Source organism: Citrobacter sp. Cpo142 (assembly GCF_030332425.1).
Classification (GTDB): domain Bacteria; phylum Pseudomonadota; class Gammaproteobacteria; order Enterobacterales; family Enterobacteriaceae; genus Citrobacter; species Citrobacter portucalensis.
The window spans coordinates 171,674-229,344 of record NZ_JAOWHW010000133.1 but is presented as its reverse complement, the minus strand read 5'-3'; the positions used below and the strand labels follow the sequence as shown (position 1 = coordinate 229,344).

Here is a 57,671-nt window from a genome sequence, read left to right as displayed (position 1 = left end):
AATGCAGGTTGTCGTGCTGCGCGATAAGCTGGAGCCTGTCTTCGCTGCCGGTCATTACCAGGAAGCGCTGGTTGAGCTATCGGCGTTACGTGAACCGGTCGATGCGTTCTTCGAGAAAGTGATGGTTAACGTGGAAGATAAAGATCTGCGTATTAATCGCCTGTCTATGCTCGAAAAACTGCGTGAGCTGTTCCTGCGCGTAGCGGATATTTCTCTGCTGCAGTAACGGCCCTGAGCTGACTTAGAAAATGCCGGATGGCGGCTTCGCCTTATCCGGCATTTTTTTATGTTATTAGCGCAACTGCAATTTTGTCAGACAGGTCTGGCTGTCTTCCATCGTCTTAATAGGATACTCCGCCGTTTTACCGTTGTAGCTCACTGCGATGGTGCCTTCCATATTGCGCGGTAGCCATACCCCGACAAAGCCATTACGGCCGCTCTTCATCGCTTTTTGTACCACCACATTACCCTTGTTATCCGTCACTTTGACATTGAATGTCTTCTCCGGCATTTCGCCCTGGCAGCCAGAAAGGCTGTGGTTGAAGCAAGGATGTGTTTGCCATTCATACGGGGCAAACGACAGATAGAACTTGTCACCGAGCGGCAGGGTATAAACCTGATCGCCCGAAGAGAGCTTCAGCTCGGTGCTGGTGATGGACGCTGAGTACGGCAGCGGGCGGCTCTGCGGAGACCGATCAATCGTCTCTACGATTTGTTCGACGGATTTTCCGCTGAGCCCGTGTTCGGCCAGGAAAGTGGCTTCTGGGGTAGCCGCGAACGCAGTACCGGTGGTGAGCAAACCTAAAATCAGTAGCAGTGAGGATTTCGACATAGCTTCAATTCCTTGTGAAAATTGTGGAATATAGACTGGCTCACTATAAAGCTTGCCCTTAGGGAAAGGTCAAAGGGGCGACGGGTAAAGTAATGCAAAGAAGCGTTTAGGTGGGATGTGCTGCGAAGTACAGATAAAAAAAATCCCCGCCGTTTGGCAGGGATTCAGAATTTTTGAGCTTTTTAAGCTTACAGGCTGGTTACGTTGCCAGCTGCCGGGCCTTTAGCGCCGCTTTCGATGGTGAAGGAAACTTTCTGACCTTCGTCCAGAGATTTGTAGCCATCGTTCTGGATAGCAGAGAAGTGTACGAACACGTCTTTAGAGCCATCGTCAGGAGTGATGAAGCCGAAACCTTTGTCAGCGTTGAACCATTTTACGATACCAGTCATTTTACCGGACATAGTGTATTACCTTTTAAAAAATAAGTGTGCCTTTCGGCGATATGGCGTGCTTTACAGATTTTTTAACAGTAAAGGAAATGCTCACTACGAAGGGTATCAACGATAACTCTTGAAGGGACTTGCCTTACTAACTGCTGTAATGGTCTGTACGTCAAACCGTTGAGGGCATTAACTCATTTTACGCATGTGGATGCAACTACTATTTTCTTTTTTGTGGATAACCTTCGTAAGAGAACGGCCCTGTAACAGGACCGTTCTTAAGCAAAATTGAAAAATAGTTCAATCCATCAGTTGCTTACTTAACCTAGGGTCTGCCTGAATCAAGCGCATTAACTTCAATTCGGTAGTGGAAGGCTTTACGCGTTTAGACTCCCATTCATGAACCATCGCGACCGTCACGCCCATCACTCGGGCAAAATCATCTGTTTTTAAACCTGTCCCTCGTCGTAGCTGTTCAAATTCGGTGAAAGGGTTGGTTTTTTGCGGCAGAGTGACCGTCTGCGATACATCTTTAAAAACAATCTGCTCCAGACTGCTTAGCAGTTCAAACATAGGATCTTTGTATTCCATTGAGAACTCCTACAAATCACACAGCGGGATCGTGAATTTCTTCGAAGCTCATTAAGAGTAGTCGGAAAAAATGAAGCCGGATTTAAGGTTTGTGTGATGGATTCGTTTCAGCGGATCGCAGGTGATAATCTTTTGCTGGCTAACAAACTGATAAAGGTCGGGATCTCCGAACGATCGATTCCGATTGTAAAGATGACTAAAATATGACGCCGAGTGGTAAATGCAGCATTGTTTAGCAAAACGAACGGTGGTGGGAACGGTTATTTTCCCCCACAAGATTACGCGGAAAGGGTATCTTGCGGGGCTGACCTGGACTATCCTTGTCAACGTCAGGCACGCGGGTGTCGTTGTGCGCATTTTTGGGTGAAAGGAGTATTAAAATGGCGACAGGTAAGTCCTGCTCTCGCTGGTTTGCGCCTGTTTTGGCGCTCTTAATGGTAGTTGGCCTGAGTGGGTGTTTTGATAAAGAAGGCGATCAACGCAAAGCGTTTATCGATTTTCTGCAGAATACTGCAATGCGTAGCGGAGAGCGTTTACCAACGCTGACCGCCGATCAGAAAAAACAGTTTGGCCCGTTTGTGTCCGATTACGCGATTCTGTATGGCTATTCGCAGCAGGTTAATCAGGCGATGGACTCCGGTCTGCGCCCGGTGGTTGATAGCGTAAATGCGATTCGTGTTCCTCAGGATTATGTGACTCAGCGTGAACCGCTGCGTCAGGCAAATGGTGCGCTAGGTGTATTAGGGCAACAGTTGCAGAATGCGAAACTACAGGCAGATGCTGCACATGGCGCGCTGAAGCAGGGCGAAGATCTGAAGCCGGTCTTTGATCAGGTGTACAACAAAGTTGTTACTGCACCAGCAGAGGCCTTACAGCCGCTGATCCCAGCCGCGCAAATTTTCACGCAGCAGTTGGTGCAAGTCGGTGATTTTGTGGCACAGCAGGATACACAGGTGAGCTTTGTCGCCAACGGTATCCAGTTCCCAACGTCACAGCAGGCAAGTCAGTACAATACGCTGATTGGCCCGTTGGCTGCTCAGCATCAGGCATTTAATCAGGCCTGGACTGCTGCGGTGAATGCCGCTCAGTAATTAAGACGCGGTAATACATGGAAGGCCGGGTGAGCATAAGCGCTACCCGGCCTTTTGTTTATGGTGCGTTGTTTATGGTGCGACCTGCGGGTTTACGCAGTTCTTCTCAACGCGTCCTTGCAGCGCATCGATTAAGTTATCCACCGCACAGGCCGCCATGTTGTAGCGCGTTTCGTGCGTGGCTGAACCAATGTGCGGTACGGCCACCACGTTGGGCAGTGACAGCAGCGGTGAGTCTACCGGTAATGGCTCTTGCTCAAATACATCCAGGCCAGCGGCATGAATTTCGCCTTTTTGCAGGGCGGCAATCAACGCTTTTTCATCGACCACTGGGCCACGTCCGGCGTTAATGAAAATGGCGGAAGACTTCATTTTGGCAAACTGCTCGGTGCTGAACAGATGATGCGTTTCGTCGGTTAACGGCAGGATCAGGCAGACAAAATCAGACTCCTGCAACAGCGTATCGAGGTCGCAGTAACGTGCATTAAAGCGTTCTTCTGCTTCCTGATGATGACGGCGCGCATTATAGAGAATCGGCATGCTAAAGCCGAAATGCGCACGTTGTGCCAGCGCCAGCCCAATGCGGCCCATACCGACAATCCCCAGCGTTTTGTGGTGTACATCGGTACCAAACCAGCCCGGTCCGATACTTTTGGTCCATTCGCCGACCTTTACCCGTTCGGCAACTTCCACTACGCGGCGAGCGGTGCTTAACACCAGCGCCATTACCGTATCGGCGACGGTTTCCGTCAGCACGGTTGGCGTGTGCATCAACAGCACCTTACGCGCGTTGAGGGCATCGACGTCGAAGTTGTCATAGCCTACGGAAATCGTGGATGTCGCACGCAGCCTGGGCATTTTCTCCAGCAGAGCGGTATTGACGGCTTCACTGGAGCCCAGCAGACCTTCTGCATTGGCAAAAGCGTCGGCGTGCTGTGCGACCGTTTCCGGGCGCAGGTTAGGCACCTGAGTCACAGTAAAATGCTCTTCCAGGCGATGCAGTAAATCGTCAGGTAACGCTTTATAGAGAATAATGGACGGCTTCATGCGAATCTCCGTAAGTTAAATTTAAGCGTGGCGTGCGCCAACCGGAATTTGGGAATTATTAGCAGGCTTAACAATTAAAGTTAGCCACACTGAGACAAAAAGCGCTACCCCCATAAAAATGTACGAGGCGGACGGGCTGCCGGTAGCGCCATTGAGGTAGCCGACAAACCATGAACCAAAGAATGAGCCTAGCGCGCCCATGCTGTTGATCAGTGCCATTGCCCCACCGGCGACGTTGCGCGGCAGCATTTCTGGGATGATGGCGAAGAAGGGACCATAGGGGGCATACATTGCCGCGCCTGCAATAACTAACAGCGTGTAAGAAATCCAGAAGTGGTCTGCACCTACGGCCCAGGAGCCGATAAACGCGAAAGCGGCTATTAATAACAGTGGCCAGACAAACAGCTTACGGTTTTGCAGCTTATCGGACGCCCAGGAGACGAGGATCATCGCCGCCGTCGCCGCCAGATACGGTACGGATGACAGCCAACCAACTTCCACCATCCCCAGGTTTGCGCCGCCGTTGCGGATAATCGACGGCAGCCACAGGACAAAACCATAGACGCCAATACTCCAGGCGAAATACTGCATACACAGCAGGATGACGTTACGTGAGCGGAAAGCCTCGCTATAGTTACGTACGGCTTTGATGCCTTGCTGCTCTTTTTCCAGTTGTGCCTGAAGGGCGGCTTTTTCAGATTCTGACAGCCAACCGACCTGAGACGGTTTGTCTTTTACCAGCACCCACCAGCAGAACGCCCAGATGATGGCCGGGAAGCCCTCGATGATGAACATTTCCCGCCAGCCCAGCGCCTGAATCAGGTAACCGGAAACCACGGACATCCACAGGACGGTGACCGGATTACCGAGGATCAGGAAAGTGTTTGCGCGCGAGCGTTCAGATTTCGTAAACCAGTTGCTGATGTAAATCAGCATTGCCGGCATCACGGCGGCTTCAACGACGCCAAGAATAAAGCGGATGGCGGCAAGCATTGGAATATTGCTGACCATGCCGGTTAACGACGCGCATGCGCCCCAGAGGATCAGACAGACAAAAATCAGTTTTCGTACGCTGCGGCGTTCAGCGTAAATTGCGCCCGGGATCTGAAAGAAGAAATAGCCGAGGAAAAACAGCGCGCCCAGCAGGGAAGAAATCCCCTTGGTAATGCCGAGGTCCTCGTTGATACCGGCGGCGGAGGCGAAGCTGAAGTTCGCGCGATCAAGGTACGCCAGGCTATACGTGATAAACACGATTGGCATGATGTACCACCAGCGTTTTGCTGCATTAGTTGAGCTATTCATAGACTGCCCTCTGGTTATGCTGATACGCCGCCTCTGTATGTAGGGTACAGAGTTGGCCGGGAGTTTATTCCCCTAATTGTTCACGTGTGGGTAATCCTTCGCTGTCGCCCTGAACCTGAATGGCCAGTGCGCCAATTTTATTGCCGCGGGTCACCGCCTGATGCAGCGAGCAGCCTTCCAGCAGGGCGCTAATAACGCCTACGGCAAAGCCATCTCCTGCGCCGACCGTATCGACCACATTGTCAACTTTTACCGGTGCCACGCAGCCTTGTTCGCCGCTGGCGGTTTTGTACCAGGCGCCATCAGCCCCAGTTTTCACGATCACGGCCTTCACGCCATGGCGCAGATAAAAGTCGGCGATGGCTTCAGGCGTTTGCTGACCGGTTAAAATCATGCCCTCTTTTAACCCTGGTAAAACCCAGTCTGCCTGGAATGCCAGGCGGTTCAGTTTTTCCACCATTTCGGCTTCGCTTTTCCACAATACCGGGCGCAAGTTCGGGTCGAACGAGATGGTCTTCCCCTGGGCCTTCATAGTGCGGGCGGTATGCGCCAGTAGTTCATAAGAGCTGGCAGAAAGCGCTGCCGCTACGCCACTCAGGTGCAGGTGGCGCGCGCTGGCGAAATAGTCCTCGTGATAATCTTCAATGCTGAGGTGGCTGGCAGCGGAACCTTTACGGAAATATTCCACAATGGGATCGGTTCCATTTTCAACCTTAGATTTAAGCTGAAAGCCGGTAGCGTAACGCCCGTCCTGGGTGACTCCCTGCGCATCAATCCCTTCTTTTTCCAGCGACTTAACGATAAAACGGCCAAAGCTGTCGTTGCCAACGCGGCTCACCCAACCGACCTTCAGGCCCAGACGAGCAAGACCGGTCGCTACGTTAAGCTCAGCGCCTGCAACGCGCTTGATAAACTGCTCCACATCCGCCAGTTCGCCGGTTTGCGTGGCGACAAACATCGCCATCGCTTCACCAATAGTGACCACATCCAGTGAATTTTTCATGCGTTACTCCTCGCGTAACAGCTCGACGTAGCGGCGGGTAACCGCCGCCAAATCCTGCCCTTCCAGGGGGAACTCAATGCCGCGCGGGACATCGTTGGGCAGCGTTTTTAGCAGCGCCAGCCAGCGCGGATCGGCTGCATCAGGTGGTACGGCGCGGTAGCTGTCGCGATGTGCAACTGCGGCTTTGACATGGATATACCCAACGGTTGACGCCAGGTTCTGCGCCGCCTGTTCCGGGGAGTCGCCCACCCACAGCCAGTTGCCCATATCGAAGGTTAAAGATATCGGCAGGTTTTGCGCCTGACAGGCTTCGTTAAAGCGCTGCATCGGCTGCAGGCGTCCGCAGTCGGTCTGATCGTTCTCGACAACCAGCTCCATTCCGCTGTTGTCCAGCCATTGGCGTAGAACGTTGAACTGTTCGGTATGGGAAAAATGGCCGAGGGAGACTTTTAACCACAGTGCCTGCAAGGCCTGCGCTTCCTCAAGTAGTTCTGGAAGACGGGGGTTGAGGTTACCGTCCTCAAGGAACAACGGTTCAGGCGCAGAGTAACAGGCCAGCAGGCCGAAGATTTCGATCGCAGAGGCCATCGTTGACAGCGTTTTCAGCTCGGCCTCGGTTAATAGCTCGCGGCGGATTTCGACGCCGTCAGCACCGGCTTCAGCGATGATGGGCAGCATTGCCGTTTGCCCGCCTGCGGCCCGTACCTGGTCGTGACCGTAAGCGGCTGTGACCACCATAATTTTTCTTTTCATGGAAACTCCAGACTAGCGTTCTTGTTATAACGCTAGATGGAACCGGTTCCAAAGAAAAGCCCATGATGTCGAATTTATGATCACCATCACGAAGGTAATTTAACGGGCGGTAGAGCCTCGCACGATCAGCTCGCCGGAGAAGACCTGTTCCTGAATGGCAGCGGAGCCGCCATCAATCCGGCGCACAACCTGCTCAACGGCGGTGTAACCAATCTGCCAGGTGGGTTGTTTCAACGTGGTAATACCAACGCCCGCCAGCTCTGCCCATTCCAGTTCGTCAAAGCCGAGTAAGCCAATGTCGCTCCCCCAGTTGAGGCCAATGCGTTTCAGGGCGCGGGCTACTTGTAGCGTGAGGGCACCGTTGGCAGAGATAACGGCTTTGCGCATGCCACGATGCTGCTGGTGAAACTGGCGCAGGGTGTCGTCCAGTTGCGTATTGTCCGTGAGCGGGACTTCGGCATTTTGCGCGATAACGCCGGGGTATTGCGCGAGCGTGGCGCGAAAAGCGCTCAGGCGTTCGCGGCGGGTATTCACCATGCCGAGTGGTTCGCTGAGGAACAGGATGGCTTCAAAACCTTGTTCGACCAGATGTTCGGTGGCAACCGTTGCCGCCTGGGTGTTATCCAGCCCGACCATATCACAGGCGAAATCGGGAATTTTACGGTCAATCAGCACCATCGGCAGCGCAGACTGTTGCAGGCGGTTCAGCCCCTCTTCGCGCATTCCGACGGCGTTGACCACAATCCCTTCGACCTGGTAGCTGCGCAGCAGATCGAGATAATGCAGTTCCTGATCCACTTCGTTGTTGGTGTTACACACCAGCGGGGTAAAGCCTTTATCGCGGCAGGCGGCTTCAATACCACTTAGCACGTTGACGGAGTAGGGATTAGTAATATCGGCGATGATCAGGCCAATCAGGCGGGTACGACCGTGTTTCAGGCCTCTTGCCATCAGGCTGGGACGGTAGTCGAGATCGGCAATGGCTTGTTCAATGCGGGCCAGCAGCGCGTCGGAAAGCAGGTGCTTTTCACCGTTGAGATAACGTGAAATGCTGGTCTTGCCGGTTTTTGCAGCTTTCGCCACATCGCTGATGGTTGCCCGTGTTGATTTGCTCATCGCTGATTTCCCTGAATTTGGTGACAACACCTTAACGCGAAAATCAACGATGGCAAGTGCTTCATGCCGGATGGACGCGGACTGTCTCCATCCGGCACAAAACGTTACTGGATCGGGCTTAAGGTAATTTCTACGCGGCGGTTTTGCGCTTTACCTTCCGCTGTGCTGTTGCTGGCGATCGGATTTGCCGGGCCCATACCCTGAGTACGGATACGGTTAGCTGCGACCCCTTGAGTGATCAAGGCGCTGGCTACGGAGTCTGCGCGCTGCTGTGACAGACGCATATTCAGATCCTGGCTACCGGTGCTGTCGGTGAAGCCCAGCACGTTGACGGCGGTTTTATTGTACTCTTTCAGTACCATCGCCACGCCGGTCAGGGTGTTAGCACCCGCAGGCTTCAGGTTGGCACTGCTGCTGTCGAAGGTGACGTTGTTTGGCATGTTCAGAATGATGTTATCGCCACTGCGCGTCACGCTGACGCCCGTTCCCTGCATTTTTTCGCGCAGTTTCGCTTCCTGCACGTCCATGTAATAGCCGATACCACCGCCAACGGCCGCGCCAGCCGCTGCGCCAATCAGTGCGCCTTTGCCGCGATCTTTCTTCGAAGAAGAGAGTGCGCCAATGCCCGCGCCGACCAGAGAGCCAATACCTGCGCCAATGCCGGATTTACCCGCTTCGCGTTCGCCGGTGTAAGGGTTTGTTGTGCAGCCAGAAACCGCCAGGGCGCCGCTCACGATGGCAGCAATAACAAATACACGTTTCTTCATCTTAATTCCTTAATGACTTTTTCTTCTTTGCCACAGCGACCGTGGCGGTTGATTATGACGTGTGAACATGAAGAAAATTCCAGGGAAGACTCTGAAATTTGTAAGTAACATTGAACGGCATAATAAATAAGCCGTCACATCGCATTCAGGAGCGCCATCTTGGCTAATTCACCCGCACATTACTCGGTGTTAACCGCCGCCCACTGGGGACCAATCCTCGTCGACACTGATGGTGAGACGGTTTTCTCCTCGCGTGGCGCGCTGCCCACCGCTCATCCCAACTCTTTGCAAACCGTGGTGCGCGACCAGGTTCACAGTAAAACGCGGGTACGTTTTCCGATGGTGCGTAAAGGGTTTCTCGCCTCGCCGGAGAACCCACAGGGCGTACGTGGGCAGGATGAGTTTGTTCGCGTCAGTTGGGACGACGCGCTGAATCTTATCCATACGCAGCATAAACGCATCCGTGACAGCTACGGCCCGGCCTCAATTTTTGCCGGTTCGTACGGCTGGCGTTCCAACGGCGTGTTACACAAAGCGGCGACCCTGTTACAGCGTTATATGGCGCTGGCGGGCGGTTATACCGGGCATCTGGGGGATTACTCGACGGGGGCTGCGCAGGCGATCATGCCGTACGTGGTGGGCGGGAACGAAGTTTACCAGCAGCAAACCAGCTGGCCGGTGGTGCTGGAGAACAGCGAAGTGGTGGTGTTGTGGAGCGCCAATCCGCTCAACACTCTCAAGATTGCCTGGAACGCGTCCGATGAGCAGGGCCTCGCGTACTTTGAGGCATTGCGCGACAGCGGTAAACGGTTGATCTGTATCGATCCGATGCGATCGGAAAGCGTCGATTTCTTTGGCGATAAGATGGAATGGATTGCCCCGCATATGGGGACCGACGTAGCGCTGATGCTGGGCATCGCGCATACGCTGGTGGAAAACGGCTGGCATGACGAGGACTTTCTCGCCCGGTGTACCACCGGATATGACCGTTTTGCCGACTATCTGCTGGGTAAATCTGATGATGTTGCAAAAACGGCAGAATGGGCGGCAGATATTTGTGGCATTCCGGCGGCGAAGATACGCGAACTTGCGGCGATATTTCACCAAAATACCACCATGCTGATGGCCGGATGGGGAATGCAGCGCCAGCAGTATGGCGAGCAGAAACACTGGATGATTGTCACCCTGGCCGCCATGCTCGGACAAATCGGGACGCCAGGCGGCGGTTTTGGGCTGTCGTACCATTTTGCCAACGGCGGCAATCCAACGCGCCGGGCTGCGGTACTGGCTTCAATGCAGGGCAGCGTTAAAGGCGGCACCGACGCGGTAGATAAAATTCCGGTGGCACGAATTGTTGAAGCGCTGGAGAACCCCGGTGGTTTTTACCAGCACAACGGCATGGACCGTCATTTCCCGGACATCCGCATGCTGTGGTGGGCGGGCGGGGCTAACTTCACCCATCATCAGGACACTAACCGTTTAATTCGCGCCTGGCAGAAACCGGAGCTGGTGGTCATCTCGGAGTGTTTCTGGACCGCAGCAGCAAAGCATGCCGATATCGTGCTGCCAGCAACCACCTCCTTTGAGCGTAATGATTTGACCATGACCGGTGATTACAGCAACCAGCACCTGGTGCCGATGAAGCAGGTCGTACCGCCGCAGGACGAAGCGCGAAATGATTTTGATGTCTTTGCCGAGCTGAGTGAGCGCTGGGAAAAGGGCGGATATGAACGGTTCACCGAAGGTAAAAGCGAACTGGCGTGGCTGGAGACTTTTTACAATATTGCCGGGCAACGTGGGGCCAGTCAGCAGGTGACATTGCCGCCTTTCGCCGAGTTTTGGCAGCGCAACGCCCTGATCGAAATGCCGGAAAACGCCGCCAGCGCACAGTTTATCCGTTTTGCGGATTTTCGCCGCGACCCGCAGGCGCATCCGCTGAAAACGGACAGCGGAAAAATTGAAATCTACTCCGCGAGGATTGCAGGTTACGGTTACGCGGACTGCGGGGGGCACCCGATGTGGCTGGAGCCGGATGAGTGGTTCGGTAACGCCGAACCGGACCAGCTACAGCTGCTTTCCGCCCATCCGGCGCACCGTTTGCATAGTCAGCTTAACTACAGTGCGCTACGTGAGCAGTACGCGGTAGCGGATCGTGAGCCGATAACGATTCATCCGCAGGACGCCCACGCGCGCGGCATTGCGGATGGCGATACGGTCAGGGTGTGGAACCAGCGCGGGCAAGTTCTGGCGGGCGCGGTGGTGACGGCGGGTATTAAACCCGGCGTCATCTGTATTCATGAAGGCGCGTGGCCTGATTTGGATCTCGCAGCGAACGGTATTTGTAAAAATGGCGCCGTCAACGTGCTGACCAAAGATCTCCCCAGCTCGAAGTTGGGGAATGGCTGCGCGGGCAATACTGCGCTGGCGTGGCTTGAAAAATATAGCGGACCAATGTTGGCGCTTACGGCGTTTGATCCGCCTGCCAGCCCATAATCCACGTGGGGTGGTGAGTCTCTTCCTGCCATGCGCCGTCTTCAATGCGAAAACCCAGCGCATGGTAGAAGTTCACCGCTGATTGATTCTTCTGGTAGACCTCAAGGCTGAGTATCGAAAAGCGCTGCTGGACATGCTGCACCAGCGCTTTGCCGATCCCGCTTCTGATGGCGGCAGGTGCGACAAACAGCGCGCCGAGAAAGCGGTCATCAATCACGCTGGCAAAGCCTTTGAGCTCGCCTTCTTCTTCCCAAACCCAGGTTTGCGCGGCTGGCAGATAAACATCCCGCACCACGGATTCACTTTCGCGCCAGTAGCGCTCTTCGATAAACGGATGGGCATGGATTGTGCTTTCCATCCACAGCGCCAGAATTGACGGCAGATCTTCAGCCTTGGATTCACGAATCATGTTGTTCTCCCGGATAACAGATGCAGCTGGTGACATGGTCGTTGACCAGGCCGCACGCCTGCATAAAGGAGTAACAAATGGTGGTACCGACAAACTTAAATCCGCGTTTTTTTAACGCTTTAGACAGCGCGTCTGACGCAGGCGTGGAGGTAGGAATATCACTCAGGTTGGCGGCGCGAGTCACTTGCGGTTGGTTATCAACAAATGACCAGACGAATTCGCTAAACGACTCTCCGTTTTGCGCCATCGTCAGAAAAGCGCGAGCGTTGCCGATAATGGCCTGAATTTTTCCGCGATGACGAATAATGCCGGCATCCAGTACCAGCCTTTCCACATCCTCTTCGGTCATGGCCGCCACTTTTTCCGGATCAAAATGGTGGAAAGCGTGGCGATAATTTTCCCGTTTCTTGAGTACGGTAATCCACGATAACCCGGCCTGCTGACCTTCCAGGCAGATCATTTCGAACAGTTTATTACCATCAGTTTCGGGGACGCCCCATTCCTTGTCGTGGTAGGCAATGTAAAGTGGATCCTGGCTGACCCATCCGCAACGCTGCATATTCTTCCTCGCTGTTTTTACTGGCGTAAAAATTTCATTCGGCCCGCCTTGACGCGCCAGCTAAAAAGACAATATTTAATACAGGGCCTGATGGGCCCGATATCCTTCACACAATGACAATAATATCGCCGAATTCGGCTCTTTTCTGGAGTCGCGTTGATGATTATAAGAAACAGTAGTGGTCGCCAAAGGTTAACTCTGGCGAGCGTCGTAGTTTGTGCGCTGTCCATCAATACAGCATATGGCTGGCAACAAGAATATATCGTTGATGCTATGTCAGGGCATACGGCTGAACGTTATACATGGGACAGCGATCACCAACCACGTTATAACGACATTCTGGAAGAACGTATTCGTTCCACTCAGAACGTGGCGGGTCCCGTGGTGAATCTTGCGGATGAGACGCCTATGGATGCGACCAGCGGCATGAGTATGGGCTGGAACTTCCCGCTGTCCAGGCAGGTAACGACCGGTCCGGTCGCCGCACTGCATTATGACGGTTCAACCACATCTACTTACAACGAATTTGGCGACAGCGCGACGTCGGTAACGCAGAACGATCCGCTGTGGCATGCCAGCGTGAGCTCGTTGGGCTGGCGAGTCAATTCGCAGTTCGGTGATGTGCGACCGTGGGCGCAAATCAGCTATAACCAGCAGTTTGGCGAGAATATCTGGAAGGCGCAGTCGGGTCTCAGCCGCATGTCAGCAGCGGGTCAGGACGGTAACTGGGTGGATGTCACCGTCGGTGCGGATATGCTGTTGAACCCGCACATGGCGGCTTACGCAGCGCTTTCGCAGGCTGAAAACAGCACCAACAACAGCGACTATATGTACACCATGGGAGTGAGCGCCAAATTTTAACGTAAGTAATCAGCACATAAACATCTTGATTACATGTTGAGATCAACAATCACACGCACTCCAGCGATAGCGTGTACTAACTCATGCGATAAAATTCAGTAACCCGACTTTTTGTCTCGTCATTCATTCCACATTCCAGGCATTTCATTCCGTCCTGGCGGCATTTCATGCCGTTTTCTCCTGCTCATAAAAGCGCTTCGGTATGGTTGTTGGCAGAGAATTTCCCATTTTGTTTATGCAGGAAGACTGCCATGAAAACTTCTGATTATCAGCGTACCCGCTGGCTGACACTGATCGGCACCATCATTACCCAATTTGCCTTAGGTTCTGTTTATACCTGGAGCCTGTTTAACGGTGCGCTCTCTTCTAAGCTTGATGCGCCGGTGAGTCAGGTTGCCTTTTCCTTTGGCCTGCTGAGCCTCGGACTGGCAATTTCTTCTTCCGTCGCCGGGAAACTGCAGGAACGTTTTGGCGTGAAACGCGTCACCATGGCCTCCGGTATTTTACTGGGTGTCGGCTTCTTCTTAACCGCCCACTCTGACAGCCTGATTATGCTGTGGCTGAGCGCCGGTGTATTGGTCGGTCTGGCGGATGGAGCAGGCTACCTGTTAACACTTTCCAACTGTGTAAAATGGTTCCCTGAGCGTAAAGGGCTGATTTCCGCCTTTGCCATCGGTTCTTACGGTCTTGGCAGCCTCGGTTTTAAATTCATCGACAGCCAACTGTTGAGCACTGTGGGTCTGGAAAAAACCTTCATGATTTGGGGCGCGATTGTGCTGGTGATGATCGTATTTGGCTCCACGCTGATGAAAGACGCGCCGAATCAGGAAGTGAAAACGAAAAATGGCGTGGTTGAGAATGACTACACCCTGGCGCAGTCCATGCGTAAACCGCAGTACTGGATGCTGGCAGTGATGTTCCTGACGGCGTGTATGAGTGGGCTGTATGTGATTGGCGTGGCGAAAGATATTGCACAAAGCCTGGCGCATATGGATGTGGCAACGGCGGCAAATGCGGTTACCGTCATTTCTATCGCTAACCTGTCCGGTCGTCTGGTTCTGGGGATTCTGTCCGACAAAATCTCTCGTATTCGCGTTATCACCATTGGGCAGGTCGTTTCGCTGGTCGGTATGGCGGCACTGCTGTTCGCCCCGCTGAATGATGTGACCTTCTTTGCGGCGATTGCCTGTGTAGCATTTAACTTTGGCGGTACCATCACCGTGTTCCCGTCACTGGTGAGCGAGTTCTTCGGTTTGAACAACCTGGCTAAAAACTACGGTGTCATTTACTTAGGTTTCGGTATCGGCAGCATTTGTGGTTCCATTATCGCCTCGCTGTTCGGCGGTTTCTATGTGACCTTCTGCGTTATCTTTGCGCTGTTAATCATCTCACTGGCACTCTCCACCACCATCCGCCAGCCACAGCGTAGCGTATATACCGAGGCGCACGCCTAAACCTATTAGTAGTCTGATTAATACCTGGCGCATATATTTACAAAAATATATGCGCCATTTGCATTCTCCATAAGCACTTTTTCACCCTCCTGTGGTCTACTTACCCGCGCCCGTAGACATTTCACCTCTGCTGTTGTCGCATTTTCCCCTGCCTGGTCTGTTTGACTACTGCACAGGGTGTTTTTATCCCGATTCCCAGGGTTTGTTTGCATGAGATACATTAAGTCGATGACGCAGCAGAAACTCAGTTTCCTGCTGGCAATCTATATCGGTTTGTTTATGAACTGTGCTGTATTTTTCCGGCGCTTTAGCGGATATGCACACGAGTTTACCGTCTGGAAAGGACTCTCTGCGGTTGTTGAATTAGCCGGCACTGTGCTGGTAACCTTCTTTTTACTACGGCTTCTCTCTTTATTTGGTCGGCGCGCCTGGCGTGTCCTGACAACCTTAGTGGTGCTGTGTTCTGCCGGTGCCAGCTATTACATGACCTTCCTGAATGTGGTAATTGGTTACGGTATTATTGCCTCCGTAATGACCACGGATATTGATTTATCGAAAGAAGTTGTTGGCTGGCATTTTGTCGTGTGGCTGGTTTCGGTCAGCATTTTACCGTTGGTTCTGATTTGGAGTAATCGCTGCCGCTATACCCTGATGAAACAGATCCGTACGCCTGGCATGAGATGGCGTAGCGTGGCGGTGGTATTGTTGGCTGGCTTGATGGTATGGGCGCCGATTCGCCTGCTGAGCATGCAACAGAGAAGCGTTGAGCGAGCAACGGGAATCGATTTACCCAGCTATGGCGGGGTAGTGGCGAATTCCTATCTGCCGTCAAACTGGCTCTCCGCGCTGGGTCTGTACGCCTGGGCACAGGTGGATGAATCCTCAGACAACAAATCGTTGATGAACCCGGCGAAGAAGTTTACCTATGTTGCCCCCAAAAACCTCGACGACACCTATGTGGTCTTTATTATCGGCGAAACGACCCGCTGGGATCATATGGGGATTTTTGGCTATGAGCGTAATACCACGCCAAGGCTCGCCCAGGAGAAAAATCTGGCCGCCTTCCGTGGATATTCCTGTGATACGGCAACAAAACTATCGCTGCGTTGTATGTTCGTGCGTGAGGGTGGGGCAGAAGAAAACCCGCAGCGTACTCTGAAAGAACAAAACGTCTTCTCCGTGCTCGGCCAGTTAGGGTTCAAGACCGATCTTTACGCGATGCAAAGCGAGATGTGGTTCTACAGTAACACCATGGCGGAGAACATCGCCTATCGTGAGCAGATTGGTGCAGAGCCGCGCAACCGTGGCAAGAACGTTGACGATATGCTGTTGATTACCGAGATGCAGCAGTCTCTACAAAATAATGAAGATGGTGGCAAGCATCTGATTATTCTGCATACCAAGGGCTCGCATTTTAACTACACCCAGCGCTACACCCGCGAATATGCGCAGTGGAAGCCGGAATGTGTCAATGTTGATAGTGGCTGCTCGAAGGCCCAGATGATCAACTCATTCGATAACTCGGTAACCTATGTTGATCACTTTATTACCAAAGTGTTTGATCAACTACGCGATAAGAAAGCGATCGTGTTCTACGCCGCCGATCACGGTGAGTCGATTAACGAGCGCGAGCACCTGCACGGTACGCCGCGTAAAATGGCGCCACCTGAGCAGTTCCGCGTTCCTATGATGGTGTGGATGTCTGACAAGTATCTGGAAGACCCCGACCATGCGAAGGCGTTTGCACACCTTAAGCAAGAAGCTGATATGAAGGTGCCGCGTCGTCATGTTGAACTGTACGACACCATTTTGGGTTGCCTCGGTTATACCTCGCCAAATGGTGGTATTAACGAGAATAACAACTGGTGCCGTATCCCGGACGCGAATAAGGCTACAGCCCAGTAACTGAGCTGCTGACTTTCTCACCGATCAAATGGCATTTTGATACTAAGGGATTGACGGGCGCGCAGCTGAGCAGTAAGATGCGCCCCGCATTCGGTGATTGGCGCAGCCTGGTAGCGCACTTCGTTCGGGACGAAGGGGTCGGAGGTTCGAATCCTCTATCACCGACCAAATTTAAAAAGCCCGCTCTCTGAGCGGGCTTTTTGCATTTGTGGCTTTTGTAGGCCTGATAAGCGAAGCGCCATCAGGCAAAACATCACGCTATAACAGACATTGCCGGATGCGGCGCAAGCGCCTTATCCGGCCTACAGGCGAAGCGCCATCAGGCAAAACATCACGCTATAACAGACACTGCCGGATGGCGGCGCAAGCGCTTTATCCGGCCTACAGGCGAAGCGCTGGCAGGGCGTATTTTTGTTTTTCCGACCCCATGTTTGACCTTCATTTTATCTGCAAAAATTGTGCACCACTTCCCACTGACTGTTAACGATTCTGTGACATATTCCATTGCCTTTTTTTATATTTGCTTGAAACTTTTTTTGCGCTACTTATGGCTGAAGCTGGCATTTTACGCTGTGCGCTTTAACGTTCATGGTATTAATCGCTCAGATATGCAGCATTAATTTAGAAAGTTTGAATAAATTGCATAAATGTTAATCACCAAATGTTGCGAAATATGAAGATGTTTATTCTGGCATAGTGCGCGTAGCACAAATTTCCCTGCTGAAAATGTCCTTCCGCACTTTTTTTAATCTTTGTTTGTGAATTCTCACCGTTGGCGTAAATCACGGTGACCTGTATTGACGTTTTCACATTCTGTTGACAGATTGTAGGGTATGAGGGGCATTTCATGGAGAATCCGCACTGCAACTCAGTCGCTTATGTGAACGGAATCCCCATCCTCTTAACGCCGACCCGGCCGGGTAAAAAACAAAAAAGGCCAGGCGGTGCAAACCCACTGCAAAGGGTAAAACAACAAACATCACATTTGGAGCAGAAGAATGAGTATTTCCTTGAAGAAGTCAGGGATGCTGAAGCTTGGTCTGAGCCTGGTGGCTATGACCGTCGCAGCAAGCGTACAGGCTAAAACTCTGGTTTATTGTTCAGAAGGATCTCCTGAAGGCTTTAACCCGCAGCTTTTCACCTCTGGCACCACCTATGATGCCAGCTCCGTACCGATCTATAACCGCCTGGTTGAGTTCAAAACCGGTACGACTGAAGTGATCCCGGGCCTTGCTGAGAAGTGGGAAATCAGCGAAGACGGCAAAACCTACACCTTCCACCTGCGTCAGGGCGTGAAGTGGCAGGACAACAAAGAATTTAAACCGACGCGCGATTTTAACGCCGATGACGTGGTGTTCTCTTTCGATCGTCAAAAAAATGCCCAGAACCCGTACCATAAAGTCTCTGGCGGCAGCTATGAATACTTCGAAGGGATGGGTCTGCCGGATCTGATCTCCGAAGTGAAAAAAGTGGACGATAAAACCGTTCAGTTCGTGCTGACTCGCCCGGAAGCGCCGTTCCTGGCTGACCTAGCGATGGACTTCGCTTCTATTCTTTCCAAAGAATATGCTGACAACATGCTGAAAGCCGGTTCTCCGGAGAAAGTGGATCTGAACCCAATTGGTACCGGTCCGTTCCAGCTGCAGCAGTACCAGAAAGACTCCCGTATTCTGTATAAAGCATTCGAAGGTTACTGGGGCACCAAGCCGCAGATCGACCGTCTGGTCTTCTCCATTACGCCTGACGCTTCCGTGCGTTACGCCAAACTGCAGAAAAACGAGTGCCAGGTGATGCCGTACCCGAACCCGGCAGACATCGCGCGCATGAAGCAGGATAAAAACATCAACCTGATGGAACAGGCGGGTCTGAACGTTGGCTACCTCTCTTTCAACACCGAGAAGAAACCGTTTGATGACGTGAAAGTCCGTCAGGCGCTGACCTACGCGGTAAACAAAGAAGCGATCATCAAAGCGGTTTATCAGGGCGCTGGCGTTGCCGCGAAAAACCTGATCCCGCCGACCATGTGGGGCTATAACGATGACGTTAAAGACTACACCTACGATCCTGAGAAGGCCAAAGCGCTGCTGAAGGAAGCTGGTCAGGACAAAGGCTTTACCGTTGAGCTGTGGGCTATGCCGGTACAGCGTCCATATAACCCGAACGCACGTCGTATGGCAGAAATGGTTCAGGCTGACTGGGCGAAAATTGGCGTTCAGGCCAAGATTGTGACCTACGAGTGGGGCGAGTATCTGAAACGCGCCAAAGCGGGTGAACATCAGGCGGTGATGATGGGCTGGACCGGCGACAACGGGGATCCGGACAACTTCTTCGCCACCTTGTTCAGCTGTGCGGCAGCGAAAGACGGTTCCAACTACTCTCGCTGGTGCTACAAGCCGTTTGAAGACCTGATCCAGCCGGCGCGTGCGACCGACGATCACAACAAACGTATTGAACTGTACAAGCAAGCTCAGGTTGTTATGCACGACCAGGCTCCGGCTCTGATTGTTGCTCACTCCACCGTGTACGAACCAGTGCGTAAAGAAGTGAAAGGCTATGTGGTTGATCCATTAGGCAAACACCACTTCGAAAACGTCTCTGTCGAATAATTAAAAGCAATTAAGGAAGCGCTGCGCCCCGGTGATGTGTAGGCCGGATAAGCGCAGCGCCCTCCGGCGTAATGCTTTACCCGCGATGCAGTTTGCGTGGGATAAGATTTGTGAGCAATACAGACTCACGGTTCCAGGCCGTGCGTCATTAGAGAGAATCCGGGTTATGTTGCAGTTCATTCTCCGACGTTTGGGACTCGTCATCCCCACGTTTATCGGTATCACTCTTCTCACCTTTGCCTTCGTCCATATGATCCCCGGCGATCCGGTTATGATCATGGCGGGTGAACGTGGGATCTCCCCTGAGCGTCATGCTCAACTGTTGGCTGAACTCGGTCTGGATAAGCCGATGTGGCAGCAGTACCTCCACTATATCTGGGGGGTTATGCATGGTGATTTAGGTATCTCACTGAAAAGCCGCTTACCGGTGTGGGAAGAGTTCGTACCTCGCTTCAAAGCAACGCTGGAACTCGGCGTCTGCGCGATGATTTTCGCCGTCGCAGTGGGTATCCCGGTGGGTGTACTTGCTGCCGTTAAGCGCGGCTCCATTTTCGATCATACCGCCGTTGGCCTGGCGCTGACCGGTTACTCCATGCCGATTTTCTGGTGGGGCATGATGCTGATCATGCTGGTTTCCGTGCAGTGGAACCTGACGCCAGTTTCCGGGCGGGTGAGCGACATGGTGTTCCTTGATGATTCCAATCCGCTGACCGGTTTTATGCTGATCGACACCGCCATCTGGGGTGAAGAGGGCAACTTTATCGATGCGTTGGCGCATATGGTCCTGCCTGCGATGGTGCTGGGTACCATTCCTCTGGCGGTCATTGTGCGTATGACCCGTTCATCGATGCTGGAAGTGCTGGGTGAAGATTACATCCGTACCGCGCGCGCCAAAGGCCTGACCCGTATGCGCGTCATCATTATTCACGCTCTGCGTAACGCGATGCTGCCCGTGGTGACCGTTATCGGCCTGCAGGTTGGTACGTTGCTGGCCGGGGCGATCCTGACCGAGACCATCTTCTCGTGGCCGGGACTGGGGCGCTGGCTGATCGATGCGCTGCAACGCCGCGATTATCCGGTGGTGCAGGGCGGGGTGCTGCTGGTCGCGACGATGATTATCCTCGTCAACCTGCTGGTAGACCTGCTGTACGGCGTGGTGAACCCGCGTATTCGGCATAAGAAGTAAGGGGCCATCATGTCACAGGTTACTGAAAATAAAGTTATTGCTGCACCGGTGCCGATGACTCCGTTGCAGGAGTTCTGGCACTATTTTAAACGCAACAAAGGTGCGGTTGTTGGGCTGGTGTACGTTGTGGTGATGATCCTGATTGCGGTCTTTGCCAACGTCCTCGCACCCTACAACCCGGCAGACCAGTTCCGCGATACGCTGCTGGCTCCTCCCGCGTGGCAGGAAGGCGGTACCATGGCGCATCTGTTTGGTACTGATGATGTAGGCCGCGACGTGCTGTCCCGCCTGATGTACGGTGCGCGTCTGTCGCTGTTGGTCGGCTGTCTGGTGGTAGTTCTCTCCCTGCTGATGGGCGTGGTTCTTGGGCTGATCGCCGGTTACTTTGGCGGGATTGTCGATAACGTCATCATGCGTGTGGTCGATATCATGCTGGCATTGCCGAGCCTGTTGCTGGCGCTGGTGCTGGTGGCGGTATTTGGCCCCTCGATTGGCAACGCCGCGCTGGCGCTGACGTTCGTGGCATTGCCGCACTATGTCCGTTTGACGCGCGCCGCTGTGCTGGTGGAAGTTAACCGAGACTACGTCACTGCATCTCGCGTGGCGGGAGCCGGCGCGATGCGCCAGATGTTCGTCAACATTCTTCCTAACTGTCTTGCGCCGCTGATTGTTCAGGCGTCGCTTGGCTTCTCTAACGCCATTCTCGATATGGCTGCCCTCGGCTTCCTGGGGATGGGCGCACAGCCGCCTACGCCGGAATGGGGCACCATGCTCTCTGACGTTCTGCAGTTTGCCCAAAGCGCCTGGTGGGTCGTGACCTTCCCGGGGCTGGCGATCCTGTTGACGGTGCTGGCATTTAACCTGATGGGTGACGGTCTGCGTGACGCGCTCGATCCCAAACTGAAGCAGTAAGAGGTTCGAGATGGCGTTATTAAATGTAGATAAATTATCGGTGCATTTCGGCGACGTAGGTTCCGAATTCCGCGCCGTAGACCGCATTAGCTACAGTGTGAATCAGGGTGAAGTGGTTGGCATTGTAGGAGAGTCCGGCTCTGGTAAGTCCGTCAGTTCGCTGGCGATTATGGGACTGATTGACTACCCAGGCCGCGTTATGGCCGAAAATCTGGAGTTTAATGGTCGCGACCTGAAGCGCATTTCTGAGAAAGAGCGTCGCCAGTTAGTGGGCGCGGAAGTGGCGATGATCTTCCAGGACCCGATGACCAGCCTTAATCCCTGCTATACCGTCGGCTACCAGATTATGGAAGCCATCAAGGTGCACCAGGGCGGCAACAAAAAAACGCGTATTCAGCGGGCAATTGACCTGCTGACGCTGGTGGGGATCCCCGATCCGGCCTCGCGTCTGGATGTCTATCCGCACCAGTTGTCCGGTGGAATGAGCCAGCGCGTGATGATCGCGATGGCGATAGCCTGTCGTCCGAAGCTGCTGATTGCCGACGAACCGACAACGGCGCTGGATGTGACTATTCAGGCGCAGATCATCGAGCTACTGCTGGAATTGCAGCAAAAAGAGAACATGGCGCTGGTCTTAATCACCCACGATCTGGCGCTGGTGGCTGAAGCGGCACACAAAATCATCGTGATGTACGCCGGTCAGGTGGTAGAAACCGGAGCCGCGCAGGATATTTTCCGCGCGCCGCGTCATCCTTACACCCAGGCGCTACTCCGCGCGCTGCCGGAGTTTGCTCAGGACAAAGCGCGTCTGGCCTCACTGCCGGGCGTGGTTCCCGGTAAATATGACCGCCCGAGCGGTTGTTTGCTGAACCCGCGCTGTCCCTATGCGACCGACAAATGCCGCGCTGAAGAACCTGAGCTGAACCTGCTGGAAGGCGGTCGTCAGTCGAAATGCCACTACCCACTTGATGATGCCGGGAGGCCTGGGCTATGAGTACGCAAAAGGCCGCTTTGCCACAGCCGCTGTTGCAGGCTATTGATCTGAAAAAACACTACCCGGTGAAAAAGGGTATGTTCGCCCCGGAGCGCCTGGTGAAAGCGCTGGACGGCGTCTCCTTTACCTTAGAGCGTGGTAAAACGCTGGCGGTGGTAGGCGAGTCGGGCTGTGGGAAATCCACCCTTGGCCGCCTGCTGACGATGATTGAAGTCCCGACCGGCGGTGAGCTGTATTACCAGGGACAGGATCTGCTTAAGCACGACCCGCAGGCGCAAAAGCTGCGTCGGCAGAAAATCCAGATTGTATTCCAGAACCCGTACGGTTCCCTGAACCCGCGTAAAAAAGTGGGACAGATTCTGGAAGAGCCGCTGCTGATCAACTCCACGCTCAGCAAAGAGGAGCGTCGTGAAAAAGCATTGGCGATGATGGCGAAAGTGGGGCTGAAAACCGAGCACTACGACCGCTATCCGCATATGTTCTCCGGCGGACAGCGTCAGCGTATTGCCATCGCTCGCGGTCTGATGCTTGACCCGGACGTGGTGATTGCCGATGAACCGGTCTCAGCGCTGGACGTTTCGGTGCGTGCGCAGGTGCTGAATCTGATGATGGATTTGCAGCAGGAACTGGGGCTGTCATACGTCTTTATCTCGCACGACCTGTCGGTTGTCGAGCACATTGCCGATGAAGTGATGGTGATGTATTTAGGCCGCTGTGTGGAGAAAGGGACGAAGGACCAAATCTTCAATAATCCGCGTCATCCGTACACGCAAGCGCTGCTCTCCGCAACACCGCGCCTGAACCCGGACGATCGCCGTGAGCGTATCAAGCTGACCGGTGAACTGCCAAGCCCGCTGAATCCGCCGCCGGGCTGTGCGTTCAACGCCCGCTGCCGTCGTCGCTTTGGTCCGTGTACCCAGCTTCAACCGCAGTTGAAAGATTACGGCGGTCAACTGGTAGCTTGTTTTGCCGTTGATCAGGATGAAAACCCACAGCAATAAACCTGGGTTATGACCCGATAACCGGAGCCTTGTGCTCCGGTTTTTTTATATTTTCTCTTTACGTCCACAATGTGAGTCCTTTGGCAGAACATTATTCCACAGCGTCTAGAATGTAGTCAGATTTCCTCTAGTCACAGAAATATCTATTTCGCAGTTGCTAACTATCAGGAGCAAATGTGGTCACGATACGCTGGGATATTAAAACAATTGATCGTCTGTCGATGGTTGAGGATGTCCTGAAGGAATTTTCCTGCTGTGATATCAATATCATCTCCATGAAAGTGACGCCTGGGCGGATCCTGATTAAATCCTGGTGCCGCCAGCTACAGGATATTTCCTGTGTGCAATCCTGTTTAAGCCAGCGCGCCGATATTATTCATGTCGCTTACCTCTGTGAGGAGATAAGCGAGCTGTCAACGCCGGAGCCGGAACGCCCGCGCTATTTCTCTGACATTATTTGCAGCAGCCAGAGCATGCACGCGCTTATCGAAAAGGCGATAAAAATTGCCGACAGCAAATATACCGTTCTGATCCGTGGCGATACGGGGACTGGTAAAGAGCTACTGGCCCGGGCTATCCATAATTCCGGGCAGCGACGTTTTTATCCGTTTATTCCGGTCAACTGCTCTGCGCTACCTGAGTCGCTAATGGAGAGTGAATTCTTTGGCTATGAGAAAGGGGCTTTCAGCGGCGCGGATTGTAAAGGCAAAAAAGGGCTGTTTGAAATGGCCGATAAAGGCACCCTTTTTCTCGATGAGTTTGGCGAAATGTCGCTGAGCTTACAGGCTAAACTCCTGCGCGTGCTTCAGGATGGCGGGATTCGGCGCGTTGGCGGGGCACATATTATTCCGGTCAATGTGCGCATTATTGTGGCAACCAATGCCAATCTGGAAGAGATGGTGGAACAACGTCTGCTGCGCGCCGATCTCTATTACCGCATCAACGTGCTTTCACTGACCATCCCACCTTTGCGCGAGCGCCCACAGGATATCAGCCTGCTGATTCGCCACTTTGTGCAGAAATACGCGAAGGAATTCCAGCGGCGGATCATTCTGGATAAAGCCTGTTTTGATGCCCTGCACCATCACACCTGGCCGGGAAACGTGCGCGAACTGGAAAATACCATTATTCGCCTGATGCTGATGGCGGAATCCGATGTTATTACGCGGGAAGAATTAGGGATGGTGAATTTGCCTGCCGTTGAGCGGGGCGCGACAGAACGTCCTTTTAAAGAGCAGGTTCTGTGTGCTGAACGCCAGCTCATTGAACAGATGGTGGAAGATAATGTGTCGTCACGGCATATTGCCAAAGCGCTGGGCGTGTCGCACACCACGGTGCTGAATAAAATTCGCGGCTATCAGCTGGAGAGTGTGGGTTAAGCGCCGCCAGCGTCTGACGGCGCGATATACGTGGGTTATTCAATCAGCTTCAATAAGGGCGACAGGCACAGCAGAATTCCGTACAGCAGGATCAACCAGGTTTTCAGCCCGCGTAGTTTTTCCAGTTGCGTTACTTTATAGATCAGGAAGAACGGAATAATACACGACACAATCCCGTAAAGCGGACTACCTAGCTGGAAGAATACCAGTACCGATACGCGAAATGACACCCAAATGACCAGAGTGATAACAATAAAGGTGCAAATACCCAGCGTGAGTACTAACGGATTAATTTTCTCAACGTCAATGACGCGGCTCAGAACGTTGAGAATAATACCTTTGATCGCCTCGTGGAATCCCAGATAAATACCAAAGAACGCGGTTAATACGGCGAAGATATTTAATACTGTTGAGGTGATATGAATAATCTGCCCAGGAATGACCTGAGCCGCCAGTGCCAGTGCGGAAATATTTTGTTCGAAAGCCGAAACGGCCTCTTCATGGCTAATAGAAAAGGTAAAAGAGAAGGAGAAAAACAGAATGACAGCAATCAGAGTAATGTAACTGATGCGATGCGTACGGATTGCCATACGCGTAGCCAGCACCCGGTCCGTCACCCGTTTGCGGTAGGCGATGTTCATTGGGTTCAACACCTGAATAAACACCGCTGAGAAGAAGCAGAACGGGATGGTTAGCAGTACATCACGAAAGAAAACAGATGCTTCAGGGAAGGCGCTGATATTAGCGAAGTTCCAGTGCGGAACCATCGCAAAACCAAATACGATGATGATACCTACTTTGACCACCACCATCGGACCGGAGATTTTGAACAGCAGCTTTTCTCCCCCGGAAGCAATGGCGACCAGCACGGCAAAAATGGCCACTTTATAGATTATCGACTGCGAAAGATCGGCCTCGGTCAAGCCGAAGGTTTTGATATATGAGGCGCTGTCAAAAACCACGGATAAGGAATAAATAAATATGCCGTGAATAATCATCAGAAAATAGATGACGCCAAGAAATACGCCCCAGTTTTTTCCAAGGTAATGACTTATAATATCCGTGTAGTCATTGCAGGTTTCGCTTTCTGATAATGTTTTTAAATAAATATCCTGCACAATATAAGTTGCCGGATAAGCAATAATAAAGGCAACGATAAATACCCAAATGCCTGTTAAGCCAATTTGTACCGGCATCAGTACCGTTCCGGCACCAATGGCCATGCCGATGCACAGTAATACCCAGCCAAAATCGTATTTCGTAAACGGTATTTTTTTTGAGAATGGTACGGCGGTTGCTGTATTGTTGCTTAATTGTAATGTGTTGTCCTGCATAGAACCCCCTGCCCAAAATACACGTTCTCCCCGAAAGAGGATCACGCGTATTGCCAGACTGTTGTGCCTTGATTCTCAACAACCTGAACCGAACGGCGTCGGTTCAGGCCATATTGGTCAGAATGTTGCCTTTCTGATGGCGTGTTCAAGGTCGTTAATAATATCTTCTGGATCTTCAAGACCCACAGAAAGACGGATAAGCCCGTCGGTAATACCTGCTTTAAGCCGTTCCTCAGGTGCAACGGGCGAATGTGTCATAGACGCTGGGTGCTGAATGAGGGTTTCGGTATCACCGAGACTGACCGCGAGGAGGCACAATTCTACAGAATTGATCATCTGCCTACCAGCCTCGAGGCCGCCGGCGATTTCGAAGCTGATAATTCCACCTGGCAGGCTCATTTGCCGCTGGCCCAGCTCATACTGCGGATGCGAAGTCAGGCCAGGATAATACACCCGAGTAATGGATGGATGCCCTTCGAGGAAGCGGGCGATTTTCAGCGCATTTTCACAGTGACGTTCCATACGAATGCCCAGCGTTTTAACGCCGCGCAGTGTTAACCACGCATTGAAAGGACTCATGCAGCCGCCGGTGATATCTTTCAGGCCTACAAACCGCGCCTGGTCGATAAACTCCTGCTTACCAACAATGATACCCCCAATCACATCCCCGTGACCGTTGATATATTTGGTGACGCTGTGAACCACAATATCCGCGCCCAGTTGCAAAGGCTGCTGACAGTACGGCGACATAAAGGTGTTATCCACCACCAGCAATGCGCCCTGTTGATGGGCGATACCAGCCACCGTTTCAATGTCGACCAGCGACAGCGTTGGGTTGGCGGGCGTTTCGATATACACAACTTTGGTTTCTGATCGCATGGCGGCGCGGATTTCTTCAGGCTTTGCCGCGTCGACAAAGCTGACTTTAATCCCAAACTTCGGCATGCTGTGCGACAAAAACGCGTGGGTGCAGCCGTAAATCGCGCTGGCGGAAACGATATGGTCACCCTGCTGGCAAAGCGTCAACAGCGTTGTGGTGATAGCAGAAATACCGGACGCGGTTGCCAACCCGGCTTCACCTCTTTCCAGTACAGCCAGCTTTTTCTCCAGCGCATCGGTGGTGGGGTTACCCAAGCGGGTGTAAATGTACCCGGACTCTTCGAGCGCAAAGCGGGCGGCACCTTGTTCGGCGCTGTCAAAAACAAACGTTGAGGTCTGGAAAATAGGCGTACTAAGCGCGCCAGTTGAAGGGTCGGGTTGTTGCCCCGCGTGAACGATCTGGGTGTTGAATCCGTAAGTACGACAGTCAGACATGATATCTCCTTTAATTCGGAACAGAACAGCTCACAGTCAAATAGCAATCGCTGTGCCAGAAAATGAACTGATAGATATCAATGCGTTATGTTTTTGTCTGAACTAATGGTCGGCAGGAATGTTGCCAACTGGAAAGAATCTTTCCAGCGTGCTGGTGAGAAAATGGGTGAATTGCGAGGCGCTACGCAGAGCGCAATATTGCGCAGTGATATGGCAAGTGGGCTGCCGTAGAATCAGCGGCAAGCCGGGAATTCCCGGTGAGGCGCAATGTTGCGGGGGCTTGATCCCCGGCGGCATCGGTTGCTGGAAAGAGAAAACCCCCGCACGTTGTTCGGTATAAACCAGGCAACAAGACGGGGGCTAACTTGACTCCAGACAAGTTAAGGATAGCCGCGAACAGTTGCCATTGCAACACAGGCGGCTATATGACGCTCGCACAGTTAGGCGTGGCCTTCTGGCACGATTTAGCGGCTCCAATCATCGCTGGCACCATTGCCAGCCTGATTGTGAGCTGGCTGCGTAACAGGAAGTAATGCGCTTTGTAGGCGTCTGCCTGCCGTGATGGCAACATGCGCCCGAACCAGGCCGCAGGGGGCGACCTTGCGGCCTTTTTCGGCTTAAATGCAGATAAATCTCGTCGCCAGGTGCCTATCCTGTCGCGATAATGCACGCTGGGAAGTTTTCAGATACCGCCTCTCTTAATACCGCTACGATCGGGTATACTCTGACGGCAGTTTCGTCTATCCGTGGAGAGTCAGTTTGCGTGTCAGTCGCTCGTTAACAATTAAGCAGATGGCAATGGTTGCGGCCGTTGTTATGGTGTTCGTTTTTATTTTTTGCACCGTTTTGTTGTTCCATCTGGTCCAGCAAAACCGCTATAACACGGCTACGCAACTGGAAAGTATCGCTCGCTCCGTCCGTGAGCCTCTGTCGGACACTATCCTGAAAGGGGATATTCCCGAAGCGGAAGCCATTTTAAAAAGTATTCGGCCAGCGGGCGTGGTAAGTCGCGCCGATGTGGTGCTGCCCAATCAGTTTCAGGCGCTGCGGATGAGCTTTATCCCTGAACGCCCCGTTCCTGTTACGGTGACTCGCCTGTTTGAGCTTCCGGTACAAATTTCGCTGCCGATCTATTCCCTTGAGCGTTCAGCTAATCCGCAACCGCTGGCGTATCTGGTACTGCAGGCGGATTCGTACCGCATGTACAAATTCGTGATGAGTACGCTCTCGACGTTAGTGACCATTTACTTACTTTTGTCGTTAATATTGACCGTCGCCATCTCCTGGTGCATTAACCGCTTGATTGTGCACCCCTTACGTAAAATTGCCCGTGAGCTGAACGACATTCAACAGCAGGATCTGATTGGCTATCAACTGGCATTGCCGCGTCTACATCAGGATGATGAGATTGGTATGCTGGTGCGTAGCTACAATCTTAATCAGCAGTTGATTCAGCGACATAGCGAAGAGCAAAGCGACTTTGCAATGCGTTTCCCGGTTTCCGAACTGCCCAATAAGTCGTTTTTAATGGGGCTGCTGGAGCAGGTTGTTACCCGCCAGCAGACGACGGCGCTGATGATTGTCACCTGCGAAACCCTACGTGACACCGCGGGGGTGTTAACCGAAACTCAGCGGGAAATCCTGCTGCTTACGCTGGTCGAAAAACTCAAGTCGGTATTAGCCCCCAGGATGGTGCTTTCCCAGGTGAGTGGCTATGACTTCGCCATCATCGCCCATGGTGTAAAAGAACCCTGGCACGCTATTACTTTAGGTCAGCAAGTACTCACTATCGTTAACGAGCGATTACCTATTCAGGGTATTCAACTGCGTCCTACCTGCAACATTGGGGTAGCAATGTTCTATGGTGATTTGACCGCAGAACAGCTTTACCGCCGCGCACTCTCGGCCGTGTTAACCTCGCGCCATAAGGGTAAAAATCAAATTCAGTTCTTTGATCCGTTACAGATGGAAGAGGCGCAGCAGCGTTTGACGGAAGAGAACGATATTCTCAGCGCGCTGGATAACCAGCAGTTCGCGCTTTGGATGCAGCCGCAGGTGGAAATGTCCAGCGGCAAGGTATTGAGCGCAGAAGCATTATTGCGGATGCAGCAGCCGGACGGAAGCTGGGAGCTGCCCGAAGGGTTAATCGACAGGATTGAGTCCTGTGGTCTGATGGTGACGGTTGGTTACTGGGTGCTGGAAGAGACATGCCGCCAGCTGTCAGCCTGGCAGAAGCGTGGCGTGATGCTGCCGCTATCGGTGAATTTGTCCGCACTACAGCTGATGCACCCGAGTATGGTCTCGGACCTGCTGGAGTTGTTAAACCGCTATCGCATCAAGCCTGGCACGTTGATCCTGGAAGTGACTGAAAGTCGACATATCGATGATCCCCACGCCGCGGTGGCCATTTTGCGCCCATTGCGTAATGCGGGAGTACGTATCGCACTGGATGACTTTGGCATGGGGTATGCGGGCCTGCGACAGTTGCAGCACATGAAGTCGCTACCGGTGGATGTCCTCAAAATCGATAAGATGTTTGTCGACGGGGTACCTGAAGATTGCAGCATGATCTCCGCCATCATTCAGTTGGCCCACAGCCTTAATTTGCAGATGATCGCCGAAGGTGTCGAAACCGAAGCGCAGCGTGAATGGCTATCACAAGCCGGGGTGGAAGTGGCACAAGGGTTCCTGTTTGCCCGACCGGTTCCGGCAAATATCTTCGAAGAACGTTATCTGGCGCCGGAAAGCGCTGATTACAAAAGTTAAAAAAGGTCTCGCTTGTGCGAGCCAGCTCAAAATTTTTAACATTTTTGTATCAATTATGATCCAGGTACATTTCTGTCAAGTTGTGTGGGTGTTACCTTAAGGCCGCAGGTTAAACAAAACCTTACAAGACCTGTGGTTTTTACTTTAAGGACACCCTATGAAAACCTCTATATTCAAAAGCCTTTACTTTCAGGTCCTGACAGCGATTGCCATAGGTATTCTCCTTGGCCATTTCTACCCTGAATTAGGCGCCCAAATGAAGCCGCTTGGTGATGCTTTCGTTAAGCTCATCAAGATGGTCATCGCACCTGTCATCTTCTGTACTGTCGTTACCGGCATTGCAGGCATGGAAAGTATGAAAGCCGTAGGCCGCACTGGCGCGGTTGCACTGCTCTATTTTGAAATTGTTAGTACCATTGCGCTGATCATCGGCCTCATCATCGTCAACGTGGTGCAACCCGGTGCCGGGATGAACGTCGATCCGGCGACACTGGATGCCAAAGCGGTTGCAATGTACGCCGAACAGGCAAAAGACCAGGGGATCGTAGGTTTCCTGATGGATATTATCCCGGCGAGTGTCATTGGCGCGTTTGCCAGCGGTAACATCCTGCAGGTATTGCTGTTTGCGGTAATGTTTGGTTTTGCGCTGCATCGTCTGGGCAGCAAGGGCCAGATGATTTTCAACGTGATTGAAAGTTTCTCGCAGGTTATTTTCGGCATCATTAATATGATCATGCGCCTGGCGCCGATCGGTGCTTTCGGTGCTATGGCCTTTACCATCGGTAAATATGGCGTCGGAACGCTGGTGCAACTGGGTCAGCTAATCATCTGCTTCTACATCACCTGTATTCTGTTTGTGGTGCTGGTGCTGGGTTCAATTGCCCGCGCAACTGGCTTCAGTATCTTTAAATTCATCCGCTATATCCGTGAAGAACTGTTGATCGTTCTGGGGACTTCTTCTTCCGAGTCCGCGCTGCCGCGTATGCTCGATAAGATGGAAAAACTGGGCTGTCGGAAGTCGGTTGTCGGATTGGTTATACCCACGGGCTACTCGTTTAACCTTGATGGGACATCAATCTATCTGACAATGGCGGCGGTGTTTATCGCTCAGGCAACCAACAGCCACATGGATATCTTCCATCAGATAACCCTGCTGGTGGTGCTTCTGCTCTCCTCAAAAGGTGCAGCGGGTGTGACCGGGAGTGGCTTTATTGTTCTGGCCGCGACTATCTCTGCGGTGGGTCACTTGCCGGTTGCTGGTCTGGCGCTGATTCTTGGTATTGACCGCTTCATGTCTGAAGCCCGTGCGCTGACCAACCTGATTGGTAACGGTGTTGCAACTGTTGTTGTGGCTAAATGGGTGAAAGAATTGGATACCAAAAAGCTGGATGACACGTTGAATAATCGTGCGCCGGATGGCAAAACGCACGATTTATCCTCTTAATCTCGTCACTTATGCCCGTAGTCCCTTCCAGGACTGCGGGCGTTTGCGCATAATTACCCCCTGTGCCTGAAACCGTCGATTCGGCGGCTCGGGATTTTTTCACTTCTTCCGTGACATTTTTATGTTCTCGCGGTCTAACACGAAGTGTTTTTAACGTCATATTCAGAGAGTCCTTTCGAGGGCTGTCTTTTTATTTCCAGGATAGTTGATCAGGGGTTCACATGCAGGGCACAAAAATTCGACTTTTAGCGGGCGGCTTGCTGATGATGGCCACTGCCGGCTATGTGCAGGCAGATGCGCTCCAGCCTGATCCAGCATGGCAACAGGGCACGCTGGCAAATGGTTTACAGTGGCAAGTGTTAGCCACTCCCCAGCGCCCGAGCGACCGTATTGAGGTTCGCCTGCTGGTTAATACCGGTTCACTCACCGAAAGTGCGCAACAGAGTGGTTTCAGCCATGCGATCCCGCGTATCGCGCTGACGCAAAGCGGTGGCCTCGATGCCTCGCAAGCCCGTTCACTGTGGCAGCAGGGGTTCGATCCCAAACGTCCCATGCCGCCGGTTATCGTTTCCTATGATTCCACGTTGTATAACCTCAGTCTGCCTAACAGCCGTAACGATCTACTGAAAGAGTCACTTTCTTATCTGGCGAATATCTCCGGTAAACTGAGCATTACCTCTGAAACGGTCAATCATGCGCTGAATAGCGAAGATATGGTTGCAACCTGGCCGTCAGATACCAAAGAAGGGTGGTGGCGTTACCGTCTGAAGGGATCGACCCTGCTGGGGCACGATCCCGCCGATCCGTTGAAAACGCCTGTAGATGCGACGAAAATCCAGTCTTTCTACCAGAAATGGTATACCCCGGACGCGATGACGTTGATCATCGTCGGTAACGTTGATGCACGCAGCGTAGCTGAGCAAATCAATAAAACCTTTGGCGAGTTAAAAGGAAAACGCGAAACGCCTGCACCGGTACCCACGCTCTCTCCGCTGCGAGCAGAAGCCGTGAGCATTATGACCGATGCGGTACGCCAGGATCGCCTGTCTATTATGTGGGATACGCCGTGGCAACCGATCCGTGAATCTGCCGCGTTATTACGTTACTGGCGCGCTGATTTAGCGCGTGAGGCGCTGTTCTGGCACATTCAGCAAGAGCTAACCAAAAACAATGCCAAAGACATTGGCCTCGGATTTGACTGCCGGGTGCTGTTCCTGCGCGCGCAGTGCGCGATTAACGTTGAGTCGCCGAACGATAAGCTGAACGCCAATCTGGGTACGGTTGCGCGTGAGCTGGCGAAAGTGCGTGATAAGGGACTGCCGGAAGAAGAGTTCAATGCGCTGGTAGCGCAAAAGAATCTGGAACTGCAGAAGCTGTTTGCCACCTATGGTCGTACCGATACCGATATTTTGATCAGCCAGCGTTTGCGCTCGCTGCAAAATCAGGTGGTGGATATTGCGCCTGAACAGTACCAGCGTTTACGCCAGAGCTTCCTCAACAGCCTGAGCGTTGAGATGCTGAATCAGGACCTGCGTCAGCAGCTATCGCAAGATATGGCGTTAATTCTGCTGCAGCCGAAGGGCGAACCTGAATTCAATATGAAGGATCTGCAGGCGACGTGGGATAGCATTATGGCGCCCGTTACCGCAGCGGCAACGTCTGTTGAAACGGATGAATCACACCCTGAAGTGACGGATATCCCGCCTGTACAGTAAAGGGTATCGTAACCTGTCGGCCGGGCAAGCGAAGCGCTCCCGGCTTACCCAGTGCCGGATGCGGCTTTAACGCCTTATCCGGCCTACAGGAACAATAAATTATTGCGGCATGGCGTCGCGGGGGATAATCGCCCCACGATGCTGAATGACGGTGCTTGCCGTCAGGTGGCCGCGTTTTGCGGCTTCGGCGGCATCGCCACCGGTCAGACGGACCGCCAGATACCCGGCGCTGAAGGAGTCTCCGGCCGCAGTGGTATCGATCACTTTCTCTTTCGGCAATTTAACGGCCGGAACGTCGATCAGTTCTTCGCCTGCAATGGAAACCAGGCAAGAGTCTGCGCCGCGCTTCACTACCACTTCCTGAACGCCAGCTGCGTGAGTACGGGCAATCACCTCGGCAACGGGTTTTTCACCCCACAGTGCGTCTTCATCGTCCAGCGTCAGGAATGCGATATTGGTGCATTCCAACATCTGCTGATACACCTGCTGGGTTTCTTCTTTGCTGCTCCACAGACGTGGGCGGTAGTTATTGTCAAAAATGACCTTTCCGCCGTTGGCACGGCATTCACGCAGCAATGACAGCAGCTTGTCACGGCTTGCCGGGCTTAAAATCGCCAGGCTGATTCCGCTCAGATATAAGTAGTCAAATGTCGCCAGTTCTTCGCAAATCGCGGCAGACTGCTCGCTCTCCAGCCAGAATTTTGCGGCGGCTTCATTACGCCAGTAATAGAAGGTGCGCTCGCCAGTGCTGTCGGTCTCAATGTAGTAGAGACCCGGCAGGCGGTTTTCCATGCGCTGGGTTAATGAGGTGTCCACGTTTTCACCCTGCCAGGACTCCAGCATTTGTTGGCTAAAACTGTCGGTACCCAGTGCAGTCACATAGTGTACGGAAAGTGCCGCCGCATCGACCTGACGGGCGATATAAACGGATGTATTCAACGTGTCGCCACCGAATCCGCGCTGAACGTCAGCGCCTTTCTGTGACAGCTCAATCATGCATTCGCCAATCACGGCAATCTTTCTGGACATAGTCGTAACCTGCTCTGAAAAAAATTAGCGTTAGTGTGCGCTGTGGGTGTTAAGTGGTCAACTATATTAAAACATCGTTCCATTATTTTTTTGAGCCAGCACGTGTTCTGCGTTGTTTTTGCCGCTTAGTTTTTATTTTTGCGCACAGCTGAACGTAAAGTTCTTCCTCTGAGCGCCGATAACCTTTGACGAGTCCGGTCAGTCACACTCTTATTTACAGGACATCTCAGATGATAAAGCAGGTTACCCAGCAGCTCATTACGCCCGATGCGAGTATTGAAAGCTTGCTGGAAAGACGCTATTGGCTGCAGTGCGAGCGTGCTTACACCTACCAGCCAATTTACCAGACCAACGGACGGCTGATGGCCGTTGAACTGCTGACCGTCGTGAGCCATCCTGATAACCCTTCCCAACGTATTGCACCAGACCGCTATTTTGCTGAAGTGGCTGTACGGCATCGTGTTGATGTGGTGAAGGAGCAACTTCTTCAACTTGAGCTGAAAGGGGACTTTTTCAGAGCCAACAACCTGCTGGCTTCTGTGAACGTCGACGGACCAACGCTCATTGCGATGCGCCAGGATCCCGAAATCCTGAAAATCATTGAAGGCCTGCCGTGGCTGCGTTTTGAGCTGGTGGAACATATCCGCTTGCCGAAGGGGGCGTCGTTCGCCTCAATGTGCGAGTTCGGTCCGCTCTGGCTGGATGACTTTGGTACCGGAATGGCGAACTTCTCGGCGCTTAGTGAAGTGAGTTATGACTATATCAAAGTGGCGCGGGATCTGTTCGTCATGCTGCGCAAGACGCCGGAGGGACGTAATCTCTTCACACTACTATTACAGCTCATGAACCGCTATTGCCGCGGTGTCATTGTCGAAGGCGTTGAAACGCTGGAAGAGTGGCGTGATGTGCAAAACTCACCGGCTTTCGCGGCCCAAGGCTATTTTCTCTCTCGTCCAGTGCCCCTGGATACCCTCGAAGACGTAATTCTGTCACTTTGATGAGGGCGTAGCGCACCTCCTTTTCATCCTGCTGGACTATCTTTAGGACAGGCAAGGAAGGAAGTAAGGAGGTTAGACATGACGAGAACAGGTAAAATAACCACTTCAGTAATAGGGGTTTTCTTGTTGTTGATCGTCGTACTCATCATTGTGATTGCGACATTTGACTGGAACCGGCTCAAACCGACCATCAACCAGAAAGTCTCTACAGAACTCAACCGGCCCTTTGCTATACGGGGTGATCTGGGTGTGGTTTGGGAACGCCAGAAGCAGGAAACTGGCTGGCGTAGCTGGGTTCCGTGGCCGCATGTTCATGCTGAAGATATCATCCTCGGCAACCCGCCGGACATTCCCGACGTCACCATGGTGCATCTCCCGCGCGTTGAAGCTACGCTCGCCCCGCTGGCACTGCTGACAAAAACTGTCTGGCTCCCGTGGGTCAAGCTGGTCAAACCCGATGCGCGGCTGATCCGCCTGTCGGAGAAAAACAATAACTGGACCTTTAACTTAGCTGGGGAAGAAAACCGCGATCCTGATGCGCCGCCATCCGCATGGTCTTTCCGGCTGGATAACATTCTGTTCGACCAGGGACGTATCGCCATTAACGATAAGGTGACGAAGTCGGAGATTGAGATCCTGGTCGATCCGCTTGGTAAACCGTTGCCCTTTAGCGAAGTGACCGGCGCAAAAGGTAAAGAGAGCAACGCCCGCGTCGAGGACTACGTGTTTGGGCTGAAAGCGCAAGGGCGATATAACGGCGAACCGCTAAGCGGTAGCGGGAAAATAGGCGGAATGTTGGCGCTGCGTGGCGAAGATACCCCTTTCCCGATTCAGGCTGATTTTCGTTCGGGCAATACGCGCGTGGCGTTTATCGGCACGATAAACGATCCGTTGAACATGGGCGGGGCGGATCTGCGGCTTAAATTCTCGGGAGATTCGCTAGGGGATTTGTACGATTTGACCGGCGTACTGCTCCCGGATACGCCGCCGTTTGAAACCGACGGGCGTCTGGTGGCGAAAATTGACCCGGAAAAATCCTCTGTTTTTGATTATCGCGATTTCAATGGCCGTATTGGCGACAGCGATATTCACGGAACGCTGGCCTACACCACCGGTAAGCCGCGACCCATGCTGAAGGGTGATGTGGAATCACGCCAGCTGAGGCTGGCCGATTTGGGGCCGCTGATCGGGGTGGATTCAGGTAAAGGGGCGGAACGGGCAAAACAATCTGAACAGCGCAAAGGTGAGAAGAGCGTTCAGCCTGTGGACAAGGTCTTGCCGTATGACCGTTTTGAAACCGATAAATGGAACGTGATGGACGCTGACGTGCGTTTCAAAGGACGGCGTATTGAGCATGGCAGTAGCCTGCCGATCAGCGATCTCTCCACTCATATCATCCTGAAAAATGCCGACCTGCGCCTGCAACCGCTGAAATTTGGTCTTGCGGGAGGCAGCATTGTCTCCAGCATCCATCTGGAAGGAGATAAAAAGCCGATGCGGGGGCAGGCGGATATTCAGGCGCGGCGGCTGAAGCTAAAAGCGCTGATGCCCGATGTGGAACTGATGCAGAAAACGCTCGGTGAAATGAACGGGGACGCCCGGTTTAGCGGAAGTGGAAACTCGGTAGCGGCGCTGCTGGGTAACAGCAATGGCAACCTGAAACTGCTGATGAATGACGGCTTGATCAGCCGGAATCTGATGGAAATTGTGGGCTTGAATCTGGGGAACTATCTTGTCGGGCAGATATTTGGTGATGACGAAGTGCGGGTGAACTGCGCGGCGGCGAATCTGGATATTGTTAACGGCGTGGCGCGTCCGCAGATTTTTGCTTTCGACACGGAAAACGCAGTCATTAATGTCACTGGTACGGCGAGCTTTGCGTCGGAGCAACTGGATTTAACCATCGATCCGGAGAGCAAAGGGATTCGTATTATTACGCTGCGTTCGCCGCTGTATGTTCGCGGCACCTTTAAGAATCCGCAGGCTGGCGTGAAGGCCGGACCGCTGATTGCGCGCGGTGCGGTTGCTGCCGCATTAGCCACGTTAGTCACTCCTGCGGCGGCCTTGTTGGCGCTGATTTCGCCGTCAGAGGGTGACGCGAATCAGTGCCGGACGATCCTGTCACAGATGAAGAAGTGATGTCTGGCCGGATGTTTATCCGGCCTGGATTTCATGCTCAACGTAGGCCGGATAAGGTGGTTACACCGCATCCGGCAAAAGAATCACAACGACTGATGGCGGGTTTCGTGGGTCAACAGCAGTGCAATCAGCGTTAACGCCGCCATCGATGCCAGATACGTACCGACAGCCGCCAGACCATAATTCGCCTGCAACCATGCGGCGATGTATGGGGCAACCGATGCGCCGAGAATTGACGAAACGTTGTACGAGAACGACGCCCCCGTATAGCGCACTTCGGTCGGGAACAGCTCCGGCAGCAGTGCGCCCATCGGGCCAAATGTCAGACCCATCAGGCTTAAGCCCAGCAACAGGAAGGCGAACACCAGCACCGGATTGCCAGAGCCGAGCAGCGGTTTAAAGGCAAACAGCGCAAACAGAATGATCAGCGTGGTGATGATGAGCATGCTCTTGCGGCGACCAAACGCATCGGCCAGCAGGCCCGCCACCGGTACCATGACGCCAAAACCAATGACCGCCATCATCAGCATCCACAACACTTCATTACGCGGCAGGCCAAGCCCTACAGGCGCTACGGCGGTACTGAACGTCATCGAATAGACGGTCATGATATAGAACAGCGTATAGGTCGCCAGCATGATGAACGTGCCGAGGATCGTCACGCGAACATGTTTTGTCAGTAGAGTACCCAGCGGGATTTTCACCTGTTTTTTCGCCGCGGCTACTTTGGCGAAGACCGGGGATTCATGCAACGAAACGCGGACGTACAGACCGATAATCACCAGCACAGCGGAGAAGATGAACGGTACGCGCCAGCCCCAGCTCATGAACTGTTCGTCGGTCAGCAGCCAGGAGAGCAGCAGAAAGGTACCGTTGGCGAAGAAGAAACCGATAGGCGCGCCCAGCTGCGGAAATGATCCGTACAGCGCGCGTTTGCGCGGTGGCGCGTTTTCCGTCGCCAGCAACGCTGCGCCGCCCCATTCACCGCCCAGACCTAAACCCTGACCAAAACGCGCCAGCGCCAGCAGCAGTGGGGCGAAAATGCCGATAGTTTCATAGCCCGGCAGCAGGCCAATGACGACTGTCGAGATCCCCATTGTGAGTAGTGAAGCAACCAGCGTGACTTTACGGCCGACGCGATCGCCGAAATGTCCGAACACCGCGGAACCGATAGGTCGGGCCACAAAGGCGATAGCAAAAGTGGCGAGGGACTGTAGCGTAGCCGCGGTCGGATCCCCCTGCGGGAAGAATATATGGGGAAACACGATCACCGCGGCGGTGGCGTAAATATAGAAGTCGAAGAACTCAATGGCGGTGCCAATGAGCGAGGCGACGACAACTTTATTGCGCGAGTTGACCGGGGTGTGTTCCTGTTCGTTGTCGAGTGTTGTGGCTGTTGCTTGCATAATATTTTCTTATTTTTGGCCGAACGAAAGGTCATATTACGCACAGCAAAAGAGACATTTCAATCTGTAACAAACTTTGAGATCGGTCAAAAATAGAGCAAAAAGGGGATAATTTTTAGGCTTGAGATTTCACTTCCATGAAATGCTTCACACAATTTAAAACTTGGATGATAAAACCAGCTTCTGGTTAAATAAAAGTTACGGGTTGGATTTATATTCTGCAAACGGTGGTGGTTAAGGTGTCGTCACCTGCCGGGGGCGCTGCGCTTGCCCGGCCTACAACTAAACCTCCTGTAGGCCGATAAGCGTAGCGCCTTCCGGCATGAATGATGAATTAGCGGTGTGTTTTCCCCGGCATACGCGGGTCGTCTTTGTATTCCGCCGTGGCAATCCAGGCTGCGCAAAACAGGGTCAGACGAGCGAAGAAGTAGAAGAACGCCATCAGTCCAAGCACGGAACCAAATGCTGCGCCTGACGGCGACTGCACCAGTGATGGCAGCGTATACGTCATGATCATTTTGATGACTTCAAATCCTAGTGCCGCGATAAAGGTACCGCGTATGAGCGCTTTCTTACGCGGTCGGTGACGCGGTAGCCGCCAGAAAATCCAGAAGAACAGCAGGTAGTTGGCGAAAATAGAGATGGTCAGGCCGATCAGCCGCCAGGCGGGTTTCAGCCATTCGATACCGTCGAGATACAGCGCAGAGATAATCATCTGCTGGGCGGAACCGGCGATAGAGGTAATGGACAGAGTAACAATCAGCGCAACCAGTAAGCCAATCAAGGAAACAAAATCACGCAGATATTTGACCCAAATTTTTTCCTGATCCTGTGGCGTACGTTCCCAAACATCCCGCGACTGGGCACGAATCGCTTCGCGCAGGTTCCCCATCCAGTTAATGCCGGAATAGAGCGCGATGCCAAGCCCTACCAGACCTACAGTGGTACGTTGCTGAACGGCGGTATTGATGGTGTTTTTCAGCGTAGAAGCGAGCGTCGGATCGCTGACGTTCAGCAAAATCTTGCTGAAGATATCCTGCAACAGCGTAGGGTGCGAAGCGAGAATAAAACCCGCGGCGGCAAACGACACCATCAGGATTGGGATCATCGACAGAAACGAGAAGTAGGTAATGGCGGCACCAAACTGATTTCCCATACGATCGTTAAACCGCTCTGCGGCACGAATAAGATGGGCGATGATGGGCTGACGTTGAATTTTATCGGCGAAGGTCAGAGCCGTTTTCAGCGCCTGGTTCGCTTTAGCGTTTTTCTCCGGCTCGGCGGAGGCTGGTTTATGTTCTGGCGTAGGGTGTTTTGCGTCTTGTTCCTGCGTCATCCGATCGGTTGTCCTTATTTTGTTCACTCATGACATTATAGCCTGCTCAGGGGCGCATCCTGAAAAATGGACTAATCCACATAGTCTTTCATCACACCAGTCAGCCATTCCATAAACAGATGTACCCGGCGGGAGAGGTTGCGCCGATGCGGATAAAGCAAAGAGACTGGCATTGGCTCGGCGCGATATTGCGGCAACACTTCGACCAGCGTACCGGCGCGCAGGGCATCACGCACGCCAACGCGCGGCACCTGAATAATGCCCAGACCGGCAAGGCATGCCGCGTGATAGGTTTCGGTACTGTTTACCGTTAGCATGCCGCCGGTTTTAACCCATTGCGTGCCATTTTCTGTCGCCACTTCGAAACCTTGCGCACGCGTTCCTAAATTGACCGAGTAGTGCACCACCGCATGCGAGGCAAGATCCTCCAGATTTTCCGGATAACCAAAGCGGGCGAGGTATTGCGGGCTGGCGCAGTTAATCTGCGTGAGTTTCCCCAGCGGACGCGCAATCAGCCCTGAATCTTTCAGCGCGCCCACGCGTACCACACAGTCGAAACCTTCGCGGATCAAATCCACCAGGCGGTCGCTGCTGCTGAGTTCGAGTTCCAGGCCCGGATACTGATGCAAAAAGCTCGGTAAGCGGGGCATCACCAGGTTTCTTGCTACACCGACCGGCATATCAACGCGCAGCTTGCCGCTGATGCTGGACGGATCGTGATGGAACAGCCCATCCAGCTCATCCAGATTACTCAACAGATCTTTCGCGCGTTCGTAATAGATCATGCCGTCTTGCGTGAGCTGAACGCGGCGGGTGGTGCGGTGCAACAACTGCGTGCCCAGATGATTTTCCAGAGCCTGGATCTGGCGCGATACGCTACCTTTAGGAAGTCCGAGGGTGTCTGCGGCGCGCGAAAAGCTCTCCAGTTCTGCGACGCGGATGAACAACTGCATTGCGTGAATTTTATCCATTCTCATGCCCTATTGTTGTTCTAAATGAAACAGTAATGCGCAGTTAGCAGTATTTATTGTTCTTCTATCACCTAATAAGCTTTGTCTCAATCTTCACAACACCTGAAATGAGGTTTCTTATGACGCAACGTATCGCATTGGTGACTGGCGGCGGCCGCGGACTCGGTAAAAACGCGGCGCTGAAGCTGGCGAGTAAAGGAATCGGTATTATCCTGACGTGGAACAGCAATGAAAAAGAAGCGCAGCAGGTTGTGGGTGAAATACGCCAATCTGGCGGTAAAGCGGCGGCATTACCGTTAAATGTCGGCGATATTTCTACATTCCCTCAGTTTGTTCAACAGGTGCAGGGAACGTTACAAACGCAGTGGCAAAGTAACGCGTTTGATTATTTATTGAACAATGCCGGAATCGGCATCAACGCACCGTATCCGGCATTTACTGAAGCGCAATTTGACCAACTTTTGAACATCCATTTTAAGGGGCCCTTTTTCCTGACGCAGAGCCTGCTACCGCTGATAAATAAAGGTGGTCGCATCCTCAATGTCTCTACCGGGCTTGCCCGCTTTGCGCTACCGGGTTACAGCGCATACGCAGCCATGAAAGGTGCGATGGAAGTGCTAACCCGTTATCAGGCAAAAGAGCTGGGAGAGCGCGGCATAACGGCGAATATTATTGCGCCAGGCGCAATAGAAACGGATTTTAGCGGCGGAAATGTGCGGGATAATGCGCAATTGAATGCGTACATTGCATCGCAAACGGCGCTGGGACGCGTTGGTTTACCTGATGATATTGGCGACGCCATTGCTGCGCTGCTCAGCGATGAACTGGCCTGGATGACGGCACAGCGTATCGAGGTATCCGGCGGAATGTTCCTGTAAACCCATAAGGTGCTTATTCAACAGGTCACGGCATGCGTTGAATAAGCACTTAATGCTAGATTGTATTTTGTAACAGATTTATCCATTGTCGTTGATATCTTATTTTTAGCTAAAAATATAAAATCATATTAATTAATATTCATTGTCTTATCATGAGCATCGAATATTAAGACTTTCCCTAGTTTTCGAACCTGTTTTTGTTCCTTTGTATGATCCTTCGGGTTGAGCTGTAACTATTCATAACTTCTGCTTCTTTCTTCTCTGTCTATCGGTAAAATGGCCCCCGCCAAATGGTGACTTCTTATTTTACCCTATGGGTAATACCCTTCCGCATGTTAAGGCTAATATCCTATTCGGATGGAGATAAATAATGCAGGTAGTAATGTTTGACAGGCAGTCAATATTTATTCATGGAATGAATGTAAGTTTGCAGCAACGTATTCCAGGAGTGGATGTTCAGGGTGTCAGTCAGGCAGATGAACTTTGGCTGACGCTGGAAGATAAACCCGAGGCATTAGTTATATTGGATGGCGACCTTGATGCTGAGTTCTGCTGTAGCTTGCTGCAACAGATAGCAGAGCGCTTTGCGATGGTGAAGGTGCTGGTGACCGCAACGGACTGCCGTAAAAAATGGTTGCAAGAGGTCACTAAACTGAACGTGCTGGCCATTGTTCCGCGCGATTCTGACGCGGAAACCTTTACGCTGGCCCTCAATAGCGTCGCGATGGGTATGATGTTTATCCCCAGAGACTGCATAACCGCTACCGAAAGCGGTGGGCAAAATATCAGATTGCTCAGCGCGCGCCAGCGGGAGATTTTGACCATGCTGGCCGCCGGAGAATCTAATAAACAAATTGGTCGACTGTTAAATATCAGTACCGGAACGGTAAAAGCCCATCTTGAGTCGTTGTATCAGCGCCTGGAGGTAAAAAACCGTACGCAGGCGGCAATGATGTTAAACAACACCATTTACTAGGAACATATTTCACAGTCAGAATATTTCTGGCTGTGAAATAGACACCGGCCAGATATTTTTAGCGCAAAATTGGGTAATTCCCACGCTGAATATCCACGTAATTAATGCTTCCAGCTGAAACCTGTCTTTTATTTGCGTCATTTCCTTATAGATGAATGCCTCGCAGATACTCATATCTGCGAGCAGCAATGTTTCTGCCTGCATCACCGTAATTGGGGTATCAAAGGATTCATTGGCGGAGATTTCGTGCCCGTAACCAATGACCCAGATGCCTTTTTTGTCCTGATACTTTTCCAGCGACAGGCCCTGCCATTGCTTAATAAATGCGATACAGGCGGGCGTGAAATGTGTCGAACGCAGCGGCATAATCATCTCTGTGCAAAGAGACCTATTCTAAAAAAACCACGCCGTTACGCTAGTTGCCTGACAGCCAGTATTTACCGCAAAACGACCTATGCCTTGGGCGGTTGATATTCCTGTTTTAACAGACCAAAAATCCAGTCATCGTGCCAGGTTTGATGTAGCCAGTAGCTTGCGCGTAGCGTGCCTTCATGAATGAACCCGACCTTTTCCAACAGACACCGTGAGGCTTCGTTTCCTGCGGTGACACAGGCGGTCAGTCGCCGCAGACCGCCGCTGGCAAAGGCGTATTCACACACGGCATGCAGAGATTCAGCGCCATAACCTTTACCCTGCGCCTCTGGGGCGAGCAGAAAGCCAACCTCGGCACATTCATTGTTCTCCTGAATGTATCCGGTCACGCCAAGCGGTGCTCCCGATGTCTTATCGCACAAGAGCAGACATAGCCAGTGCGGGCTGCCGGGAAACCATTCAGGCAGGCGGGAGTCGAAGGCTGTCCGTACTTCCTCTTCAGTACGTGCGTCAGCGACAAAACGCATCACATCTGGGTTCTGCTGTAGCGTTAAGAAGAACGTCCAGTCATTTTCTGTCAGTGGGCGGCAGAGCAGACGTGATGTTTGCAGTACAGGCACAGGCTTATCTCCAGAATAATTTTCAATGATTGTGCGGAAGTCACTGTAAAACTTATTTATTTGCTATATGAATGTGTTCTAGTCTACATCGGCACAACGTTGCGTTTAAAAAAGATAATTACATACCATTGTGAGGCCGCACGTTTTGGGTCCTTTTAGGGAAGATGATGACCAATAGCGCGTTGCAAGCGACATGTACACCCTTTGAACATTGTCTGGGGATTATCCGCCAGGCGTCGGTAGAAATATTACTGCTTCTAGGCGTACATGCCGCAGAAGGCAAAGACCCGCGCTGGTTTCTCGAACAGCTGGATCAGGCACGACTGAATCTGGGCGGCTGGGGGGCTGTCGCCAGACGGTTGCAGATGAATGATGCGCAATTGAGCCAGTTCACTCTGCGGCTACGTCATCTTCAACAGAGTGTACCCCAATATGAAAATGGCCAGGACGTCAGTGAAAACCAGCTGATTTCAGCGCTGCGCTTTGTGGCTTCTCTGGAACAATTACGCCAGCAACAGCCCATCCTGAAGTATCAAACCGAAATTGCACCTGTGGAGCCGGATGCTCAGATGCGGGCGCAGCGTCAACTTCGCGCAATAGAATTAACCCTCAAATCTCTGATTGCACGGGTATGGCCGGATCAACATCCTCTCAACAGCTTTCTGAAACAGCACTTTGGTGGTGAACGTCTGCGTCGCTGGCTAAAGTTGGGCGAAGGACGAGATGCGCTGGACGGTATGATGTTTAGCGAGCTGGCACTGATGGTCGTCGATAAGAAATTATTCGTTCGCCACTTTACGCAGATTTTTAACGATACTTCAGTGCTCATGTCATTTGTTGAGCCGCGCATCACGCTACGCATGTTTTTGGATGATTGCCGCCTGGCTCGTAACTGCGTTATCGCGCAGCAGCCGCTGACGTCGGTACAACTGATATTGCTGGACTACCAGTACCGACAGATAACTCATCCTGTGCAACGGGCATTTGAAGAACGGCGTACGCGCATTAATCCTGCGTCGTATCTGGAATCTGATGAGGCCATGGTCCGCCAGTTTTGGGAAACAGCAAAGCAAAAAGACGAGCAAGCGGGAGGCGATAAGCATGAAATCGCAGACAGTATTGATCCGCCGGAAAAGCGGGCCAAGCGCACGGCGGAAGAACGTGAACAGCTGATTTCCGGCATGTTGTGGGTAGCGGTCGGCGTGATGGTGCTGGCGATTTCGCTGGGTGCGTTCTGGTTATTCACTTCGCCGGCGCCACAGTCGTCTTCCGGACAATCCGTTGAAATTGTGCAGGAGGAACCGCGACGCGATGCCCCCAGCGCACGGGAGGCGGTGACCCGAATGGGCATCACCTGGGATGCCTTTAACATGCGGGCGGCTATCGATCGTAATGACACCCGCGTGACGTCACTTTTTCTGCAGGGCGGGATGGACTGGAAGCTGGCGTGGACGGAGCAGGCGTTTTCGGAGGGCAATACTGAGGTGTTGAGACTGCTGCTGCGTTACCCTTCGCAGATGGATGAAAGCAAACCATGCCGACAGTTTATGACTACGCTCAGCCATGCGATGTCGAATGGGGCATCGCTCACTTCGCTGCATAAAAGTTATCTGCAAAGTTTTTGTTCCGTGCCTGCGGTCGTTGCGCGTCAGCAATATGATCTTGAGCAGGCCGAGCTGCGTGTTCGCGCCCAGCCAAGCCCTGAGAACAAGAAATGGCAGAAAATTCACGCCGAGCTGTATGATGCAATTAACTGACAGCCTGATGACTCAGACCGTCAGCCGCTAGGGTTCGCCATACAAACCGATGAGTCTGCGCACCACGCCATTGGTCCAGCCAAAGCCGTCCTGCAACGGATATTCCCCGCCGCCGCCTTCGCGCGGCGCGGCGTCGGCTATGTGGTATTTTTCGATAAGCTTGTGGTGTTCCTGATAAAAGAGATTCACCGTTTTCAACCAGTTACGGGCAATTTCATCCCCGAGATGGTCGTCACCGTACAGTTTGAAGCCCTGGATCGCCATCCACTGCAGCGGCGCCCAGCCGTTGGGTTTATCCCACTGTTCACCGGTTTCATGCTCCGTGGCTAAAATGCCACCGGGCGTTAGCAGGCGACTGCGAACCGCGTTAGCAAGCCGATCGGCTTGTTCATGCGTTGCCATACCGACATACAGCGGCACAATACTGGCGGCAGAGAACAGGGCCATTTGTTCGCGCCGCCAGTCGTAATCGCGATAGCAGCCGTTTTCATCGTCCCAGAGATAGCGGTTTACCGCATCACGACGATCGCTGGCTTTCTGGCGAAACAGCGCTTCCGTTTCTTTGTCACCTTTTAGCGCGGAAATATTGGCGATAGTGCTTTCCAGCTTGTAGAGGAATGCGTTCAGGTCAATTGGGATGAACTGCGTGGTGCGTATGCTGGCAAGGCGGCCCGCGTCGCGTAGCCAGCGCGAGGAATAATCCCAGCCGGAGGCCGCGCCTGCGCGTAAATCCCGATACACTTCATTGGGCGGGCGACCCGAATGTTTGGCGGTCTCAACGTCTTCAAGCCATGATTCATCGCGCGGCGTATCACGATCGTCCCAATAGCGGTTAAGTAGAGAGCCGTCCGACATTCTGATCACGTGGCGGTAGGCCTGGTTGAGCACCAGGGAATCGGCGCCATCCATCCAGAACGCGTACTCCATTTTTAGATGATCAAGGTAACGACGCGCGCCGCGTACGCCATCCTCTTCAAACAGTTCCACCATCAGCGCAAAGACCGGCGGCTGTGAGCGACTCAGATAGTAAGTGCGGTTGCCGTTCGGGATGTGACCATAGTTTTCAATCATCCAGGCAAAGTTATCTGCCATACATTTCAGCAGATCTTCGCGGCCGCTCTCTGCCAGACCCAGCATGGTAAAGTAGGAATCCCAGTAGTAGGTTTCGCTAAAACGCCCGCCTGGCACAATGTATGACTGCGGTAACGCCAGCAGCGAGGACCAGGGAATATGATCCTGCGGCTCGCGCGTCAGCACCGGCCACAGTTGATCGATATGCTCTTTCAGCGAACTTTCCGGGTCAGAAACGTATTCGCTGGAGGGCGTTTCCGGGAGCCAGAAATGGTTCTCGACGAAGCGTCGCAGATCGAAGTCCCGATGGCGTTTAACCTTGCGATAGCGAATTAAAATGTCGAGCGGGTCCATTTTGGGCGCACAATCTGGGAAGGTTTTACTATCCGCAAACAGTTTGGATGACTGGACGTGTTCGAACAGTTCGAGATAACGATCGGCAGGGGTTAACGCATCTGAAGCGGGGAGCCCTTCAATCATCTCCGGCTCAGGCTCCGCCTCAATCATTTCATCCAGCTTTAACTCGCACGGATCCATTTCATAAAGCAGATCGATGTCGATCGTCATTTCTTCAGAAGGGGCGTGGGGTAGTTTCTGGTTGAGCATAATGAGAAAGACCTCCGATGGACGTTGAAAGATTAAGGCTATTGCCCGGTCGTCAGTTAAGCGTAGACATTCGCTTCGGTGTCGGGTGAGTAAAGCGTGCGGTTGATCACGTTTTAATGCTGAGCAAAATTTAAAGAATCAGACTATCCCAATGAAAATAATGGATAATTCAAATTTCTGCATAATCTGAATATATTCCATTTTCAGAGCATTCGATTGCAACGAGGTGTGAACAGAGACAGGTAACGCCTTATCTCTATAATAGGCGCAGGCTATTCTATTGATAGTTCTCCCCCATGTAATTGCTTGATACTTATCAAAATAGTAATTCCCTCATTTCCTATGATGGTCAGGTCTGACAAAGACTGTGCATTAATTATTCTAATTTTCTGGGTCACAATAACTCACAACGGTGAGGGTAAAATAATGAAAATCATTACCCGTCTTACCGCGATTGCCATAGCTGGCATCGTGATTTGTTATTTTGGATTATCCGGTTATGTGTGGTATCACGATAATCAACGTAGCAAACAGGCTGATGTTCAGGCCTCTACGCTGGAAGAAAATAATAAGGTATTAGGATTTTTACGCGAAAAAGGATGCGATTATTGTCACACGCCTTCAGCTGAATTACCTTTCTATTCTTCTTTTCCTGTCGCTAAGCAGTTGATGAATTATGATATTCAACTGGGATACAAATCATTCAATCTTGAAGCCGTTCGTGCGGCGCTGGTCGCAGATAAACCCGTTTCGCAAAGCGACCTGAATAAAATTGAGTGGGTGATGCAGTACGACACCATGCCGCCAACGCGATATACCGCGCTGCACTGGGCCGGGAAGGTCAGCGATACGGAGCGAGCCGAGATCCTGGGCTGGATTGCGAAACAGCGTGAGCAGTATTACGCCAGTAACGATACCGCCACGCAGCATCGTAATGAACCGGTGCAGCCGATACCAGAAAGCATCCCAACCGATGCCCGCAAAGTAGCGCTTGGCTTTACGCTTTACCACGACCCGCGTATTTCAGGTGACAGCACGATTTCTTGCGCGCATTGCCACGCTCTGAATGCAGGCGGCGTGGATGGCCGGAAAACGTCGATCGGCGTAGGCGGCGCCGTTGGCCCGATTAATGCGCCGACGGTGTTTAACTCGGTCTTCAACGTTGAACAATTCTGGGATGGTCGTGCGCCAACATTGCAGGCGCAGGCAGGCGGCCCGCCGTTGAACCCTATCGAAATGGCGTCTAAATCCTGGGATGAAATTATCCAGAAACTGGATAAAGATCCGCAATTGAAGCAAGAGTTTATCGCGGTTTATCCGCAGGGATTCAGTGGGGATAATATTACCGATGCGATTGCTGAGTTTGAGAAAACGCTAATTACGCCAAATTCGCCGTTTGATAAATGGCTACGCGGCGATGAAGCGGCGTTAACTGCTCAGCAGAAACATGGCTATCAATTGTTTAAAGATAATAAGTGTGCGACCTGTCATGGCGGTATTATTTTAGGCGGACGCTCATTCGAACCTTTGGGTTTGAAAAAGGACTTTAATTTCGGTGAGGTCACTGCCGCAGATATTGGCCGCATGAACGTCACTAATGAATTACGTGACAAGCTGCGTCAAAAAGTCCCGGGCTTGCGTAACGTTGCGCTGACCGCGCCTTATTTCCATCGCGGTGATGTGCCTACGCTCGATGGTGCGGTAAAACTGATGCTGCGTTATCAGGTGGGTAAAGAACTGCCGCAGGAAGATATCGACGATATCGTGGCGTTCCTCGAAAGCTTAAACGGCGTGTATACGCCATATATGCAGGGTAAATAAGAGAAAACCGGATGGCAAAGCACCATCCGGTTTATTTATTGCTTAACGCATGGTAACGAATTCTTCTGCCGCCGTTGGATGAATCGCAACGGTGTTATCAAAGTCTTTCTTGGTTGCGCCCATTTTCAGCGCGACCGCGAAGCCTTGCAGCATTTCATCCATTCCAAAACCAATACCGTGAATACCGACAATTTTCTCTTCCGGACCGACGCAAACCAGCTTCATGCGGCACGGCTGACGATGTGAGGTGACAGCGGTATACATCGCGGTAAATGATGATTTATACACTTTCACCTGGTCATCGCCGTGCTGTTCGCGAGCCTGCTGCTCGGTCAGGCCCACGGTGCCAATTGGCGGGTGGCTGAAGACCACGGTCGGGATGTTGCTGTAGTCCAGATGTTCGTCCGGTTTGTTGTTAAACAGACGCTCGGACAGGCGACGGCCCGCGGCAACGGCAACCGGCGTCAGTTCAACGGCACCGGTGTTGTCGCCGACGGCATAAATACCCGGCACGCTGGTGTTCTGGAATTTATCAACGACGATGTAGCCTTTTTCATTGGTTTTCACGCCGGTAACAGCCAGATTGAAGTTGTCCGTTTCTGGCTCACGACCAATCGCCCAAATCAGGCAGTCTACCGTTTCGCTACGACCATCTTCCAGTTGCAGGGTCAGGCTGCCGTCAGCGTTTTTAACAACCGCTTTTGGAATCGCGTGAGTATGCAGAGTCGGGCCTTCGGCGTTCATCACCTCAACCAACGTCTCGACGATCATCGGATCAAAACTGCGCAGCGGCGCGTGTTTACGCACGAACAGGTGAGTTTGGGCACCCAGGCCGTTAATCACACCAGCCAGTTCAACGGCGATGTAGCCTGCGCCAACAACGGCTACACGTTTTGGCAGCGCTGGCAGCTCAAAGAAACCATTAGAATCAATACCATATTCCACGCCAGGAATGTTCGGATGGCTCGGGCGACCACCGGTGGCAATCAAAATATGATCGGCAGTAATGGTTTCACCGTTTACTTCAATGGTTTTGGCATCCACAAAGCGCGCAAAGCCTTTGATCACATCGACATTATTTTTGCCCAGCACGTTGTCGTACGAGGTATGAATACGATCGATATAAGCGGTACGCGTGGCGATCAGTTTATCCCAGTCGAACTTATTGATGGTGGTGTCGAAACCGTAATCCGGACCGTACATGTGGATCGCTTCGCGGACCTGTGCGGCATGCCACATCACTTTCTTCGGTACGCAGCCAACGTTAACGCAGGTGCCGCCTAACTCTTTGGCTTCAATCAGTGCGCATTTCTGGCCGTACATTGCTGCACGGTTAATGGAGGCAATACCGCCGCTGCCGCCGCCAATAGCGATGTAATCGTAGTGCTTGGTCATGACCGCTCCTTCATGTTCATTGTAGGGCGGAGAAGCGTTACGCCATCCGCCAAAATATTCGCGATTGTATACCTGATATTAAAAGGTTCCACCGATGGCTGCGATTACTCCGGCACTATCCAGCTTACGGAAGTATGCCCGGTTCCTGTCGGAACCAGTTTGCTGTGCAACCACGGCAGGACGTTGTTCATCTGTTGCTCCAGCTTCCACGGCGGGTTAATCACAATCATGCCGGACGCCGTCATGCCGCGCTGATCGCTGTCCGGGCGTACCGCCAGCTCAATTTGCAGAATTTTGCGGATGCCGGTGTCTTCCAGGTCGTGGATCATGCGCTTGATTTGTTGGCGCAGAACCACCGGATACCACAATGCATAGGTGCCGGTCGCGAAACGTTTGTAGCCTTCGTTAATACCGGTCACTACTGCCTGGTAGTCGCTTTTGATTTCGTAGGGTGGATCGATAAGGATCAACCCACGACGGGAAACCGGCGGTAATTTTGCTTTCAGCTGCTGATAACCATCGGCTTTGGCCACGCGAGCGCGCTCATCTTTCTGGAATTCGCCGCGCAGCAGAGGGAAGTCGCTCGGGTGCAGTTCAGTTAATTGCAGGCTGTCCTGTTCGCGCAGCAGCTGGCGAGCAATTAACGGAGAGCCCGGGTAGTAGCGCAACTGACCGCTACGGTTGAAGTGTTGTACCACGCCAATGTAGGGTTCCAGTTCTGCAGGCAAATCGTCCTGCTGCCAGATGCGGGCGATCCCTTCCAGATATTCACCGGTACGTTCGGCATGCTCACTGCTCAGCTGATAACGGCCAGCGCCAGCATGGGTGTCCAGATAGAGAAACGGTTTTTCTTTCTCTTTGAGCGACTCGATGATCAGGCTCTGAACGGTATGTTTAAGGACGTCGGCGTGGTTGCCTGCGTGATAACTGTGGCGATAACTGAGCATGGGTAATGAAATTCCGCTGAAATGACGATTTGCCACAGTTTACAGCAGATCGGCACAGATTACCCGTAGGCCCGGTAAGCGCAGCGCTACCGGGCGTCTTTCCGTCACGGTTAGCATTGAAATCCTCTACACTTAACCCCATTGTACAAATTAATATGCACAGCGCCGGATACGCGCTTCATTCACTCTTTTCAACAGGACCGCGCTAATGACCAATCCATTGCTGACTCCCTTCGAACTGCCGCCGTTTTCTAAAATTCAGCCTGAGCACGTTGTGCCTGCCGTCACTAAGGCGTTGAACGATTGCCGTGAAAATGTTGAGCGAGTGGTTGCGCAGGGCGCGCCGTACACCTGGGAAAATCTCTGTCAGCCGTTGGCAGAAGTCGACGATGTGCTGGGGCGTATTTTCTCTCCGGTTAGTCACCTGAACTCGGTGAAAAACAGCCCGGAACTGCGTGAAGCCTACGAACAAACGCTGCCGCTGCTGTCTGAATACAGCACCTGGGTTGGACAACATGAAGGCCTGTACAAAGCGTACCGTGACCTGCGTGATGGCGATCATTATGCCACCCTGAACACCGCACAGAAAAAAGCGGTTGATAACGCGCTGCGCGATTTTGAGCTTTCTGGTATTGGTCTGCCGAAGGAAAAACAGCAGCGCTATGGTGAGATCGCTACCCGCCTGTCTGAGCTCGGCAACCTGTACAGCAATAACGTCCTCGATGCTACGATGGGCTGGACTAAGCTGGTGACCGACGACGCGGAACTTGCCGGGATGCCGGAAAGCGCGCTGGCCGCCGCAAAAGCGCAGGCTGAAGCCAAAGAGCAGGAAGGCTATCTGTTAACACTGGACATCCCAAGCTACCTGCCGGTGATGACCTACTGTGATAACCAGGGGCTGCGTGAAGAGATGTATCGCGCTTACTCCACGCGCGCGTCTGACCAGGGGCCAAACGCGGGCAAATGGGACAACAGCCCGATAATGGAAGAGATCCTCGCGCTGCGCCACGAGCTGGCACAACTGCTGGGCTTTGAGAGCTACGCCTTTAAATCTCTGGCTACCAAAATGGCGGAGAACCCGCAGCAGGTACTCGACTTCCTGACCGACCTGGCGAAACGTGCCCGTCCGCAGGGTGAGAAAGAACTGGCTCAGCTGCGCGCCTTCGCGAAAGCGGAATTTGGTGTTGATGAGCTACAGCCATGGGATATCGCTTACTACAGCGAGAAACAAAAACAGCATCTCTACAGCATCAGCGACGAGCAGCTGCGTCCTTACTTCCCGGAAAACAAAGCCGTTAACGGCCTGTTTGAAGTGGTTAAACGTATTTATGGCATCACCGCCAAAGAGCGCACCGATGTTGACGTCTGGCATCCGGAAGTTCGTTTCTTCGAGCTGTACGACGAAAACAACGAGCTGCGTGGCAGCTTCTATCTTGATCTGTATGCCCGTGAACACAAACGCGGTGGGGCGTGGATGGACGACTGTGTCGGCCAGATGCGTAAGACAGACGGCACATTGCAAAAGCCGGTCGCTTACCTGACCTGTAACTTTAACCGTCCGGTGAACGGTAAACCTGCGCTGTTTACCCACGATGAAGTGATCACCCTGTTCCACGAGTTCGGCCACGGTCTGCACCATATGCTGACCCGTGTCGAAACCGCGGGCGTTTCCGGTATCAACGGTGTGCCATGGGATGCGGTCGAACTGCCGAGCCAGTTTATGGAAAACTGGTGTTGGGAGCCGGAAGCGTTGGCGTTTATCTCTGGTCACTTTGAGACCGGTGAACCGCTGCCGAAGGAACTGCTGGATAAAATGCTGGCGGCGAAAAACTACCAGGCAGCGCTGTTTATTCTGCGTCAACTGGAGTTCGGTCTGTTTGATTTCCGTCTGCACGCGGAGTTTAACCCGCAGCAAGGGGCTAAAATCCTCGAGACGTTGGCGGAAATTAAAAAACAGGTCGCCGTGGTGCCGGGCCCAACGTGGGGCCGCTTCCCGCATGCCTTCAGCCATATTTTTGCTGGTGGCTACGCAGCGGGTTACTACAGCTATCTGTGGGCAGACGTACTGGCGGCAGATGCCTTCTCTCGCTTCGAAGATGAAGGGATTTTCAACCGTCAGACCGGACAATCGTTCCTCGATAATATCCTTACCCGTGGCGGTTCTGAAGAGCCGATGGAACTGTTCAAGCGCTTCCGTGGCCGCGAGCCGCAGCTGGATGCAATGCTGGAGCATTACGGGATCAAAGGCTGATTATTCACGTGAAAATCTGCTTAGTAGATGAAACAGGCGCCGGAGACGGCGCCTTATCTGTTCTTGCCGCCCGCTGGGGACTGGAACACGATGAAGATAACCTGATGGCGCTGGTGATGACGCCGGAACATCTGGAGCTGCGCAAACGTGATGAACCCAAACTCGGCGGTATCTTTGTCGATTTCGTGGGCGGAGCGATGGCCCATCGGCGCAAGTTTGGTGGTGGTCGCGGTGAAGCGGTGGCGAAGGCAGTAGGCATTAAAGGCGATTACCTGCCGGATGTGGTCGATGCGACAGCTGGGCTGGGGCGCGATGCGTTTGTACTGGCCTCGGTAGGCTGCCGCGTACGAATGCTGGAACGTAATCCGGTGGTTGCGGCCCTGCTTGATGATGGCCTGGCGCGCGGCTATGCCGACCCGGAAATCGGTCCGTGGCTGCAGGAACGTTTACAGCTGATCCATGCGTCGAGTCTGACGGCGTTAACCGATATCACGCCGCGCCCGCAGGTGGTGTACCTCGATCCGATGTTTCCACATAAGCAGAAAAGCGCGCTGGTGAAAAAAGAAATGCGGGTGTTTCAGTCATTGGTGGGGCCGGATTTAGATGCGGATGGGCTGCTGGAGCCTGCGCGTCAGTTGGCCACCAAACGTGTGGTGGTGAAGCGCCCAGATTACGCGCCGCCGCTGGCCGATGTGGCCACGCCGAACGCGGTTGTGACGAAAGGGCATCGGTTTGATATCTACGCTGGGACAGCATAGTTTGTAGGTCTGTGCGCTGTGCTGCCTGATGCGCTGCGCTTATCAGGCCTACGACAGCGTGTCTTTGTAGGCCACATCCCGGCTTGGTGCGCTGAACTGCCTGATGCGTTGTGCTTATCAGGCCTACGACAGCGTGTCTTTGTAGGTCACATCCCGGCTTGGTGCGCTGTGCTGCCTGATGCGTTGTGCTTATCAGGCCTACGACAGCGTGTCTTTGTAGGCCACATCCCGGCTTGGTGCGCTGAACTGCCTGATGCGTTGCGCTTATCAGGCCTACGACAGCGTGTCTTTGTAGGCCACATCCCGGCTTGGTGCGCTGAACTGCCTGATGCGTTGTGCTTATCAGGTCTACGGCAGCGTGTCTTTGTAGGCCGGATAAGGCGTTAGCCGCATCCGGCATTATCCATTAAACAAACGGTGCCAGCGGGTCGGCAATCTCAAATGCTACTGCTCGGTCTGCTTTCGGTGGGTAAATCAGCTCGCTGACAATCGACACCTTCAGCTTCTTCGCTTCTGCGCGCGTCAGTTTCACCTGCTGATCCCATCCTTCGCTATACACCGCACCCCAGGCACCAAGATCCAGGCAGGTGACGTAGTTTTCCTGACGATATGGCAGTGGTGTTACGTTTAACAGGTCTGCCGCAGCGTTATTACCGGCAAATTTACCCAACAAAATCGCGTGCTGACAGGTCATTAACGCATGGTTGCCTTTGTCGTCGGTGGCGGCATAGGCCACATCGCCAGTGGCGTAGATATCATCGTGACCCACAACCTGCAGATTGGTATTCACATGCAGACGGCCCTGGCGATCGCGCGGGGCATTAATCTGTGCTGTCAGGCTATTGGCCTGTACGCCGACGGTCCAGATAACCGTTTGAGAGGCAATCACCTGCCCATTTTTCAGCGTGACGCCGGAGGCATCCACGCTTTCTACTTCCGCATTGACCAGCCACTCGACGCCCAGTTCAGCAGAGGCTTCGATAATCACGTCACGTAATTCCTGGCTCCAGCGTCCGCCTGGCTGAGCACCGCATTCAACTACGACAACTCTGGTCTTAGCATCAGCGCCCAATATTTCGCGCAAACGACCCGGTAATTCCAGCGCCATCTCTATCCCGGTGAAACCACCACCACAGACCACGACCGTATTGCGAGCCTCACTTTCCGGCTGTAATGCCAGATCGTGAATGTGCTGCTCCAGTACGGCGGCGCTCTCAAGTTGGTCGAGGTCAAACGCGTGCTCGGCGGCACCGGCCACGGCGTCGCGGTTTACGTGACTTCCGCTGGCGATCACCAGGCGGTCATAGCGACGCAGATGAGTGTCACCGTTGGCATCTTTCCAGCTCACCTCTTTAGAGTCCGGGAGGATTTGCTCGACGTGACCTTGCAGGAAGTTGACGCCGGTAACGTCAAACAACGGTTGCAGTGGTGCGACCAGCGTATGAACGGCGCTTTCATAAAAGCGTGGGCGGACACGCAGCTCCGGCTGTGGCGCAATTACTGTAATATCAATTGCCTGCTGATGTTTATCCGCCAGTCGTGCGGCGCTTAATGCTGCCCACATACCGGCAAAGCCGGCGCCCACGATCAGAATTTGTTTACGCATTGGGGTTTTCTCACTGGTGACTACGAATTATTTACTCGGATTTTATTTGTCGTAGTTAAGAATTGCAATGCGATCGAGATCCTTTTTGCCACAAAGGGTGGTGTTTTTTGATTATCTGTTTGATAAATATGTATTTAAAGTTCTTTTGTGAAAAGGGATTACTTTGCTGTCTGGAATGAATGAGATGAAAAAGCTACAATAAACTCAGATTCATTTTGGCTGAGATAAGAGAATGGCATTCTACAGTTCGGGAGTTGAGTACGGCATTCATAGCCTGATGTGTATGGTCGACAGTAAGGGCGACGCGCGGGATATGAGCGTGCGGGAAATAGCCGAACTGCAAAGCGTACCGTATGACTATCTGGCAAAAATTTTCACCCGTCTGTCCAAAGCGGGTCTGGTGCGCAGCATTGAAGGCAAAGGTGGCGGTTTCCAGTTAGCTAAACCCGCTGAACACATCACGGTGCTGGATGTGGTGAATGCTATTGATGGCGATAAGCGCATCTTTGAATGTCGTGAAATTCGCCAGCGGCTGGCGGTATTTGAGGAGCATCCACCCGAGTGGGCCTGTGAAGGCATTTGTGGTGTGCGTTCGGTAATGGATATGGCTCAGCAGCGAATGGAAGAAGCGCTCGGCCAGCATACGATTCTGGACTTGGCGCGCAAAATGTACCGTAAAGCACCGGACACTTTTGTGGTGGAAGTGCAGGAGTGGATAGACGCGCGTAAAGGGTAGTGAGTGAAAATGCCCGATAGCGCAAGGCGACCGGGCATGTTGAATGTAGGCCGGACAGGGGCAATAGCCGCCATCCGGCACTGAAGGTTATTGCTCGGTGCTCGGCGTATTAATCATGCGGTTCAGCCATGGCACCATAATCGCCATCACGACCGTTACGGCCAGGGTGACAAGGCCAATCTTACTGAAGACGTTGGTATAGATAGGCAGCGTTTGCAGCGGGTCGGTGATGTTCTCTGGTACGGCGGTGAACGTAGCGACATAACCCCCCATCAGGAAGGCTGCGGCCTGCGTCAGGAACCACATCCCAAGAATGAAGCCCATCAGGTGTTGTGGCACGAGAGCGGCGACCATAGCCAGTCCCAGGGCGCTAATCAGCAGTTCACCCAGGCTCTGGAACAGATACACCAGCACGATAAACCACGGCGACGTCAGCCCTTGTGCATCGGCAAACCACATCCCGGCAGCGGCGGCCGTCAGGAAGCCCAATGAGCACAGGAACATACCGAGCGTAAATTTCATCGGCATGGTCAGGTCTTTGCCTTTGTTGCCCAGACGGGTATAGATTGCGGCCAGTACCGGACTCGCCAGTACCACCCAGAACGGGTTCAGCGCCTGGAAGCTCACCGGGTTGATGGCGAAACCAAGAATTTCATGGTGTACGTTATTGATCGCAAAGAAGTTCAGCGATGTCGGCATCTGCGCGTACAGCACGTAGAACACCACCGCTTCCAGCATCAGGATAAAGGCCACGAACATCTTGTTGCGCCCGGTTTTATCCAGT

50 protein-coding genes and 1 tRNA gene (2 of these 51 running past the window's edge) are annotated in these 57,671 nt (G+C 52.8%); 27 read left to right on the top strand and 24 right to left on the bottom strand.

The genetic code is table 11. The features are described from left to right. Positions 1–226, top strand: partial view of a glycine--tRNA ligase subunit beta gene (gene glyS, locus OGY18_RS19000; protein WP_286553999.1) — the final stretch only. Its footprint begins 1,844 nt before the window's first position; the window shows 226 of its 2,070 coding nt (coding positions 1,845–2,070); its start codon lies beyond the left edge, outside the window; the stop codon is at positions 224–226. A 66-nt stretch (positions 227–292) separates the two neighbouring features. Here the strand turns inward: glyS and cueP are convergent, their stop codons facing one another. The 3 genes from cueP to OGY18_RS18985 all read right to left on the bottom strand — a co-directional run bounded on the left by cueP (position 293) and on the right by OGY18_RS18985 (position 1,803). Next, complete coding sequence (gene cueP / locus OGY18_RS18995) at positions 293–832, bottom strand: copper-binding periplasmic metallochaperone CueP (RefSeq protein ID WP_286553997.1); 540 nt, start codon at positions 830–832, stop codon at positions 293–295. Positions 833–1,020: 188 nt separating this feature from the next. Further along, positions 1,021–1,233 (bottom strand): transcription antiterminator/RNA stability regulator CspE, encoded by a 213-nt coding sequence (gene cspE, locus OGY18_RS18990; RefSeq protein ID WP_000014594.1) that lies wholly within the window; start codon positions 1,231–1,233, stop codon positions 1,021–1,023. A gap of 279 nt (positions 1,234–1,512) precedes the next feature. Continuing rightward, positions 1,513–1,803, bottom strand: coding sequence for an HTH-type transcriptional regulator (locus OGY18_RS18985; RefSeq protein WP_003827383.1), 291 nt, complete (start codon positions 1,801–1,803; stop codon positions 1,513–1,515). Positions 1,804–2,183: 380 nt separating this feature from the next. On the opposite strand from OGY18_RS18985, the gene OGY18_RS18980 reads away from it, so the two are divergent. Next, positions 2,184–2,894, top strand: coding sequence for a DUF3053 domain-containing protein (locus tag OGY18_RS18980; protein ID WP_003827386.1), 711 nt, complete (start codon positions 2,184–2,186; stop codon positions 2,892–2,894). Positions 2,895–2,966: 72 nt separating this feature from the next. On the opposite strand, the gene ghrB is transcribed toward OGY18_RS18980, so the two are convergent. The 6 genes from ghrB to OGY18_RS18950 all read right to left on the bottom strand — a co-directional run bounded on the left by ghrB (position 2,967) and on the right by OGY18_RS18950 (position 8,882). Further along, on the bottom strand, positions 2,967–3,941 hold the full coding sequence (gene ghrB / locus OGY18_RS18975) for a glyoxylate/hydroxypyruvate reductase GhrB (protein ID WP_286553995.1): 975 nt from the start codon (positions 3,939–3,941) through the stop codon (positions 2,967–2,969). Between the two features lie 21 nt (positions 3,942–3,962). Then, positions 3,963–5,243, bottom strand: a complete 1,281-nt coding sequence (locus tag OGY18_RS18970; RefSeq protein WP_048215328.1) for an MFS transporter — start codon at positions 5,241–5,243, stop codon at positions 3,963–3,965. A 64-nt stretch (positions 5,244–5,307) separates the two neighbouring features. After that, the gene (locus OGY18_RS18965; protein ID WP_218667100.1) at positions 5,308–6,246 is read right to left on the bottom strand and encodes a sugar kinase; all 939 of its coding nucleotides are present in this window, start codon (positions 6,244–6,246) and stop codon (positions 5,308–5,310) included. Positions 6,247–6,249: 3 nt separating this feature from the next. Next, positions 6,250–6,999, bottom strand: coding sequence for a sugar phosphate isomerase/epimerase family protein (locus OGY18_RS18960; RefSeq protein WP_126317250.1), 750 nt, complete (start codon positions 6,997–6,999; stop codon positions 6,250–6,252). A 99-nt stretch (positions 7,000–7,098) separates the two neighbouring features. After that, positions 7,099–8,115, bottom strand: coding sequence for a LacI family DNA-binding transcriptional regulator (locus OGY18_RS18955; RefSeq protein ID WP_005133828.1), 1,017 nt, complete (start codon positions 8,113–8,115; stop codon positions 7,099–7,101). Positions 8,116–8,219: 104 nt separating this feature from the next. Further along, positions 8,220–8,882: an OmpA family lipoprotein gene (locus OGY18_RS18950; RefSeq protein ID WP_003827397.1), complete on the bottom strand. Its 663-nt coding sequence runs from the start codon at positions 8,880–8,882 to the stop codon at positions 8,220–8,222. 159 nt (positions 8,883–9,041) lie between these two features. On the opposite strand from OGY18_RS18950, the gene OGY18_RS18945 reads away from it, so the two are divergent. After that, positions 9,042–11,375 carry a molybdopterin guanine dinucleotide-containing S/N-oxide reductase gene (locus OGY18_RS18945; RefSeq protein WP_286553992.1) on the top strand — a complete coding sequence of 778 codons (2,334 nt, stop codon included), beginning with the start codon at positions 9,042–9,044 and terminating at the stop codon, positions 11,373–11,375. Here OGY18_RS18945 and OGY18_RS18940 read toward each other — a convergent pair. Together OGY18_RS18940 and tag are read right to left on the bottom strand one after the other, a co-directional pair. After that, positions 11,344–11,784 (bottom strand): N-acetyltransferase, encoded by a 441-nt coding sequence (locus OGY18_RS18940; protein WP_003827401.1) that lies wholly within the window; start codon positions 11,782–11,784, stop codon positions 11,344–11,346. The two genes, OGY18_RS18945 and OGY18_RS18940, sit on opposite strands and share 32 nt — an antisense overlap. After that, positions 11,774–12,343 carry a DNA-3-methyladenine glycosylase I gene (gene tag, locus OGY18_RS18935; RefSeq protein ID WP_003827403.1) on the bottom strand — a complete coding sequence of 190 codons (570 nt, stop codon included), beginning with the start codon at positions 12,341–12,343 and terminating at the stop codon, positions 11,774–11,776. The genes OGY18_RS18940 and tag overlap by 11 nt, the downstream gene beginning before the upstream one ends. 159 nt (positions 12,344–12,502) lie before the next feature. On the opposite strand from tag, the gene OGY18_RS18930 reads away from it, so the two are divergent. The 11 genes from OGY18_RS18930 (at position 12,503) to OGY18_RS18880 (ending at position 24,641) form a co-directional block, all read left to right on the top strand. Beyond that, complete coding sequence (locus OGY18_RS18930) at positions 12,503–13,204, top strand: autotransporter outer membrane beta-barrel domain-containing protein (protein ID WP_003827405.1); 702 nt, start codon at positions 12,503–12,505, stop codon at positions 13,202–13,204. Positions 13,205–13,455: 251 nt separating this feature from the next. Beyond that, positions 13,456–14,658, top strand: a complete 1,203-nt coding sequence (locus OGY18_RS18925; RefSeq protein WP_063941883.1) for an L-lactate MFS transporter — start codon at positions 13,456–13,458, stop codon at positions 14,656–14,658. Positions 14,659–14,868: 210 nt separating this feature from the next. After that, entirely contained in the window at positions 14,869–16,563 is a 1,695-nt protein-coding gene (gene eptB, locus OGY18_RS18920) for a kdo(2)-lipid A phosphoethanolamine 7''-transferase (protein ID WP_003827412.1), read from the top strand. Positions 16,564–16,654: 91 nt separating this feature from the next. Beyond that, a tRNA-Pro gene (locus tag OGY18_RS18915) sits at positions 16,655–16,731 on the top strand. 679 nt (positions 16,732–17,410) lie between these two features. After that, positions 17,411–17,647 (top strand): hypothetical protein, encoded by a 237-nt coding sequence (locus OGY18_RS18910; RefSeq protein WP_162604169.1) that lies wholly within the window; start codon positions 17,411–17,413, stop codon positions 17,645–17,647. Further along, positions 17,562–19,169, top strand: coding sequence for a dipeptide ABC transporter periplasmic-binding protein DppA (gene dppA, locus OGY18_RS18905; RefSeq protein WP_003827414.1), 1,608 nt, complete (start codon positions 17,562–17,564; stop codon positions 19,167–19,169). Before OGY18_RS18910 ends, dppA begins: the two co-directional genes overlap by 86 nt. A 166-nt stretch (positions 19,170–19,335) precedes the next feature. Continuing rightward, complete coding sequence (gene dppB / locus OGY18_RS18900; protein ID WP_003837733.1) at positions 19,336–20,355, top strand: dipeptide ABC transporter permease DppB; 1,020 nt, start codon at positions 19,336–19,338, stop codon at positions 20,353–20,355. Between the two features lie 9 nt (positions 20,356–20,364). Beyond that, complete coding sequence (gene dppC / locus OGY18_RS18895; RefSeq protein ID WP_003024315.1) at positions 20,365–21,267, top strand: dipeptide ABC transporter permease DppC; 903 nt, start codon at positions 20,365–20,367, stop codon at positions 21,265–21,267. Between the two features lie 10 nt (positions 21,268–21,277). Then, positions 21,278–22,261 (top strand): dipeptide ABC transporter ATP-binding protein, encoded by a 984-nt coding sequence (gene dppD, locus OGY18_RS18890; protein WP_003024317.1) that lies wholly within the window; start codon positions 21,278–21,280, stop codon positions 22,259–22,261. After that, entirely contained in the window at positions 22,258–23,262 is a 1,005-nt protein-coding gene (gene dppF / locus OGY18_RS18885) for a dipeptide ABC transporter ATP-binding subunit DppF (protein WP_003827418.1), read from the top strand. The genes dppD and dppF overlap by 4 nt, the downstream gene beginning before the upstream one ends. A 176-nt stretch (positions 23,263–23,438) precedes the next feature. Beyond that, positions 23,439–24,641: a sigma-54 interaction domain-containing protein gene (locus OGY18_RS18880; protein ID WP_048215339.1), complete on the top strand. Its 1,203-nt coding sequence runs from the start codon at positions 23,439–23,441 to the stop codon at positions 24,639–24,641. Positions 24,642–24,676: 35 nt separating this feature from the next. Here the strand turns inward: OGY18_RS18880 and OGY18_RS18875 are convergent, their stop codons facing one another. Both OGY18_RS18875 and megL read right to left on the bottom strand, forming a co-directional pair. Further along, a complete protein-coding gene (locus tag OGY18_RS18875; RefSeq protein WP_003827423.1) occupies positions 24,677–25,975 on the bottom strand; it encodes an aromatic amino acid transport family protein in 1,299 nt (432 codons plus the stop codon). A 117-nt stretch (positions 25,976–26,092) separates the two neighbouring features. Continuing rightward, positions 26,093–27,289, bottom strand: a complete 1,197-nt coding sequence (gene megL, locus OGY18_RS18870; protein WP_286553985.1) for a methionine gamma-lyase — start codon at positions 27,287–27,289, stop codon at positions 26,093–26,095. Between the two features lie 425 nt (positions 27,290–27,714). On the opposite strand from megL, the gene OGY18_RS18865 reads away from it, so the two are divergent. The 4 genes from OGY18_RS18865 (at position 27,715) to OGY18_RS18850 (ending at position 33,214) form a co-directional block, all read left to right on the top strand. After that, the gene (locus OGY18_RS18865; RefSeq protein WP_003827426.1) at positions 27,715–27,822 is read left to right on the top strand and encodes a type I toxin-antitoxin system toxin Ldr family protein; all 108 of its coding nucleotides are present in this window, start codon (positions 27,715–27,717) and stop codon (positions 27,820–27,822) included. Between the two features lie 226 nt (positions 27,823–28,048). Then, a complete protein-coding gene (gene hmsP / locus OGY18_RS18860) occupies positions 28,049–30,055 on the top strand; it encodes a biofilm formation regulator HmsP (RefSeq protein ID WP_286553982.1) in 2,007 nt (668 codons plus the stop codon). A gap of 157 nt (positions 30,056–30,212) precedes the next feature. Continuing rightward, the gene (gene dctA / locus OGY18_RS18855) at positions 30,213–31,499 is read left to right on the top strand and encodes a C4-dicarboxylate transporter DctC (protein WP_003827429.1); all 1,287 of its coding nucleotides are present in this window, start codon (positions 30,213–30,215) and stop codon (positions 31,497–31,499) included. Positions 31,500–31,720: 221 nt separating this feature from the next. Further along, positions 31,721–33,214, top strand: a complete 1,494-nt coding sequence (locus tag OGY18_RS18850) for a M16 family metallopeptidase (RefSeq protein WP_191235935.1) — start codon at positions 31,721–31,723, stop codon at positions 33,212–33,214. A gap of 99 nt (positions 33,215–33,313) precedes the next feature. Here the strand turns inward: OGY18_RS18850 and kdgK are convergent, their stop codons facing one another. Then, positions 33,314–34,243, bottom strand: a complete 930-nt coding sequence (gene kdgK, locus OGY18_RS18845) for a 2-dehydro-3-deoxygluconokinase (RefSeq protein ID WP_008786409.1) — start codon at positions 34,241–34,243, stop codon at positions 33,314–33,316. A 230-nt stretch (positions 34,244–34,473) separates the two neighbouring features. Between kdgK and pdeH the strand changes: the two genes are divergently transcribed. Both pdeH and OGY18_RS18835 read left to right on the top strand, forming a co-directional pair. Further along, a complete protein-coding gene (pdeH, locus tag OGY18_RS18840; RefSeq protein WP_286553978.1) occupies positions 34,474–35,241 on the top strand; it encodes a cyclic-guanylate-specific phosphodiesterase in 768 nt (255 codons plus the stop codon). A gap of 78 nt (positions 35,242–35,319) precedes the next feature. Next, entirely contained in the window at positions 35,320–37,380 is a 2,061-nt protein-coding gene (locus OGY18_RS18835; protein WP_286553976.1) for an AsmA family protein, read from the top strand. An 83-nt stretch (positions 37,381–37,463) separates the two neighbouring features. Here OGY18_RS18835 and OGY18_RS18830 read toward each other — a convergent pair whose 3' ends face one another. The 3 genes from OGY18_RS18830 to OGY18_RS18820 all read right to left on the bottom strand — a co-directional run bounded on the left by OGY18_RS18830 (position 37,464) and on the right by OGY18_RS18820 (position 41,093). After that, a complete protein-coding gene (locus OGY18_RS18830) occupies positions 37,464–38,786 on the bottom strand; it encodes an MFS transporter (protein ID WP_286514349.1) in 1,323 nt (440 codons plus the stop codon). Positions 38,787–39,120: 334 nt separating this feature from the next. Beyond that, on the bottom strand, positions 39,121–40,122 hold the full coding sequence (gene yhjD, locus OGY18_RS18825) for an inner membrane protein YhjD (protein ID WP_063941879.1): 1,002 nt from the start codon (positions 40,120–40,122) through the stop codon (positions 39,121–39,123). A gap of 71 nt (positions 40,123–40,193) precedes the next feature. Next, positions 40,194–41,093, bottom strand: coding sequence for a LysR family transcriptional regulator (locus tag OGY18_RS18820; protein ID WP_003827442.1), 900 nt, complete (start codon positions 41,091–41,093; stop codon positions 40,194–40,196). Between the two features lie 119 nt (positions 41,094–41,212). On the opposite strand from OGY18_RS18820, the gene OGY18_RS18815 reads away from it, so the two are divergent. Next, entirely contained in the window at positions 41,213–41,971 is a 759-nt protein-coding gene (locus OGY18_RS18815; protein WP_003827444.1) for an SDR family NAD(P)-dependent oxidoreductase, read from the top strand. Between the two features lie 370 nt (positions 41,972–42,341). After that, positions 42,342–42,947: a helix-turn-helix transcriptional regulator gene (locus tag OGY18_RS18810; RefSeq protein ID WP_003827446.1), complete on the top strand. Its 606-nt coding sequence runs from the start codon at positions 42,342–42,344 to the stop codon at positions 42,945–42,947. Between the two features lie 15 nt (positions 42,948–42,962). Here the strand turns inward: OGY18_RS18810 and OGY18_RS18805 are convergent, their stop codons facing one another. Both OGY18_RS18805 and OGY18_RS18800 read right to left on the bottom strand, forming a co-directional pair. Then, complete coding sequence (locus OGY18_RS18805) at positions 42,963–43,313, bottom strand: glycoside hydrolase family protein (protein WP_003827448.1); 351 nt, start codon at positions 43,311–43,313, stop codon at positions 42,963–42,965. An 86-nt stretch (positions 43,314–43,399) separates the two neighbouring features. After that, a complete protein-coding gene (locus OGY18_RS18800) occupies positions 43,400–43,939 on the bottom strand; it encodes a GNAT family N-acetyltransferase (RefSeq protein ID WP_063941878.1) in 540 nt (179 codons plus the stop codon). 167 nt (positions 43,940–44,106) lie between these two features. Between OGY18_RS18800 and OGY18_RS18795 the strand changes: the two genes are divergently transcribed. Further along, the gene (locus OGY18_RS18795) at positions 44,107–45,696 is read left to right on the top strand and encodes an STY4199 family HEPN domain-containing protein (protein ID WP_286554023.1); all 1,590 of its coding nucleotides are present in this window, start codon (positions 44,107–44,109) and stop codon (positions 45,694–45,696) included. Between the two features lie 27 nt (positions 45,697–45,723). On the opposite strand, the gene OGY18_RS18790 is transcribed toward OGY18_RS18795, so the two are convergent. Further along, positions 45,724–47,373, bottom strand: coding sequence for an alpha,alpha-trehalase (locus tag OGY18_RS18790; RefSeq protein WP_003827453.1), 1,650 nt, complete (start codon positions 47,371–47,373; stop codon positions 45,724–45,726). Positions 47,374–47,799: 426 nt separating this feature from the next. On the opposite strand from OGY18_RS18790, the gene OGY18_RS18785 reads away from it, so the two are divergent. Then, positions 47,800–49,194 (top strand): cytochrome-c peroxidase, encoded by a 1,395-nt coding sequence (locus OGY18_RS18785; RefSeq protein WP_003827455.1) that lies wholly within the window; start codon positions 47,800–47,802, stop codon positions 49,192–49,194. Positions 49,195–49,236: 42 nt separating this feature from the next. Here OGY18_RS18785 and gorA read toward each other — a convergent pair whose 3' ends face one another. Together gorA and OGY18_RS18775 are read right to left on the bottom strand one after the other, a co-directional pair. After that, positions 49,237–50,589, bottom strand: a complete 1,353-nt coding sequence (gene gorA / locus OGY18_RS18780) for a glutathione-disulfide reductase (protein ID WP_148361350.1) — start codon at positions 50,587–50,589, stop codon at positions 49,237–49,239. A 104-nt stretch (positions 50,590–50,693) separates the two neighbouring features. Then, complete coding sequence (locus OGY18_RS18775) at positions 50,694–51,536, bottom strand: 23S rRNA (adenine(2030)-N(6))-methyltransferase RlmJ (protein ID WP_003827459.1); 843 nt, start codon at positions 51,534–51,536, stop codon at positions 50,694–50,696. A 208-nt stretch (positions 51,537–51,744) separates the two neighbouring features. On the opposite strand from OGY18_RS18775, the gene prlC reads away from it, so the two are divergent. Beyond that, entirely contained in the window at positions 51,745–53,787 is a 2,043-nt protein-coding gene (gene prlC, locus OGY18_RS18770) for an oligopeptidase A (protein WP_149280765.1), read from the top strand. An 8-nt stretch (positions 53,788–53,795) separates the two neighbouring features. Next, positions 53,796–54,545, top strand: a complete 750-nt coding sequence (rsmJ, locus tag OGY18_RS18765; RefSeq protein WP_003827462.1) for a 16S rRNA (guanine(1516)-N(2))-methyltransferase RsmJ — start codon at positions 53,796–53,798, stop codon at positions 54,543–54,545. A 406-nt stretch (positions 54,546–54,951) separates the two neighbouring features. Here rsmJ and OGY18_RS18760 read toward each other — a convergent pair whose 3' ends face one another. Next, entirely contained in the window at positions 54,952–56,151 is a 1,200-nt protein-coding gene (locus tag OGY18_RS18760; RefSeq protein WP_286553967.1) for an NAD(P)/FAD-dependent oxidoreductase, read from the bottom strand. 232 nt (positions 56,152–56,383) lie between these two features. Between OGY18_RS18760 and OGY18_RS18755 the strand changes: the two genes are divergently transcribed. Further along, positions 56,384–56,887: an RrF2 family transcriptional regulator gene (locus OGY18_RS18755; RefSeq protein ID WP_003023361.1), complete on the top strand. Its 504-nt coding sequence runs from the start codon at positions 56,384–56,386 to the stop codon at positions 56,885–56,887. An 87-nt stretch (positions 56,888–56,974) separates the two neighbouring features. Here OGY18_RS18755 and dtpB read toward each other — a convergent pair whose 3' ends face one another. Continuing rightward, positions 56,975–57,671, bottom strand: the end of a protein-coding gene (gene dtpB, locus OGY18_RS18750; protein ID WP_003827469.1) for a dipeptide/tripeptide permease DtpB. It continues 776 nt past the right edge of the window; the window shows 697 of its 1,473 coding nt (coding positions 777–1,473); its start codon lies beyond the right edge, outside the window; the stop codon is at positions 56,975–56,977.

Bases quoted from the DNA above. Each gene is read 5' to 3' on its own strand.
- cueP (WP_286553997.1), bottom strand. From the start codon at position 832: ATGTCGAAATCCTCACTGCTACTGATTTTAGGTTTGCTCACCACCGGT.
- cspE (WP_000014594.1), bottom strand. From the start codon at position 1,233: ATGTCCGGTAAAATGACTGGTATCGTAAAATGGTTCAACGCTGACAAA.
- OGY18_RS18985 (WP_003827383.1), bottom strand. From the start codon at position 1,803: ATGGAATACAAAGATCCTATGTTTGAACTGCTAAGCAGTCTGGAGCAG.
- OGY18_RS18980 (WP_003827386.1), top strand. From the start codon at position 2,184: ATGGCGACAGGTAAGTCCTGCTCTCGCTGGTTTGCGCCTGTTTTGGCG.
- ghrB (WP_286553995.1), bottom strand. From the start codon at position 3,941: ATGAAGCCGTCCATTATTCTCTATAAAGCGTTACCTGACGATTTACTG.
- OGY18_RS18970 (WP_048215328.1), bottom strand. From the start codon at position 5,243: ATGAATAGCTCAACTAATGCAGCAAAACGCTGGTGGTACATCATGCCA.
- OGY18_RS18965 (WP_218667100.1), bottom strand. From the start codon at position 6,246: ATGAAAAATTCACTGGATGTGGTCACTATTGGTGAAGCGATGGCGATG.
- OGY18_RS18960 (WP_126317250.1), bottom strand. From the start codon at position 6,999: ATGAAAAGAAAAATTATGGTGGTCACAGCCGCTTACGGTCACGACCAG.
- OGY18_RS18955 (WP_005133828.1), bottom strand. From the start codon at position 8,115: ATGAGCAAATCAACACGGGCAACCATCAGCGATGTGGCGAAAGCTGCA.
- OGY18_RS18950 (WP_003827397.1), bottom strand. From the start codon at position 8,882: ATGAAGAAACGTGTATTTGTTATTGCTGCCATCGTGAGCGGCGCCCTG.
- OGY18_RS18940 (WP_003827401.1), bottom strand. From the start codon at position 11,784: ATGATTCGTGAATCCAAGGCTGAAGATCTGCCGTCAATTCTGGCGCTG.
- tag (WP_003827403.1), bottom strand. From the start codon at position 12,343: ATGCAGCGTTGCGGATGGGTCAGCCAGGATCCACTTTACATTGCCTAC.
- OGY18_RS18930 (WP_003827405.1), top strand. From the start codon at position 12,503: ATGATTATAAGAAACAGTAGTGGTCGCCAAAGGTTAACTCTGGCGAGC.
- OGY18_RS18925 (WP_063941883.1), top strand. From the start codon at position 13,456: ATGAAAACTTCTGATTATCAGCGTACCCGCTGGCTGACACTGATCGGC.
- eptB (WP_003827412.1), top strand. From the start codon at position 14,869: ATGAGATACATTAAGTCGATGACGCAGCAGAAACTCAGTTTCCTGCTG.
- OGY18_RS18910 (WP_162604169.1), top strand. From the start codon at position 17,411: ATGGAGAATCCGCACTGCAACTCAGTCGCTTATGTGAACGGAATCCCC.
- dppA (WP_003827414.1), top strand. From the start codon at position 17,562: ATGAGTATTTCCTTGAAGAAGTCAGGGATGCTGAAGCTTGGTCTGAGC.
- dppB (WP_003837733.1), top strand. From the start codon at position 19,336: ATGTTGCAGTTCATTCTCCGACGTTTGGGACTCGTCATCCCCACGTTT.
- dppC (WP_003024315.1), top strand. From the start codon at position 20,365: ATGTCACAGGTTACTGAAAATAAAGTTATTGCTGCACCGGTGCCGATG.
- dppD (WP_003024317.1), top strand. From the start codon at position 21,278: ATGGCGTTATTAAATGTAGATAAATTATCGGTGCATTTCGGCGACGTA.
- dppF (WP_003827418.1), top strand. From the start codon at position 22,258: ATGAGTACGCAAAAGGCCGCTTTGCCACAGCCGCTGTTGCAGGCTATT.
- OGY18_RS18875 (WP_003827423.1), bottom strand. From the start codon at position 25,975: ATGCAGGACAACACATTACAATTAAGCAACAATACAGCAACCGCCGTA.
- megL (WP_286553985.1), bottom strand. From the start codon at position 27,289: ATGTCTGACTGTCGTACTTACGGATTCAACACCCAGATCGTTCACGCG.
- OGY18_RS18865 (WP_003827426.1), top strand. From the start codon at position 27,715: ATGACGCTCGCACAGTTAGGCGTGGCCTTCTGGCACGATTTAGCGGCT.
- dctA (WP_003827429.1), top strand. From the start codon at position 30,213: ATGAAAACCTCTATATTCAAAAGCCTTTACTTTCAGGTCCTGACAGCG.
- OGY18_RS18850 (WP_191235935.1), top strand. From the start codon at position 31,721: ATGCAGGGCACAAAAATTCGACTTTTAGCGGGCGGCTTGCTGATGATG.
- kdgK (WP_008786409.1), bottom strand. From the start codon at position 34,243: ATGTCCAGAAAGATTGCCGTGATTGGCGAATGCATGATTGAGCTGTCA.
- pdeH (WP_286553978.1), top strand. From the start codon at position 34,474: ATGATAAAGCAGGTTACCCAGCAGCTCATTACGCCCGATGCGAGTATT.
- OGY18_RS18835 (WP_286553976.1), top strand. From the start codon at position 35,320: ATGACGAGAACAGGTAAAATAACCACTTCAGTAATAGGGGTTTTCTTG.
- OGY18_RS18830 (WP_286514349.1), bottom strand. From the start codon at position 38,786: ATGCAAGCAACAGCCACAACACTCGACAACGAACAGGAACACACCCCG.
- yhjD (WP_063941879.1), bottom strand. From the start codon at position 40,122: ATGACGCAGGAACAAGACGCAAAACACCCTACGCCAGAACATAAACCA.
- OGY18_RS18820 (WP_003827442.1), bottom strand. From the start codon at position 41,093: ATGGATAAAATTCACGCAATGCAGTTGTTCATCCGCGTCGCAGAACTG.
- OGY18_RS18815 (WP_003827444.1), top strand. From the start codon at position 41,213: ATGACGCAACGTATCGCATTGGTGACTGGCGGCGGCCGCGGACTCGGT.
- OGY18_RS18810 (WP_003827446.1), top strand. From the start codon at position 42,342: ATGCAGGTAGTAATGTTTGACAGGCAGTCAATATTTATTCATGGAATG.
- OGY18_RS18805 (WP_003827448.1), bottom strand. From the start codon at position 43,313: ATGCCGCTGCGTTCGACACATTTCACGCCCGCCTGTATCGCATTTATT.
- OGY18_RS18795 (WP_286554023.1), top strand. From the start codon at position 44,107: ATGACCAATAGCGCGTTGCAAGCGACATGTACACCCTTTGAACATTGT.
- OGY18_RS18790 (WP_003827453.1), bottom strand. From the start codon at position 47,373: ATGCTCAACCAGAAACTACCCCACGCCCCTTCTGAAGAAATGACGATC.
- OGY18_RS18785 (WP_003827455.1), top strand. From the start codon at position 47,800: ATGAAAATCATTACCCGTCTTACCGCGATTGCCATAGCTGGCATCGTG.
- gorA (WP_148361350.1), bottom strand. From the start codon at position 50,589: ATGACCAAGCACTACGATTACATCGCTATTGGCGGCGGCAGCGGCGGT.
- OGY18_RS18775 (WP_003827459.1), bottom strand. From the start codon at position 51,536: ATGCTCAGTTATCGCCACAGTTATCACGCAGGCAACCACGCCGACGTC.
- prlC (WP_149280765.1), top strand. From the start codon at position 51,745: ATGACCAATCCATTGCTGACTCCCTTCGAACTGCCGCCGTTTTCTAAA.
- OGY18_RS18760 (WP_286553967.1), bottom strand. From the start codon at position 56,151: ATGCGTAAACAAATTCTGATCGTGGGCGCCGGCTTTGCCGGTATGTGG.
- OGY18_RS18755 (WP_003023361.1), top strand. From the start codon at position 56,384: ATGGCATTCTACAGTTCGGGAGTTGAGTACGGCATTCATAGCCTGATG.